Annotated in this window: 58 protein-coding genes, 1 tRNA gene and 1 pseudogene (2 of these 60 cut by a window edge); 36 read left to right on the top strand and 24 right to left on the bottom strand. The window is 62.3% G+C overall.

All coding sequences use genetic code 11. From position 1 onward, the window contains the following. From LB543_RS18615 to LB543_RS18585, 7 genes are all read right to left on the bottom strand, one after another. Positions 1-793: the 5' portion of an ABC transporter permease gene (locus tag LB543_RS18615; protein WP_140758678.1), read on the bottom strand. It extends 128 nt beyond the left edge of the window; only the first 793 of its 921 coding nucleotides appear in the window; its start codon is at positions 791-793; its stop codon lies beyond the left edge, outside the window. Then, the gene (locus LB543_RS18610) at positions 793-1,923 is read right to left on the bottom strand and encodes an ABC transporter permease (protein ID WP_140758679.1); all 1,131 of its coding nucleotides are present in this window, start codon (positions 1,921-1,923) and stop codon (positions 793-795) included. Before LB543_RS18610 ends, LB543_RS18615 begins: the two co-directional genes overlap by 1 nt. After that, the gene (locus LB543_RS18605; RefSeq protein WP_224615101.1) at positions 1,920-3,497 is read right to left on the bottom strand and encodes an ABC transporter ATP-binding protein; all 1,578 of its coding nucleotides are present in this window, start codon (positions 3,495-3,497) and stop codon (positions 1,920-1,922) included. Before LB543_RS18605 ends, LB543_RS18610 begins: the two co-directional genes overlap by 4 nt. Positions 3,498-3,713: 216 nt before the next feature. Next, positions 3,714-4,691 (bottom strand): quinone oxidoreductase family protein, encoded by a 978-nt coding sequence (locus tag LB543_RS18600; RefSeq protein ID WP_224615100.1) that lies wholly within the window; start codon positions 4,689-4,691, stop codon positions 3,714-3,716. 27 nt (positions 4,692-4,718) lie between these two features. Next, complete coding sequence (pcsA, locus tag LB543_RS18595; protein ID WP_318012981.1) at positions 4,719-5,537, bottom strand: phosphatidylcholine synthase; 819 nt, start codon at positions 5,535-5,537, stop codon at positions 4,719-4,721. Then, positions 5,534-6,148: a DUF1326 domain-containing protein gene (locus tag LB543_RS18590; protein ID WP_224598099.1), complete on the bottom strand. Its 615-nt coding sequence runs from the start codon at positions 6,146-6,148 to the stop codon at positions 5,534-5,536. Before LB543_RS18590 ends, pcsA begins: the two co-directional genes overlap by 4 nt. Before the next feature lie 14 nt (positions 6,149-6,162). After that, entirely contained in the window at positions 6,163-7,092 is a 930-nt protein-coding gene (locus LB543_RS18585; RefSeq protein ID WP_224615099.1) for a DUF2182 domain-containing protein, read from the bottom strand. Between the two features lie 71 nt (positions 7,093-7,163). Here LB543_RS18585 and LB543_RS18580 point away from each other — a divergent pair, with 71 nt between their 5' ends. Next, a complete protein-coding gene (locus tag LB543_RS18580; RefSeq protein ID WP_224615098.1) occupies positions 7,164-8,378 on the top strand; it encodes a UbiH/UbiF family hydroxylase in 1,215 nt (404 codons plus the stop codon). A gap of 147 nt (positions 8,379-8,525) precedes the next feature. Further along, entirely contained in the window at positions 8,526-8,849 is a 324-nt protein-coding gene (gene hspQ / locus LB543_RS18575; protein ID WP_027142695.1) for a heat shock protein HspQ, read from the top strand. A gap of 84 nt (positions 8,850-8,933) precedes the next feature. Here hspQ and LB543_RS18570 read toward each other — a convergent pair whose 3' ends face one another. Beyond that, on the bottom strand, positions 8,934-9,563 hold the full coding sequence (locus tag LB543_RS18570) for an invasion associated locus B family protein (RefSeq protein WP_140758686.1): 630 nt from the start codon (positions 9,561-9,563) through the stop codon (positions 8,934-8,936). Positions 9,564-9,795: 232 nt separating this feature from the next. On the opposite strand from LB543_RS18570, the gene LB543_RS18565 reads away from it, so the two are divergent. After that, positions 9,796-11,616, top strand: a complete 1,821-nt coding sequence (locus tag LB543_RS18565) for an extracellular solute-binding protein (RefSeq protein ID WP_140758687.1) — start codon at positions 9,796-9,798, stop codon at positions 11,614-11,616. 16 nt (positions 11,617-11,632) lie between these two features. Then, positions 11,633-12,313 (top strand): DsbA family oxidoreductase, encoded by a 681-nt coding sequence (locus LB543_RS18560; RefSeq protein WP_224615097.1) that lies wholly within the window; start codon positions 11,633-11,635, stop codon positions 12,311-12,313. A 238-nt stretch (positions 12,314-12,551) separates the two neighbouring features. Here LB543_RS18560 and LB543_RS18555 read toward each other — a convergent pair whose 3' ends face one another. Beyond that, a complete protein-coding gene (locus tag LB543_RS18555) occupies positions 12,552-12,863 on the bottom strand; it encodes a hypothetical protein (protein WP_181178564.1) in 312 nt (103 codons plus the stop codon). A 66-nt stretch (positions 12,864-12,929) separates the two neighbouring features. Between LB543_RS18555 and LB543_RS18550 the strand changes: the two genes are divergently transcribed. After that, entirely contained in the window at positions 12,930-14,822 is a 1,893-nt protein-coding gene (locus tag LB543_RS18550; RefSeq protein WP_224615096.1) for an ABC transporter ATP-binding protein/permease, read from the top strand. 271 nt (positions 14,823-15,093) lie between these two features. After that, on the top strand, positions 15,094-16,458 hold the full coding sequence (gene mgtE / locus LB543_RS18545; RefSeq protein WP_224615095.1) for a magnesium transporter: 1,365 nt from the start codon (positions 15,094-15,096) through the stop codon (positions 16,456-16,458). A 41-nt stretch (positions 16,459-16,499) separates the two neighbouring features. On the opposite strand, the gene gor is transcribed toward mgtE, so the two are convergent. From gor to rpiA, 3 genes are all read right to left on the bottom strand, one after another. Then, a complete protein-coding gene (gor, locus tag LB543_RS18540; RefSeq protein ID WP_224615094.1) occupies positions 16,500-17,891 on the bottom strand; it encodes a glutathione-disulfide reductase in 1,392 nt (463 codons plus the stop codon). Positions 17,892-18,010: 119 nt separating this feature from the next. After that, positions 18,011-18,634, bottom strand: a complete 624-nt coding sequence (locus tag LB543_RS18535) for a DUF2059 domain-containing protein (protein ID WP_140812808.1) — start codon at positions 18,632-18,634, stop codon at positions 18,011-18,013. Further along, positions 18,621-19,352: a ribose-5-phosphate isomerase RpiA gene (rpiA, locus tag LB543_RS18530; protein WP_224615093.1), complete on the bottom strand. Its 732-nt coding sequence runs from the start codon at positions 19,350-19,352 to the stop codon at positions 18,621-18,623. The genes LB543_RS18535 and rpiA overlap by 14 nt, the downstream gene beginning before the upstream one ends. Positions 19,353-19,605: 253 nt before the next feature. Between rpiA and LB543_RS18525 the strand changes: the two genes are divergently transcribed. The 5 genes and pseudogenes from LB543_RS18525 to LB543_RS18505 all read left to right on the top strand — a co-directional run bounded on the left by LB543_RS18525 (position 19,606) and on the right by LB543_RS18505 (position 22,428). Beyond that, positions 19,606-20,289 carry a phosphoglycolate phosphatase gene (locus LB543_RS18525; protein WP_224615092.1) on the top strand — a complete coding sequence of 228 codons (684 nt, stop codon included), beginning with the start codon at positions 19,606-19,608 and terminating at the stop codon, positions 20,287-20,289. 139 nt (positions 20,290-20,428) lie between these two features. Beyond that, positions 20,429-20,503, top strand: a tRNA-Val gene (locus LB543_RS18520). A 184-nt stretch (positions 20,504-20,687) separates the two neighbouring features. Further along, positions 20,688-20,945 (top strand): PepSY domain-containing protein, encoded by a 258-nt coding sequence (locus tag LB543_RS18515; RefSeq protein ID WP_140812805.1) that lies wholly within the window; start codon positions 20,688-20,690, stop codon positions 20,943-20,945. 141 nt (positions 20,946-21,086) lie between these two features. Beyond that, positions 21,087-21,830 (top strand): lysozyme inhibitor LprI family protein, encoded by a 744-nt coding sequence (locus tag LB543_RS18510; RefSeq protein WP_224615091.1) that lies wholly within the window; start codon positions 21,087-21,089, stop codon positions 21,828-21,830. Between the two features lie 152 nt (positions 21,831-21,982). Continuing rightward, a pseudogene (locus tag LB543_RS18505) lies at positions 21,983-22,428 on the top strand (hypothetical protein). Here the strand turns inward: LB543_RS18505 and LB543_RS18500 are convergent. Together LB543_RS18500 and LB543_RS18495 are read right to left on the bottom strand one after the other, a co-directional pair. Continuing rightward, positions 22,414-24,291, bottom strand: coding sequence for a murein L,D-transpeptidase (locus LB543_RS18500; RefSeq protein ID WP_224615090.1), 1,878 nt, complete (start codon positions 24,289-24,291; stop codon positions 22,414-22,416). The pseudogene LB543_RS18505 and the gene LB543_RS18500 overlap by 15 nt on opposite strands. A 210-nt stretch (positions 24,292-24,501) precedes the next feature. Next, a complete protein-coding gene (locus tag LB543_RS18495) occupies positions 24,502-24,654 on the bottom strand; it encodes a hypothetical protein (protein ID WP_224615089.1) in 153 nt (50 codons plus the stop codon). Positions 24,655-24,742: 88 nt separating this feature from the next. Here LB543_RS18495 and LB543_RS18490 point away from each other — a divergent pair, with 88 nt between their 5' ends. After that, the gene (locus tag LB543_RS18490; RefSeq protein WP_224615112.1) at positions 24,743-25,138 is read left to right on the top strand and encodes a rhodanese-like domain-containing protein; all 396 of its coding nucleotides are present in this window, start codon (positions 24,743-24,745) and stop codon (positions 25,136-25,138) included. Positions 25,139-25,150: 12 nt separating this feature from the next. Here LB543_RS18490 and LB543_RS18485 read toward each other — a convergent pair whose 3' ends face one another. Continuing rightward, positions 25,151-26,062 carry an alpha/beta hydrolase gene (locus LB543_RS18485; protein ID WP_140812802.1) on the bottom strand — a complete coding sequence of 304 codons (912 nt, stop codon included), beginning with the start codon at positions 26,060-26,062 and terminating at the stop codon, positions 25,151-25,153. A gap of 47 nt (positions 26,063-26,109) precedes the next feature. On the opposite strand from LB543_RS18485, the gene LB543_RS18480 reads away from it, so the two are divergent. Further along, entirely contained in the window at positions 26,110-26,562 is a 453-nt protein-coding gene (locus LB543_RS18480; RefSeq protein ID WP_224615088.1) for a MarR family winged helix-turn-helix transcriptional regulator, read from the top strand. Between the two features lie 16 nt (positions 26,563-26,578). On the opposite strand, the gene LB543_RS18475 is transcribed toward LB543_RS18480, so the two are convergent. Together LB543_RS18475 and LB543_RS18470 are read right to left on the bottom strand one after the other, a co-directional pair. After that, positions 26,579-27,190, bottom strand: a complete 612-nt coding sequence (locus LB543_RS18475; RefSeq protein WP_224615087.1) for a pyridoxamine 5'-phosphate oxidase family protein — start codon at positions 27,188-27,190, stop codon at positions 26,579-26,581. Positions 27,191-27,253: 63 nt separating this feature from the next. Continuing rightward, a complete protein-coding gene (locus LB543_RS18470) occupies positions 27,254-27,607 on the bottom strand; it encodes a gamma-butyrobetaine hydroxylase-like domain-containing protein (RefSeq protein WP_140758703.1) in 354 nt (117 codons plus the stop codon). A 191-nt stretch (positions 27,608-27,798) separates the two neighbouring features. Between LB543_RS18470 and moaA the strand changes: the two genes are divergently transcribed. From moaA to LB543_RS18410, 12 genes are all read left to right on the top strand, one after another. Next, entirely contained in the window at positions 27,799-28,794 is a 996-nt protein-coding gene (moaA, locus tag LB543_RS18465) for a GTP 3',8-cyclase MoaA (protein WP_140758704.1), read from the top strand. Positions 28,795-28,870: 76 nt separating this feature from the next. Next, complete coding sequence (locus LB543_RS18460; protein WP_224615086.1) at positions 28,871-29,323, top strand: hypothetical protein; 453 nt, start codon at positions 28,871-28,873, stop codon at positions 29,321-29,323. Positions 29,324-29,450: 127 nt separating this feature from the next. Then, the gene (locus tag LB543_RS18455; protein ID WP_140758706.1) at positions 29,451-29,810 is read left to right on the top strand and encodes a hypothetical protein; all 360 of its coding nucleotides are present in this window, start codon (positions 29,451-29,453) and stop codon (positions 29,808-29,810) included. Between the two features lie 179 nt (positions 29,811-29,989). Beyond that, a complete protein-coding gene (locus tag LB543_RS18450; protein WP_224615085.1) occupies positions 29,990-30,910 on the top strand; it encodes a DMT family transporter in 921 nt (306 codons plus the stop codon). 53 nt (positions 30,911-30,963) lie between these two features. After that, positions 30,964-31,596, top strand: coding sequence for a molybdenum cofactor guanylyltransferase MobA (gene mobA / locus LB543_RS18445; RefSeq protein ID WP_224615084.1), 633 nt, complete (start codon positions 30,964-30,966; stop codon positions 31,594-31,596). Continuing rightward, positions 31,593-32,102 (top strand): molybdopterin-guanine dinucleotide biosynthesis protein B, encoded by a 510-nt coding sequence (gene mobB / locus LB543_RS18440; protein ID WP_140758709.1) that lies wholly within the window; start codon positions 31,593-31,595, stop codon positions 32,100-32,102. The genes mobA and mobB overlap by 4 nt, the downstream gene beginning before the upstream one ends. Positions 32,103-32,259: 157 nt before the next feature. After that, positions 32,260-33,045, top strand: a complete 786-nt coding sequence (locus tag LB543_RS18435; RefSeq protein WP_140758710.1) for an ABC transporter substrate-binding protein — start codon at positions 32,260-32,262, stop codon at positions 33,043-33,045. Positions 33,046-33,123: 78 nt separating this feature from the next. Next, complete coding sequence (locus LB543_RS18430) at positions 33,124-33,840, top strand: ABC transporter permease (protein ID WP_127872456.1); 717 nt, start codon at positions 33,124-33,126, stop codon at positions 33,838-33,840. Continuing rightward, entirely contained in the window at positions 33,837-34,661 is an 825-nt protein-coding gene (locus LB543_RS18425; protein ID WP_140758711.1) for an ABC transporter permease, read from the top strand. The genes LB543_RS18430 and LB543_RS18425 overlap by 4 nt, the downstream gene beginning before the upstream one ends. 125 nt (positions 34,662-34,786) lie before the next feature. Further along, entirely contained in the window at positions 34,787-35,656 is an 870-nt protein-coding gene (locus LB543_RS18420; protein ID WP_224615083.1) for an NAD(P)-dependent oxidoreductase, read from the top strand. Between the two features lie 6 nt (positions 35,657-35,662). Continuing rightward, positions 35,663-36,367, top strand: coding sequence for a DNA alkylation repair protein (locus LB543_RS18415; RefSeq protein WP_224615082.1), 705 nt, complete (start codon positions 35,663-35,665; stop codon positions 36,365-36,367). A gap of 103 nt (positions 36,368-36,470) precedes the next feature. Further along, positions 36,471-37,034 carry a DUF3299 domain-containing protein gene (locus tag LB543_RS18410; RefSeq protein WP_140812795.1) on the top strand — a complete coding sequence of 188 codons (564 nt, stop codon included), beginning with the start codon at positions 36,471-36,473 and terminating at the stop codon, positions 37,032-37,034. A 9-nt stretch (positions 37,035-37,043) separates the two neighbouring features. On the opposite strand, the gene LB543_RS18405 is transcribed toward LB543_RS18410, so the two are convergent. From LB543_RS18405 to LB543_RS18390, 4 genes are all read right to left on the bottom strand, one after another. Continuing rightward, positions 37,044-37,535, bottom strand: a complete 492-nt coding sequence (locus tag LB543_RS18405) for an Lrp/AsnC family transcriptional regulator (RefSeq protein WP_015317849.1) — start codon at positions 37,533-37,535, stop codon at positions 37,044-37,046. 108 nt (positions 37,536-37,643) lie between these two features. Next, entirely contained in the window at positions 37,644-38,318 is a 675-nt protein-coding gene (locus LB543_RS18400; protein WP_140812794.1) for a uracil-DNA glycosylase family protein, read from the bottom strand. Beyond that, positions 38,258-38,869, bottom strand: coding sequence for a glutathione S-transferase (locus LB543_RS18395; RefSeq protein ID WP_140812793.1), 612 nt, complete (start codon positions 38,867-38,869; stop codon positions 38,258-38,260). Before LB543_RS18395 ends, LB543_RS18400 begins: the two co-directional genes overlap by 61 nt. Positions 38,870-38,902: 33 nt before the next feature. Then, on the bottom strand, positions 38,903-39,526 hold the full coding sequence (locus tag LB543_RS18390) for a thermonuclease family protein (RefSeq protein WP_224615081.1): 624 nt from the start codon (positions 39,524-39,526) through the stop codon (positions 38,903-38,905). Between the two features lie 76 nt (positions 39,527-39,602). Here LB543_RS18390 and LB543_RS18385 point away from each other — a divergent pair, with 76 nt between their 5' ends. Together LB543_RS18385 and LB543_RS18380 are read left to right on the top strand one after the other, a co-directional pair. After that, a complete protein-coding gene (locus LB543_RS18385; RefSeq protein ID WP_224590332.1) occupies positions 39,603-41,123 on the top strand; it encodes a sensor histidine kinase in 1,521 nt (506 codons plus the stop codon). Between the two features lie 52 nt (positions 41,124-41,175). Continuing rightward, positions 41,176-41,754 carry a GNAT family N-acetyltransferase gene (locus LB543_RS18380; RefSeq protein WP_224615080.1) on the top strand — a complete coding sequence of 193 codons (579 nt, stop codon included), beginning with the start codon at positions 41,176-41,178 and terminating at the stop codon, positions 41,752-41,754. On the opposite strand, the gene LB543_RS18375 is transcribed toward LB543_RS18380, so the two are convergent. Further along, positions 41,725-42,723 (bottom strand): nicotinate-nucleotide--dimethylbenzimidazole phosphoribosyltransferase, encoded by a 999-nt coding sequence (locus LB543_RS18375; protein WP_224615079.1) that lies wholly within the window; start codon positions 42,721-42,723, stop codon positions 41,725-41,727. The two genes, LB543_RS18380 and LB543_RS18375, sit on opposite strands and share 30 nt — an antisense overlap. A gap of 198 nt (positions 42,724-42,921) precedes the next feature. On the opposite strand from LB543_RS18375, the gene LB543_RS18370 reads away from it, so the two are divergent. Continuing rightward, positions 42,922-43,152 carry a DUF1289 domain-containing protein gene (locus tag LB543_RS18370; RefSeq protein ID WP_224590329.1) on the top strand — a complete coding sequence of 77 codons (231 nt, stop codon included), beginning with the start codon at positions 42,922-42,924 and terminating at the stop codon, positions 43,150-43,152. Between the two features lie 9 nt (positions 43,153-43,161). Continuing rightward, a complete protein-coding gene (locus tag LB543_RS18365) occupies positions 43,162-43,866 on the top strand; it encodes a TIGR02281 family clan AA aspartic protease (protein ID WP_140812787.1) in 705 nt (234 codons plus the stop codon). 104 nt (positions 43,867-43,970) lie between these two features. Here LB543_RS18365 and dusA read toward each other — a convergent pair whose 3' ends face one another. Continuing rightward, a complete protein-coding gene (gene dusA / locus LB543_RS18360) occupies positions 43,971-44,969 on the bottom strand; it encodes a tRNA dihydrouridine(20/20a) synthase DusA (RefSeq protein WP_224615078.1) in 999 nt (332 codons plus the stop codon). 115 nt (positions 44,970-45,084) lie between these two features. Between dusA and LB543_RS18355 the strand changes: the two genes are divergently transcribed. After that, complete coding sequence (locus tag LB543_RS18355; RefSeq protein ID WP_224615077.1) at positions 45,085-46,146, top strand: site-specific integrase; 1,062 nt, start codon at positions 45,085-45,087, stop codon at positions 46,144-46,146. Positions 46,147-46,647: 501 nt separating this feature from the next. Here LB543_RS18355 and tssH read toward each other — a convergent pair. Further along, positions 46,648-49,485, bottom strand: coding sequence for a type VI secretion system ATPase TssH (gene tssH / locus LB543_RS18350; protein ID WP_224615076.1), 2,838 nt, complete (start codon positions 49,483-49,485; stop codon positions 46,648-46,650). Between the two features lie 332 nt (positions 49,486-49,817). Here tssH and tssA point away from each other — a divergent pair, with 332 nt between their 5' ends. The 6 genes from tssA to tssF form a co-directional block, all read left to right on the top strand. Next, positions 49,818-50,993 carry a type VI secretion system protein TssA gene (gene tssA / locus LB543_RS18345; RefSeq protein ID WP_224615111.1) on the top strand — a complete coding sequence of 392 codons (1,176 nt, stop codon included), beginning with the start codon at positions 49,818-49,820 and terminating at the stop codon, positions 50,991-50,993. 5 nt (positions 50,994-50,998) lie between these two features. Then, entirely contained in the window at positions 50,999-51,535 is a 537-nt protein-coding gene (tssB, locus tag LB543_RS18340) for a type VI secretion system contractile sheath small subunit (RefSeq protein WP_140763773.1), read from the top strand. Between the two features lie 3 nt (positions 51,536-51,538). After that, the gene (gene tssC, locus LB543_RS18335; RefSeq protein ID WP_010910844.1) at positions 51,539-53,044 is read left to right on the top strand and encodes a type VI secretion system contractile sheath large subunit; all 1,506 of its coding nucleotides are present in this window, start codon (positions 51,539-51,541) and stop codon (positions 53,042-53,044) included. A gap of 82 nt (positions 53,045-53,126) precedes the next feature. Continuing rightward, positions 53,127-53,576, top strand: a complete 450-nt coding sequence (locus LB543_RS18330) for an Hcp family type VI secretion system effector (RefSeq protein WP_027047140.1) — start codon at positions 53,127-53,129, stop codon at positions 53,574-53,576. Beyond that, the gene (tssE, locus tag LB543_RS18325) at positions 53,563-54,315 is read left to right on the top strand and encodes a type VI secretion system baseplate subunit TssE (protein ID WP_224615075.1); all 753 of its coding nucleotides are present in this window, start codon (positions 53,563-53,565) and stop codon (positions 54,313-54,315) included. Before LB543_RS18330 ends, tssE begins: the two co-directional genes overlap by 14 nt. A gap of 1 nt (position 54,316) precedes the next feature. Then, positions 54,317-55,823, top strand: the 5' portion of a protein-coding gene (tssF, locus tag LB543_RS18320; protein ID WP_224615074.1) for a type VI secretion system baseplate subunit TssF. 368 nt of this gene lie beyond the right edge of the window; the window shows 1,507 of its 1,875 coding nt (coding positions 1-1,507); it begins with the start codon at positions 54,317-54,319; the stop codon falls past the right edge of the window.

Below are 55,823 nucleotides of genomic sequence, written 5' to 3'. Positions count from 1 at the left end.
AGGGCACCGGAATGCCAAAAGCCTGTGCATGAAGCTGGCCGATCCACACCGCGCCGAAGATGTAGGCGCCGGCCAGCACCCGCCACGGCCGCCAGGATGCGAACACCACCAGTGCCAGCGCGATCCAGCCGCGGCCAGCGGACATGTTCTCGACCCATTGCGGCGTATAGACGAGCGACAGATGCCCGCCGGCAAGACCGGCGCAGGCGCCGCCGAAGATGACCGCGAGGTAGCGGTAGCGGATGACCTTGATGCCGAGCGCATGCGCCGATGTGTGGCTGTCGCCGATCGAACGCAGCGTCAGCCCGGTACGCGTCTTGAACAGGAACCACATTACCGCGGCCGTCAGCGCGATCGAAATGTAGAATACAGGGTCCTGGCCAAAAAGCAGCCTACCCACGACCGGAATAGAGCTGAGGCCGGGAATGTCGAGATTGGGCAACCTGACGCCGGGCTGGCCGACGAAACGCGTTCCCATCATGCCGGAGAGGCCGAGGCCGAGCAGCGTCAGTGACAGGCCGGTCGCCACCTGGTTGGTGGCCAGCGACAGCGTCATGACGGCAAACAGCAGGGAGAAAAGCGCTCCCACGACGATTGCCGCCAGGAGGCCGATCCAGGGCGATCCGGTCAGGTAACCGGCTCCGAAGCCGCCGACGGCGCCCATGACCATCATGCCTTCGACACCAAGATTGAGCACGCCGGAGCGTTCGACCACCAGTTCGCCGATCGCCGCGATCAAGAGCGGCGTCGCCGCAGTTGCGATGGTCAGGAGGATGTTGACCGTGATGTCCATCAGCGGGCTTCCTTCAACTTTGGTGCGGCCTCGAGCTTGGCGGGGGCTTCCTGTTTCGTCAGCGCCAGGCCGATCAAGCGGATGCGGTAATGAATGAGCGTGTCGCAGCCGAGCACGAAGAACAGCAGCATCCCCTGGAACACTCTCGCCACCTTGTCGGAAATGCCGAGCGCGCTTTGCACCGCCTCGCCGCCGAGATAGGTCAGCGCCAGCACCAGGCCCGCGGCGACGATGCCGAGCGGATTGAGGCGGCCGAGGAAGGCCACGATGATGGCGGTGAAGCCATAGCCGGGCGAAATCACGGGCTGCAGTTGCCCGATCGCGCCGGAAACCTCCGAGATACCGGCAAGGCCGGCGAGTGCTCCAGACAGCAGGAAGGCGAAGAACACCATACGGTTGAGGCCGAAGCCGGCGAACCGCCCTGCCCTCGGGCTGGAGCCCAGCACGCGGACCTCGAAACCCTTGAGCATGCGGCCCATCAGGATCCAGATCAGCACCGCCGCAACCAGGGCGAAGACGAAGCCCCAATTGGCGCGCCCGGCATCCGGCATCAGCTCCGGCAGCACGGCCGAGTCGCCGAACTGGATCGTCTGCGGAAAGCCGTGTCCCTGCGGATCGCGCCAGGGACCGCGCACCAGCCAGTCGAGGAACAGCTGCGCGACGTAGACCAGCATCAGGCTGGTCAGGATTTCGTTGGTGGAGAACCGGGTCTTCAGCAAGGCGGGGATCGCCGCGTAGGCCGCACCGCCGACCATGCCGAGCAGAAGCATCAGCGGCAGCACCAGCGGGCCTTCGAATTGCGGAAACAGCACCGGAATGATGGAGCCGAAGATGGCACCGAAGATGAACTGGCCCTCGGCGCCGATGTTCCAGATGTTGGCCTTGTAGCAGACAGACAGGCCGACAGCGATCAGGATCAGCGGTGCGGCCTTGATTGCCAGCTCATGCAACTGCCAGACCTGGCTGATCGGCTCGATGAAATAGATCTTGAATGCGTTGAGTGGGTTGACGCCGAGCAGCGCGAACATAATGGCTCCGGCGATGATGGTCAGCGCGAAGGCGATGAACGGCGACAGCATCGAAAACAGCGCCGAGCGCTGCGGGCGTTTGACGAGTTCGAGGCGCATCATGCCGTCTCCAGCGTGTGTTCGGCGTGGCCGGGTTCGGCGCCGCCCATCAGCAAGCCGACCTTCTCGAAAGTCGCTTCGGCGATCGGCATCGGCTTCGAGAGTTCGCCATTGTGCATGACGGCGATCGCGTCCGATATCTCGAACAGCTCGTCCAGATCCTGGCTGATCACCAATACGGCCGATCCGCTGCGAGAGAGCTCGATCAAGGCCTGGCGGATGTGCGCGGCGGCTCCGGCGTCGACGCCCCATGTCGGTTGGTTCACCACCATCACGCTTGGCCGGCGGTCGAGTTCGCGGCCGACGATGAATTTCTGCAGATTGCCGCCCGAAAGTGCCGCCGCGTCAGGATCCGGCGCGCTTTTGCGAACATCCATTGCCTCGATGATGCGTTGTGAGGCGGCGTAGACGGCGCCGCTCTTGACCATGCCACCGGTGCCGACAAAAGCCGTGCCGTCCGTGGCATGGCGCGACAGCAAGAGGTTTTCCGAGAGTTTCATGCGCGGCGCGGCACCATGGCCGAGACGCTCTTCCGGCACGAAGGCAGCCCCCAGCAGGCGCCGCCCGGTAATGGTGAGGCCGCCGGCGTCCTTGCCGCGGATGCGCACCGAGGCGGCATCGTGCTGCAAAACCTCGCCGGAGACGGACTCGAAGAACTCACCCTGGCCATTGCCGGCGACACCGGCAATGCCGATCACCTCGCCGGCGCGGACATTGAGGCTGACGTTCTTGAGCGGAATGGAAAACGGCGTTGCCGGCTTGCGGTTGAGGCCGCGGATTTCGAGCAGCGGCTGCGCGGTTTCGATCCCCTCGACCGGCGCCCGCACCACAGCCTGCACCTCGCTGCCGACCATCATGCGCGCGAGCGATGAGGCTGTCTGCTCGCGCGGGTTGCAGTGACCGACCACCTTGCCGTGCCGCAGCACCGTGGCGCGGTCGCAGATGCGTTTGACCTCTTCGAGCCGGTGCGAAATGTAGAGGATCGATTTGCCTTCCGAACGCAACCGCTCCAGCGTCTCGAACAGCTTGTCGGCTTCCTGCGGCGTCAGCACCGATGTCGGCTCGTCCAGGATGATGAGTTGTGGCGTCTGCAGCAGACAGCGGATGATCTCGATGCGCTGGCGTTCGCCGACCGAAAGGTCGCCGACCAGCGATTCCGGGTCGAGCGGCAGGCCGTAACTGTAGGAAAGCGCCCTGGCCTTGGCCGCGATGCTGCTGATCGGCGAGCCGTCATCGAGCGACAGCGCGATGTTCTCGGCTGCCGTCAGCGCCTCGAACAGCGAAAAATGTTGGAACACCATGCCGATGCCGAGCTTCTTGGCAACGCCCGGGCTGGTGATCCGCACCGCTTGACCGTTCCAGAAAATCTCGCCCGAATTGGGCTCCAGCGAGCCGAACAGCATCTTGACCAGCGTCGATTTGCCGGCGCCGTTCTCGCCGAGCAAAGCGTGGATTTCACCTTTGGCGATGTTGAGGTCGATATGGTCGCACGCTGTCAGCGTGCCGAATATCTTGGTCAGGCCACGAACCTCGAGCAGGTTCGCCCCATCATGATTTGCACTCACAGTGCCTCCCATCCGGATTACCGGACATGTTCTGTGTTCCCGCAAGCATCGTATGCGCGGCCGGCTCTCGTGCGAAAGCAGCACCCAACTTGAAAGAGCTTCAAGAATTTCAGCGGAAACTCAAGGGTAAAGATTAGCCTTCGTCACATAAGGATACGGCTGGCCGGCTTTTCGTGCAAACCATGCCCGCCGCTGCGGCAGGACGCTAAAAACCAAGGCAAACTGTCCTCAGGGAACCAGGATGGTCGTGCCTGTCGTTCTGCGTCCCTCGAGATCCTGATGTGCCTTGCCCGCGTCTTTCAGCGCGTAGCGCTGATTGATCTTGATCTCGACCGCACCGCTGAGCACAACCTCGAATAGCGCGGCGGCGGAGGCGTCGAGGTCCTCACGTTTTGCATTGTAGACGAACAGCGTCGGCCTGGTTGCGAACAGCGAGCCCTTCTGCGCCAGCAGCGACATCGAAAACGGCGGGATGGGTCCCGAGGACTGGCCGAAGCTGACGAACATGCCGAGCGGCTTGAGGCAGTCGAGCGAGGCCGGAAATGTGTCGTTACCGACCGAGTCATAGACGACGTCGCATTTCCCGCCGCCTGTGATTGCGGCCACGCCGGCGACGAAATCCTGTTCCTTGTAGTTGATGACATGAGCGAAGCCGTGTGCCTTGGCCAGTTCGATCTTGTCGGCAGAGCTGGCGGTGCCGATGACCGTCGCCCCGAGATGCTTCGCCCATTGGCCCAGAATGAGCCCGACGCCGCCGGCCGCGGCATGAAACAGGATCGTGTCGCCTGCCTTCACCTTGAAGGTCCGGCGCAAGAGATATTCCGCGGTCATGCCCTTCAGCATCATGGCGGCGGCCTGTTCGTCGCTGATGCCGTCCGGCACCTTGACGACCTTGCTGGCATCGATGACGCGCTCTTGCGCATAAGCCCCCGTCGTCACGGCATAGGCAATCCGGTCGCCCGGCTTCAGCCAGTCGATGCCTTGGCCGACTTCCAGCACCACGCCGGCGGCTTCGCTGCCGGGAGTGAGCGGAAACCCGCCGGGCGGCGGATAGAGGCCCGAGCGATGATAGACATCGATGAAGTTGAGACCGATCGCGGTATGCCTGACCAGGATCTGTCCCGAACCCGGCTGGCCGGGATCGGCGTCCTCATAGGTCAGGACTTCGGGGCCGCCATTGGCGTGGATGCGGATCGCTTTGGACATGGACGGGATTCCTTGAAGAGCGGCTGGTCAGGCCTTTTTGGCGCCGAGGTTTGGAAACAACTGCATGAGGCCACCAATGGTTGCAAGGTAGAGCCCGGAAACGGAAATGCCGATCTTGGTGAACGTGCTGACCTGCTCGCCCAGCACGCCGATCTGGTCGTAGAAAGCGGCGAGCGCCGCCTGCGCGAGCGCAAGCGCGCCGAAGGCGCACCACAACAGCGTCATGCCGAGATTGATCGGCCGCAGCCGCTCCACCCGCACCGGATGGATGAAGTTTATCGGGACAAAAGTCAGAATGCCGGCCACCACCACCACCGCGAAGGAAACCCATTGTCCCGGTTCGATGACGAACAGCGTGAACACCACCATGTTCCAGACCACGGGGAAGCCCTTGAAGAAATTCTCCTTCGTCTTCATGCCGGTGTCGGCATAGTAGATCGCGCTCGACACCACGATGATCGCCGCCGAAAGGAACGACAGGCCTTCGCCCATGAAGCCGCGCTGATAGAGCGCGAAGGCCGGGATCAGCACGTAGGTCACATAGTCGATAATGTTGTCGAGCAGTTCGCCGGACCAGGTCGGCAGGATTTCCTTGACCTCCAGCTTCCGGGCGATCGGCCCGTCGATACCATCGACGAACAGCGCCAGTCCGAGCCACCAGAACATGGCCGTCCAGCGCTCCTCGCTCGCCGCGACCAGCGACAGGAAAGCCAGGAACGAACCGGAGGCGGTCAGCAGATGCACCGAAAACGCGCGCGCCTGCGGCCAGGTGACCTTCTTCTTCGGCCGCGGAATCCGGTCGGTGATCTTCCCGGCGATCTTGCGGGCCTTTGTGTTCTTTCTCACGGACCCTGCCAATCCAGCTTGCAGATTTCGGCCGAGCGGCCTCCGAAATTCCAGTTGCGGCCAAAGGCCCGCATCTTGCTCTTGTCGGACCTCGCCACGATGATCTCCGGCGCGATCCAGTATTCGGAATTCGTGATCACCGTATCCTTCTCGCGGTCCTTGCCCGCGATTGGCGTGACTGCCCCGTCGATGATCTTCGGTATCTGGAAAATACGCGTCTTGTCCCGCGTTTCGTAGGTTATCGGCACCTGTTCGACGCCCAGGAATTTGCCGACCAGGATCGAGAGCAGCGACGTCGTCCCGCCGGCCTTGCCGGTAAAGATCTTGGTCAATGCCTTGACCGCGTAGACCGAGGCCCTGATGTCGATGAACAGGCCCGCGGTCCAGTTGCCGCGGCTCATGTAACCGGGGATTTCCATGATCAGCCCGAGATTGAGGCCGGAGAGGTCGACCTCGCCGAAATGGCCGGCGTCGATACGAAAACCCGCCCAGGTCTGGCAATAGCCCTCGGTCGGAGGATGACTGCCGAGCGACAAGACGCAAGGGCAAAAAACCGTGCAATTGCAGGAGAGTACGAGCTCTCCTTTCATTGCCCAGCTCTGATCTGCCATCGAATTTCCCCCCGTCATAGCGAGACTACTAGCAGCGCGGCTGCCCAGACAAGCAGTATCGCACCAGCCAGCCGGGTTGGAAGACTGCCCGTCGTCTGTTTTTCAATCAGGGTGAACACGCCGATCAGCGCCATCCAGAAGACATTCATCACGCCGACTGCGAACATCACCAGCATCAATGCCCAGCAGCATCCCAGGCACCAGATGCCTTGCGCGACGCCGAGCCGGAAGACGCGGATGGCTCTCGCGCTCCAGCTCGAAAACAGGATCGAGAACGGGTTCCGGCATTTCGTCAGACAGGCCTCCTTGAGGCCGCTGAACTGGTATAGGCCGGCAACCAGCAAGGCGAGCCCACCGGCAACGCCAAGCACCGGATCGAATATTCCCCCGGAGGCGGCGAATGCGTGGACGGCAAGTGTCAGTGCCGCAAACAGCATCGAGGCGGCAAGCCAGACATAGAGGTAGCCGGCAACCAGCACCAGTGGGTGGACGACTGGCTCCCCCTTGATCCGCGCCGTATCGGCGATCTCGCAATAAATTCGGATCATTGGCGCCGCGGATGGCAGCATCGCGGCGATCGCCATGAGAAACCACATGAGGATGAGCGCCATGGTACGCGGGCCGATGCTTGCGTCCAGCGGCGCCGGGGAAAGGCAGAGTGCGAAGAACCGTTCGAGGGCGGCCGGTAGCGGCAGTTGCGGCAAGTTACGCAACAAAGTGCCGCCAGGGGCGCTGATCTGGGCTTCGGCGCTACGAATAGCCATCGCGGCAAGCAGCAGCCAGGCCAGTGCGATGCTTGCACCGACGACGACGTTGACCGTCAAGCGTGGGTTGCGTGCGACGTTTGCCGTGGCGCGGCCGGCGCGATCGAGGTGGCTGAAATCGTCCTGTTGGCCGGTCATGACACTCGAATGGGCCGAATCGCCGCGTTGATCAAGCCGCATGATCTGCCCTATATGCGTCTCTCGACTGGCAGGTCTGATGGCCGCCTCGCACAGCAAGCCGGAAGCCGACCTTGGAGCATCAGGAAACAGCGCGGATACTGATCGCAGGCACGGGGCCGGCGGGGTTGATCGCTGCACTTGCCTTCGCCGATGCCGGCTTTCCGGTGACGATTGCCGGGCCTGAGGTTTCGGCTCCCGATGGCCGCACCACGGCGCTCATGACACCTGCCCTGAAGGTGCTCGAACGGCTGGGCGTGCTCCAGGACATCGGACCCAAGGCCGCACCGTTGAAGGTGATGCGCATTGTCGATGCGACCGGCCGGCTGATCCGCAGCCCCGTCGTCACTTTCCGCGCCGGCGAAATCGACGAGGAACAGTTCGGCCTGAACCTGCCCAACAGCGTCTTCGGGCCAGCGCTCGCCGGCAAGGTGGCCGCGCATTCCGGGATCGAATGGCGCAGATCGATGGTGAAGACCTGGAATCTCGGCGCCGCCAAAGCTCATGCCACGCTGGCCGACGGCAGCGAGATCGATGCATCGCTTGCGGTCGCTGCCGACGGCCGCCTGTCGCCGGCGCGCGAGGCGGCGGGCATCTCGACGGCGGCGCGCGCCTACCCTCAGGCGGCGCTCGTCCTCAATTTTGGCCATAGCCGCGAGCATGGCTTCACCTCTACGGAGTTCCATACCGAGACCGGCCCGTTCACGCAGGTTCCGCTGCCGGGCAATTGCTCCAGCCTTGTCTGGGTGGTCAAACCCGAGACCGCCAAGGAGCTTGCCGCGTTGGACGACGCAACGCTGTCTTTGCGGATCGAAAAACAGATGCAATCGATGCTGGGCCGGGTAACCGTGGAGCCGGGCCGCCAGATTTATCCATTATCGACGGTGACCCCTCTGCGTTTCGCGGCGCGACGGGTGGCGCTTGTCGGCGAAGCGGCGCACGTATTCCCGCCGATTGGCGCGCAAGGCCTCAACCTAGGCATCAGAGATATCGACGACCTGGTTGGAATCGCAGCGGAAAATCGCGGAGACCCCGGCGCTTCCAAGGCCCTCGCGGCCTACGATTTCAAACGCCGGCCTGACATCCTCGCGCGGAGTAGCGCGGTCAATCTGCTCAATGTGTCGCTTCTTTCCGATATGTTGCCGGCGCAGATGGCGCGTGGCGTCGGTCTCGGCGTGCTTGGTGGTTTTGCACCGCTTCGCGCCTTTTTCATGCGCGAAGGGCTGCGTCCGGGCAGCGGCTTCGCGGCGCTTGTGGGCGGCCTGCGGAAGCCGACGCGGCAGCCGTAGCGATTTTGCGGGCTGTGCCGCGGTATCGCGACGTTCATCAAAACCTTTGTTGCGCATTCCGCCTATTTTGAAGGCGCTCGGACGCTCGGGATTGAATTGATGCGGAGTCTGCGCCAAATAAAGTCAAGGAATTCAGTGGTGAGTACGATGAAAACGGCCAAATTCGCGATCGGACAGGTGGTTCGCCACCGGCTGTTCCCGTTCCGAGGCATCATTTTCGACGTCGATCCGCAATTCGCCAACACCGACGAATGGTACGAAGCCATCCCCGCCGACGTACGGCCACGCAAGGACCAGCCGTTCTACCACCTGCTCGCCGAGAATTCGGAAACCGAATACATCGCCTATGTCTCAGAGCAGAATCTGCTCGAAGATCAGTCGGGAGAACCCGTCCGCCATCCGCAAATCAAGGAAATGTTCGACAAGAAGCCGGATGGGCGTTACGCGCCGAAACGGCAGTCCAGGCACTGACTTCCGACCTACCGGGAACGACCAGACATGAAAAAAGCGGGGCATGACCCCGCTTTTTTTACTCTATAATGACCCGATGGCGGATCAGTTGGCGGTCTTCGCCTTGTCCTGCTCGTCCTTGAGCTTCTTGGCGAAGTCCTGGTTGTTCTTGGCGACGAAGTCCTGAAGCTTCTTCTGCCGGTCCTCGATGTCCGACTGCTGCAGCGGGGGGCCGTCATAGGCACCGCTGAAGCCCTGCAGCGCGATCTTGATCGGATTGGCCTGGTTCTGGAAATTGATCGAGGTCAGCGTGATCCCCTGCCCCTTCTTGAACGAAGCGACGAGCTGGTCGGTCAGCGGCACTTCGGCCACGCAACGATCCGGGAAGCAGATGACATAGTCGAGCTTCTGCGCTTTGCCGGCGTCGATCTGCAGGCCGATGCCGGGAGGCACGAGGCGGCCGGTCGGGACCGTCACCTGGAACACCTTGCGGTTCACCTTGCCCTTGAGCTCGATCAGGCTGACGCCGGTGACGAGCTGGCCGTTGCCAGCCGTGACGATGTTCTGGACGTTGCAGATATCGACGTCTTCCTGCTTGGTGCAGGCCTTGAACCAGCCCTGCGGAATCTGCGGCTGCTGCTGCGCGGAAGCAGACGGAAGTCCTGCGCAGAGAAAGCCAACCACGCCTGCGGCCATGACCGACAGGCGGTACGCGTTGCTGTTCAGGCTCGTCATGTCGTGCACTTCCTCTCAATGATCCCGGGACCGGCTTCTTCGTGCCCTGTGGTCCGCCTACCTGTTGCCAAAATGAGGCAACAGAATGACTTCGGACGGCGTGTTACACTGCAAGCGGTGTCGAATCCAGCCCGCCCACTTGTATTTCTTGATGACGCCATTGGCCGCCACGCAGTTGCCGCATGCTAGGGTGCGGACCGAATCATCAAGCCGACCTGTTAAGGAGACGGTCATGGGCCGCGTTCTTGTTTGGCTGGTCACCGCAATATCGTTTTTCACCCTGTCGTCGTCACCGGCGCTGTCGGAACCGAAATACGCGATCGCGATGCAGGGCGAACCGGCCCTGCCGCCCGACTATGCCCATTTCGACTACGTCAATCCCGACGCGCCGAAGGGCGGAAGCATCACCTATTGCGTCGTCGGCAGCTTCGACAATCTGAACCCTTTCATCCTCAAAAGCCTGCGCACGACGGCGCGCGGCATGATGGACACGATCTTCGGCAATCTAGTCTTCGAGCCGCTGATGCAGCGCAGTGCCGACGAGGCTTTTACCCTCTACGGACTTCTGGCAGACACCGCCGACATGGACCCCGAGCGCAAGAGCATCGAATTCCATCTCAACCCGAATGCCAAATGGTCGGATGGTCAGCCGGTGACGCCGGAAGACGTGCTGTTCACTTACGATGCCTATACGCAGAAAGGCCGGCCACCCTACAGCGATCGCATGGCCAGGATCGCCAAGCTCGAAAAGACCGGCGACCATAGCGTGCGCTTCACCTTCAACGACAAGGCCGATCGTGAGTTTCCGCTGATCATCGCGCTGACGCCGATCATCCCCAAGCACGCTTTCGACATAGATACTTTCGACAAGACGACGCTGAAGCCGTTGATCGGCAGCGGTCCCTACAGGATCGCGCAGGTGGCGCCTGGCCAGCGCATCGTCTTCAAGCGCAACCCCGACTACTGGGGCAAGGACGTTCCCGCCAAGCGCGGTTTCGACAATTACGACCAGATCACCATCGAGTATTTTCTCAACGCCAACGCCAAGCTCGAAGCCTTCAAGAAGGGCCTTTGCGCCATCGACGACGACGGCGATCCGGTGAAACGCGAGCGCGATCTCGACTTTCCCGCCTTCCATAGGGGCGACGTGGTTTCTGAAACCTTCGACACCGGCATTCCGCCCGTCGTGACCGGTTTTCTGTTCAACACGAGGCTGCCGAAGTTTTCCAACCCGGTGGTTCGGCGCGCACTCGGCATGCTTTACGATTTCGAATGGGCCAACAAGAATCTGTTCGGCGGCAAGTACACCCGCACGATGAGCTATTGGCAGAATTCCGAGCTTTCCGCGCTCGGCCATCCGGCTGACGACAGGGAAAAGGCACTTTTGGCGCCCTACCCCGGCCGCGTGCCGGCCGACGTCATGGACGGCACCTGGAAACCGCCGGTGACGGACGGTTCGGGCCAGGACCGCAAGGTGCTGAAGACCGCCTTCGATCTTCTGAAAAGCATCGGCTACCACGTGAACGATGGCACGATGCTCGATCCCGACGGTAAACCTTTCGGCTTTGAGATCCTGACCGCCTCGCAGGACGAAGAGCGTTTGGCCGGCATCTATCAGCGCACGTTGGAGAAGATCGGCATCAATGTCAGCATTCGCAGCCTGGACGGCGACCAGATCCAGTCGCGCAAGCAGCGTTTCGATTTCGAGGTGCTGATCGGCTCCAGCGGCTTCAACAATTCGTTGTCCCCTGGCATCGAGCAGATCGGGCGCTGGTCGTCCGCCGCGGCCAGGACCGAGGGATCGTTCAATCTCGCCGGCGTCGCCGATCCGGCGATAGATGCGGCCATCGACGCAATGCTGCGAGCCCGTTCGAAGGAGGATTACGTCGCGGCGGTTCGCGTTCTCGACCGGCTGCTGATCTCCGGCCATTACATGGTGCCGATGCAGTACAACACGCAGCAGTGGCTTGCTTACTGGAATTATCTGGAACATCCGCGAAAGACGCCCATATTCGGTTACCAGCTGCCGACCTGGTGGCGCAAACCGAACTGAAAATCCGGAGATAGAGATGAGCGAAGCGAACGCCATAACCGTCGATGTGGTGTCGGACGTCGTCTGCCCGTGGTGCTTCATCGGTCAGAAACGGCTGGACAAGGCGGTCGCCGCGGCCGGAGATGTCGAAGTGCATATACGCTGGCGGCCGTTCCAGCTCGATCCGACCATTCCGCCGCAAGGCAAGGACCGCCGCGAATACATGCTGGCCAAGTTCGGCAGCGACGAGCGCATTCGCGAAATTCATACCCGCATCGAACCACTTGGCGAGGCCGAGGGCATTTCCTTTGCCTTCGACGCCATCAAGGTGGCGCCGAATACGCTCGACGCGCATCGGTTGATACGCTGGGCCGGTGCCGCCGGCGAGGACGTTCAGAACCGGCTGGTGCGCCGCCTGTTCCAGCTGAATTTCGAGGAAGGCGTCAACATCGGCGACCACACCGTGCTGGTCGAAGCTGCCCGCGAGGCCGGCATGGACGCCTCGGTCGTTGAAACGCTCTTGCCGAGCGATGCCGATGTCGAGGCGGTTCGAACGGAAATCGCCACCGCTTCGCGCATGGGGATCACAGGCGTGCCGTGCTTCCTGCTCGAGGGGAAATATGCCGTGATGGGCGCGCAGGACGCGGACACGTTGGCTGATGCGATCCGTCAGGTCGCGGCCGCCAAGGCGCGTGGGGAGTTGGAGAAGGCCGGCTGAGGCCAGCTCCCTCCGCCGACAACATGAGCGGACGCTGTCTCACTATCATTTCAGCCTTGCTGACGAAAATCCGTGGCCGTTGGGCGCCGGTGCAGGTCGACTCCTTGGTCGACGGAGAGTGATCTTGCACGCCAAACTGTTTCCGTAGCGCCACCTGGCGACGTCGCTCCGGCAAGGACGACGACATCAAGGAATCAGACGTCAAGGACGGCGTGCTTTCCGGAGTTTTGGTCTGTGCTCAATAAGAAAATCCGCCAGCCCAAACGTTTTTTGATTCACAAAGCCGTGTACGAAGCTTCCCTTGGGGAAGGTGGACCGCAGCAAGGTTCGTGGGTTCCAACAGACTGAAATCAATAGAAATTTCCGGATCTTTGTCAGTCGTTTCGATGGCAATCCAACCATCGATCTGTTGCCTCGGGGCAACGGCCGCGGCGGCAATCCGGTCGGCCGGGTTTAAAATTAAGAGAAAATGATCAATTGGTGTTACCATCCGTAACAAAACAAAAAAGGTTTGGGCGGGATCGTGATTCGGATCGGCAGACGATCGCAAGAGTCAGTACCGGATGGACTACACCGCGACGCCGCAGGGCAGTCGTATTTGACGCCGGTATCATCGATGCGCAATTTCTGGGGGCTCATGCGAGCCTACTGGGTCTCGGACCGCTGGAAGGAAGCCTGGACGCTGACGCTGGTGATCGCGTTGCTCACCGCGCTGTCCAGCAAGGCCAGCGTGTGGTTCGCCGTGGCTTCGGGCGAATTGGTGAATTCGATCGCCTTCCTGCACGACGCAGCCAACACCCGCCCGCTGGAGACAATCCTGACCAACGCCGGTGTACTGGTACTGCTGGTCCTGCTCAAGGATGCCGGCTTTACCGGTATACGCAATCTCGTCTCGGCAACCTTGCACCGCAAATGGCGTGGCTGGCTGAACGACCAATTCAACCAGGCCCTGCTCGACGGCAACCATACCCATTTCCATGCTCAACATGGTTCCGCGGACGGCGGCATCGTTGCGCCCGACAATGTCGACCAGCGCATCCAGGAATCGATCAAGGACATGACCGGCGGTGCGATCGGCCTCGCCATGGGCGTGCTGGGCTTGGCGACTTCGCTCTACTTTATCGGCCAGAACCTGCTGCAGTCGTCCGTGGAGGTCAAAGGTCTGGAGTTCCTTGGCAGCTATGGCAGCGCTATTCTCGCCCTTCTCGCAGTCGCCACTTACGTGCCCCTCAATACCTGGATCGCAGTCAAGCTCGGCAGCCTGCTGGAACGTCTCAATATTCGCATGCAGAAGGCAGAGGGAAGCTATCGTAGCGAACTGACGACATTTCTGCGCCGCAGTTTCCATGTCGCCGCCTCACATGGCGAGGGCGTGCAGAAAATGATGCACGACCGGCTCTATGTCGACATCGATCGCACCTGGGGACGGCTGAATGTCGTTAACACCAGCTATATGTCGTTCGAGCTGATCTACAACTTCGTCGGCGCCCGTATCGTAGCCTATGCTCCAGGCCTGGTGCCGTTCATCCACAGCCGCTTGGACTATAAAGGCTACATCACCGGCTCCGAAATGGTGGCCCAGCTCATCAGCCAGTGTTCGTGGTTTATCCATGTCATGCCCGCCATCGCCACGCTTCGCGCCAACAGCCAGCGTGTGACGGAGCTCGCCAACGCGATCGAGAATGTCCAGCACCCACAGGAATTCTACAGCCAGAGCGGCCGTTCCGACTTCCACTACGCCAGCCAGAATCCGGTTTTCGGCCTGACCATCCAGAAGCTGGAGCTGGCGCATCAGGGCGAGGACGCGACGCCCTTCCTCAGCTCCGCCAACCTGCGCTTCCGGCGCGGCGAATGGACCTTCCTGAAAGGTGAATCCGGTTGCGGCAAGACCTCGCTGATCAAGGCGATCAACGGCCTGTGGCCCTATGGTCGCGGCACCATCGTCTTCCCCGAGGGCGTGAAGAGTTTTTATGCCGCCCAGGAGGTCAAGCTGCCGCAGGTGTCGCTGAAGCAGCTGGTTTGCCTGCCGGGCTCCGAACGCGACCATGGCGATGCCCAGGTCGCGTCGGCGCTGCACAAGGCTGGCCTTGGCGATTTCATCGAACACATGGCCAATGAAAGCCGCGAGGGCAAAAGCTGGGATCAGGTCCTGTCGGGCGGCCAGAAACAGAAGCTGGTGGTGGCTCGTATCATACTGCAACAACCGGGACTGTTGTTCCTCGACGAGGCGACCGGTGCTCTCGACCCTGACGGCAAGATTGCCTTCCACCAGGCCATCAAGGACAACTGCCCCGATGTGACGGTGATCAGTGTCATGCACGAAGCCGTGGCACCGAGATCGGCTGCCGGCACCGAGTTCTACCACTCGATGGTCCTGATCGCCGACGGCGTCGCCACGAAGAAGCCGCTCGCCCCGAGTCTGCCCCTCGAACTCACCACGATCCTGGCCCAGCCAAGGCCGGTCGAGGACAAATGGACGCGTTTCTCGCGCCGGCTGAAGCAGAAATAACGATGACATCACCGGGACTTGCCGCGTCAAACGGCGGACGGTGATCACAGTCTTGCGATCAGCGCCGTTCGGCACTGTTTTCCTCCCTCACCGCGATTGACTCGGCAAGGCGCGCTCCTATGTTGCGCCGGCTTGCAGACAGTCAAAAGCGAACCCGCAAGCGGAAAGGTCACCGCGCCATGCCTGGCGACAGTCACAGTCGAACGCAACCGCCGTCCGCCTAGACGTGACCTGAATGGTTCATGTCCTGCCGGACGGCAAGGAGTGAGCCATGAACGCTTTTTTCCCGGTAGCGGACGACGAGGCCGTCGCCATCGCCCGCATCCTTGCCAATGACCACGTCGCCGACGTTGTCGAGGCGCTCAATCATGAATCGCGCGAAACCGCGACGGAGCTGCTTTGCGCCGTACCCTTCGAACGGCTGGTCGAGATCTTCGATCAGCCTGAGCTCGAGAGCGCGCCCGAACTGGCGGAGGCCCTGCCCCGTCCCAAGGCGAGTAGGCTGCTCACCGCCATGTCCGTCGACCGTGCGGCCGACATCCTGCGCGAGCTCGACGAGCCGGCACGCTCCGAGCTGCTCGGCGCACTGGCCCCGCCGCTGCGCGCGACCCTGCTTTCCATTCTGGGCTATCCCGAAGGCAGCGCCGCCTCGATCATGACGACGGAGTTCGTCAGCGTTCCCTCCGACTGGACCGTCGGGCGCACGCTCGATTACATCCGCAAGGTCGAGCGGACGCGCGAGACCATCTATGCAATCTACATCGTCGATCCGCAGACACACCTCCTGGTGCGGTCGACGGGTTTACGCCGGCTCATCACCGGTGAGCCTGATGACTCGATCCTGTCGGTGGCGCCCGACCGCATGCCGGTGACGGTCAGCCCGCTGACCGACCGCGAAAACCTGGCGCAGACGATCTCCAAATACGATTTGCTCGCCGTTCCGGTGGTCGACCACGGCAAGATTCTCGGCATCGTCACCATCGACGACATCATCGACACGATGATCGAGGAGACCACGCAGGACGTGCATCGCTTCGGCGGCATGGAGGCTCTGGACGAGCCGTATATGAAGATGAGCTTCCTCGCCATGATCAAGAAGCGTGGCGGCTGGCTCTGCGCGCTGTTCATCAGCGAGATGCTGACGGCCAATGCGATGCAAAGCTATGAGGGCGAGCTGGAGAAAGCGATCGTTCTCACGCTGTTCATCCCGCTGATCATGAGCTCCGGCGGCAATTCCGGCTCGCAGGCGACATCGCTGGTCATCCGCGCGCTGGCGCTGCGCGAGATCGGCCTTCGCGACTGGTGGCGGGTGGCGTTGCGCGAATTGCCCACCGGCCTCGTGCTTGGCGCCATGCTCGGCGTGGTCGGCGTCTGCCGCATCGTGCTCTGGCAATATATGGGCTTCTACGACTATGGCCCGCATTGGCCGCTGATTGCCGCGACGGTTGGTGCTGCACTGGTCGGCATCGTCACCTTCGGCTCGCTGTCGGGATCGATGCTGCCGTTCGCCCTGAAACGGATCGGTTTCGACCCGGCCAGCGCATCCGCGCCGTTTGTCGCCACGCTGGTCGATGTCACCGGACTGGTGATCTATTTCTCGGTGGCGCTGGTCATCCTGCGCGGCACGTTGCTGTAGCGGTTGGACTGCAGCCGCCGGCCAAGGCTGGCGGCGGCGCGTCAGACGCGCTCGCCGTCCTTCACCCGGTAGGTCGGCTTGTACATGGTGACGAGCTCTTCGGCTGCGGTCGGGTGCACGGCCATCGTGCGGTCGAAATCATCCTTGGTCAGCCTCGCCTTCAGTGGGATGCCGAGCAGCTGTGCCATTTCGCCGGCATCCGGCCCCAGTATGTGAGCGCCGAGAACCCTGCGCGAAGCGCCGTCTACGACCAGCTTGATCAGCATCTTTTCGTCACGGCCCGACAGCGTATGCCGCATCGGCCGGAAGCTGGCGCGGTATATTTCGATATCGGCGAAGCGCTTGACGGCTTCGTCCTCCGACAAGCCGACCGTGCCGATTTCTGGTTGCGAGAAGACGGCGGTCGCGATCGTGTCGTGGTCGGGCGCCGTCGGATTGCCCTTGAACGCCGTCTCGACGAAGCACATCGCTTCGTGAATCGCCACCGGCGTCAGTTGCACGCGGTTGGTGACATCCCCGATTGCCCAGATGTTGTCGATGTTGGTGCGGGAATAGTCATCGACCTTGATCGCACCCGTCGCGGCGGTCATCTCGATGCCTACGCCTTCCAGCCCCATATTCTCGGTGTTGGGGATACGGCCGATGGCCAGCATCACCTGGTCGACCGTCAGCACCTGCCCGCTGATGAGCTGCGCGTCGAGCCGCCCGTCCGGTCGCTTGCTGACCGATTCGGAGACGGAATGGCAAAGGATTTTTATCCCCTTCTTTTCCATCGTCTCATGCAGCGTGCGCCGCAGGTCCATGTCGAAGCGGCCAAGAATTTCCTTGCCGCGATAGACCAGCGTGGTGTCTACGCCGAGGCCGTGGAAGATATTGGCGAACTCGACCGCGATATAGCCGCCGCCCTCGATCATGATCGCCTTCGGCAGTTCCTTAAGGTCGAAAGCCTCATTGGAGAAGATGCAGTGTTCGTGGCCGGGCAGTGCCGGATGCGCCGCCGGACGGCCGCCGGTGGCGATCAGGATCTGATCGGCGGTGACGGTGCGGTCCTCGCTCAGGAGATGGATCACGTGCGGGTCGACGATCATCGCCCGCGAATGAAAGGTCTCGCCGCCCGAGCCCTCGACGTTCTTCTTGTAGATCGCTTCCAGGCGGCTGATCTCGCGGTCCTTGTTGGCGACCAGCGTCCGCCAGTCGAAACTGGCGTCCGGCACCGTCCAGCCATAGCCGGCGGCGTCCGCGAAATGCTCGGGAAATTGCGAGGCATAGACATAGAGTTTCTTGGGCACGCAGCCCCTGATGACGCATGTGCCGCCGAAACGGTACTCTTCGGCGATGCCGACGCGCTTGCCGAGCGCCGCCGCGACCCGCGCCGCCCTCACCCCGCCGGAGCCGCCGCCGATGACGAAGAGGTCGTAATCATAACCGGCCATGAAGCGGCTCCTTGAACGCAAAAAATGTGAGTGACAGGTAGGCCGCAAACCACCAAAAGAAAAGCCCGGACAGGCCGGGCTTCATAGATGGCCGCAAAGGCCGCGTTTGAAATGCAGGATCAGTTCTGCGTGTCGTCGGCAGGAGCCGACCCGTCCGCGGGCGCGGCGCCATCCGCCGGGGCAGCATTGTCGGCCGGAGCGGCGCCATCGGCGGCGGGCGCAGGCGCAGCCGGCGCCTTCGCTTTTGCTGCCGCCGCCAGCGTTTCGCCGACCTGCTGGGCAAGATCGCGAGCTACGCCGTTCTGCCAGATGTCGGCGGCCTTGACGAGGTCGCGCGTCACGGTCGGGCCGCTATCGAGCAGCTTCTTGCCGGACTCGGAGCTGTAGAAGGCCGCGATGTCGGTGAGTTCCTTTTCGGAAAATACCTTCGCATAGGCAAGAGCCGCTTCCTTCTCGAGATCCGCGCGGCGCGAGGCCATCGCCAGCGCCTTCTCGTTGATCGTCTTGCCGATCAGCTCCTGCATGTCAGGGTTCTTCTGGATGAGCTGCGATTCGAGCGCCGCGGCGGCCTGCGGCAGGATGTTGTCGAACGGGTCGGTCGCGTGGATCGCGGCAACAGCGGCGCGTGCGGCCTTCAGATGCGATTCCGTGACGTCCTGCGCGAAGACAGGCGAGGAGAACGCGAAGACGGCCGAAGCCGCCACGAGGACGGAAAGACGGCGAACCCGGTTATGCAACATCATGATCGATAGAACTCCCTGGTTTTCGGGCGGCATGGACAGTTTCGATACCGTCGCCGCCGGCGATGATGGCCGCTGACGCCAGCCCGATGAAAAGACCATGCTCGACCACGCCAGGAATGGCGTGGAGAGCATTCGAAAGCGCTCTTGTATCCGGAATGCGGCCAAAAGATGCATCGAGGATAAAATGGCCGCCGTCTGTAACAAAAGGCTGGCCTCCCGTCATCCTCAATTTCACCGGACCGGAAAGGCCGAGATTTCCAGCCGCCACGGCCACGGCGATCTCGGTCGCGCGCAGGCCGAACCGGTTGACTTCGATGGGAAGAGGAAACCGGCCGAGCGTCTCGACCATCTTCGAACGGTCGGCGATGACGATCATGCGCTGCGAGGCCGCGGCCACGATCTTCTCGCGCAGCAATGCGCCGCCGCCGCCCTTGATCAATGTCAGCTCCGGGTCGACCTCGTCGGCGCCGTCAACGGTGAGATCGAGCTCGGGTGTTTCCTCCAGCGTCGACAGCGGCACGCCGAGTTCGCGGCACAGCGCAGCGGTGCGTTCCGAGGTTGGCACGCCTGTTACGGTCATGCCGGAGGCAACTTTGTCGGCCAGCAGCCGCACGAACTCCTCGGCGGTGGTGCCGGTGCCGATGCCGAGCCGCATGCCGTCGCTGACATGGGCAAGGGCCGCCCGCGCGGCCTCGACCTTCAATTGTCTGGCATCCATACTGCTTGCTGCCCCGAAACCTGATGCATGTCGCCCAAAAGTGACCTCGGTTCTGGGAAAACGACATGCATGAAACAAAGACCCAAAGCGCGTCGCATGAGTCCGTTTCGACGCGACGCGCTTTGGCGTTTCGGGCTCCTAGCATTTTTGCAGGCCGGGTCAAAGCCCTCGCCGGCGGCGCCACCAGTCTGCTTGCCTTAGCGCGTCGCAGCCGCTATCGCCTGCCGATGCACAAACCTGCTCAGGATGGATCATGAGTCGCCCGATCATCGTGTTCGACCTCGATGGAACGCTGATTGACACGGCGCCGGACCTGCTCGACAGCCTCAACCACAGCCTGGCGGCCAGCGAACTGGCGGCCGTCGACGAGGCCGGCTTCAAGCGCTTCGTGGGCCATGGCGGCCGGGTGATGATCGAACGGGCGCATGCCGCGCAGCAACGATCCCTCAAGGTCGAGGAGCACGACCGGCTGCTGAAATTGTTCCTTGATCACTACACCGACAACATTCCGGGCAAATCCCGCCCCTACCCCGGCGTGATCGAGGCGATCGCCCGTTTTGAGAAGGCCGGCTATCTGCTGGCCATTTGCACAAACAAATACGAAGCCAATTCGCTGGCGCTGATCGAGGCGCTCGGCCTGACCAGGCATTTCGCGGCAATTGCCGGACAGGATACGTTCGCGTTCCGCAAGCCCGATCCGCGCCACCTGATCGAAACCATCAAACTGGCCGGCGGCGATCCGCACCGCGCCTTGATGGTCGGCGATTCGCAAACCGATATCGACACCGCCAAGGCCGCCGGCATTCCTGTCGTCGCCGTCGACTTCGGCTACACCGACCGTCATGTGCGCGAGTTCGAGCCCTCGGCCGTGATATCGCATTTCGATGCATTGACGCTCGATCTGGCGCGAGGGCTGATCGGCGCCGCCGCACACTGAGCGCCGGCGATGAAAATCTCTCCTGAACGGGCCATGGCGGGACCGCAAATCCGATCTGTGCGGGAACACCAGACACTGCCTTGACTTAACGGGCCGGCCTCCCTTATATCGCGGCTCGCTTGGCCTTCGGGCAACGAGCGGGCGATTAGCTCAGCGGGAGAGCACACCCTTCACACGGGTGGGGTCGCAGGTTCAATCCCTGCATCGCCCACCATCCAACTTGAAGAAATCGTTGGATGTTCGGCCGCGACCAAATTCTCTTGAAAGCTTGCTGGCACGGAAGGCAAAAGGTTACTGGGACGAAAGACAAATGTCGGCCCGGGTCGAACGGTTCCTTGCCCTCCGGAACCAACCGATACACCAGCGAGTTTCCCTCGGTCGAAACCTGAGGGAAAACCATGTCCAGATTTCTGCTTGCGACCTCCGTCGCCGTTCTTCTCTTCGCCGGGCCCGCTTTTGCCGCGGATGAAAATCCGCTGCCGCCACCCAATGCCAAGAAGCTGTCGGAGATCATCGCCAAGGTCGAGCAGCGTAACGGATTTCGCTACGTGAAAGAGGTCGACTGGGACAAGGACGGGTACACCGTCACCTACTACACCTCGGACAAGGCAAAGGTCGAAATCGTCTTCGATCCTGTGACCGCCGAACCAAAATAGGGTTCGTAGGACATCTCCGTCACGAATGCGCTACCTCTGCGCATTCTCAACGACGAAACGGGCGCCCAAATTGTCCATCCTGGAGTATGTTATGCGCCGGCGCGGGGCCGCGCCTTGGGCAGTCCTGTTGGCTTGGGGGCCATGATGCGATGTTTCGTTAGAACCTGTTTTCTGTCTGTGCTCGCCATCGTCCTAGTCGGCGCCGTTCTTGGAACCGTTCCGGCACAGGCCGACGGGCCGTCCTTCGACTGCGCCAAGGCTGCTTTGCCTGCGGAAAAAACGATCTGCGCCGACCCGCAGCTGTCGGCGATCGATTTGCTGGTTTCAAAGGCGTACAGGGGATTCGAGCCGGCGTTCGGCGGCGACAAGCGCAAGATTGCGCGCTGGCTGATCGCTGACCGCAATGCCTGCAAGAGCGATACGGCCTGTATCGTCAGCGCGCTCAACAACGCCTTGCAGACCTATGGAAATACGCCGTCCTGGGTCCAGGACTACAACATCGCGCTGATTGGCAAGAAGGCGCTCGAAGCCGCCCGGCGAAACCCCGGGCATATCGATCAGCCCCTGCCTTCGGCGATCGGCCAATGCGCGTCGACGCACATCGAGACGCTGACCACGCGGCTTGGCGACGACCCGCTGGAAACGGCCACTCCCGAAGCGGGCAGCGCGGCCACGTTCACCAATGGTGGCGGCGCAGTCTCCTATGATCGCGAGGCTGGCTTGGCCGCCTCGAAGGTCGGCGAACCCGTCATCATGTGCTTGATCTCGATTCCCAGGGACTGCCCCAAGGACGACGACCGTGGCCGGGTCTTTTATTCCGTCGACCCCGTCGCGAAAGGCTCCTGGGCTCTGCCGGATTCGCAGCATATGTGCGGCGGCGCCTGAGCAGTGGGTTTCATCCGTCAGCATCGGGGCCATCACGCTGGCAGTCTTTGTTTCCCCTTGCGTCAATTCGCCATTGATGGCTGATTGTAGGATGAACGGGCTTCACGGGGGTGGGCTTGTCGACTGCGAAGCACGTGATGAAGCGCGTCCTGATGATGCTCGCCGGCTACCTCGTCGCCATACTGGTTGGCCTGATCGCCGTGGTGGCGATCTATGCCGCACTGAGTTCCCTGCCCGGCGCGCCCGCTTATTTCGACCTCATGGGCGTCTCGCCGATCGCGGCCTTGGTTGTGCCGCCGCTCGGCATGTTCATCTATTTCCTGACGGTTGTGCTGACCGCGCCGCAGACGCTGATTTTCGCGCTGATCGCAGAGTTCTTCTCCTTGCGCACCGCCCTGCTGCACATGCTCTTCGGCGCCGCCGCGGCGGCCGAATCTGGCCGGGCGCGGCGGAGGACGTGGATCCGGAGCGCTGGGCCGACATCGGCATCATCGCCGCCGCCGGTCTGGTGGCCGGGCTGGTCTATTGGCTGATCGCCGGGCGCGACGCCGGTTTCCGGCGCCCGCTGTCGGAGCGCGATCGACTAGCTCGAGGGTGAGCGCACCGCCTCGGTTGCGTCCATGGCCTGCTTCAGCCGCGAGTCGCGGTCGTAGACGTCGCTGAAATACTCGACCTTGCCGGACATGTCGGGCCAGGCGGTGAAATAGGCGACATAGACCGGGATCTTGCGGGTCACATCCTCGGTCGAATGTCCGTGCTTCAGCTTCTCCGCGATATAGTCGACCGAGGTGCCGAGCACCGCCGCCGCCATGCCACGCGGATCCTGCAGGCGCACGCAACCATGGCTGAGCGCGCGCATGTCCTGCTTGAAGAATGATTTCTGCGGCGTGTCGTGCATGTAGATCGCATGCTTATTGGGGAACAGGATCTTCAATTCGCCCAGCGCATTGGCTTCGCTCGGCTGCTGGCGCACATTGTAGGGAATGTTGGCGCCATATGCGCCCCAGTTCACCGCCGACGAAGGGATGCGCTTGCCGCGTGAATCCGTCACCTCGTAACCGGCCCGGTCGAGATAGCCTGGATCGCTGCGCAACCTCGGCAGCATTTCGTTGACGATGATCGACTGCGGCACGCCCCAATAGGGGTGGAAATCGACCTGCTTGATCTGGTCGTAGAAGAAGGCCGTCTGGTTGGTGACCCGGCCGACCACGGCGCGCGTCTTCAGCTTTTCCTGGCCATCGTCGATGTAGCTTGCGGTGAAGGCTGGCTGGTTGATGAAAACACGCGGGCTGCCGAGGTCGGATGGCAGCCAGCGCAACTCTTCCAGCGCCACCTGAACCTTGAGCAGCCTGTCGGCCTTCGACGTCCCGGCCAGTGAGGCGACGGTGCGCGGTCCGATGACGCCGTCACCCTTCATGCCTTCCTTCTGCTGCACCGCCTTGATGAGCGGGACCAGTTCGGGAACATAGACTTCGCTGGTTGCCAGCCGCGACAGCACCTCGCCATAGGTGCCGCCCATCTCGTCGTCGAGATTGCGCGCGATCAGCGACAGGAGCTTCGGCAGTTCGGGGCTGGTTTCGCCTGGCTTCAGCAGCAGCTTGGGATCGACGACGATCTCATTCTCGGCGCTCGCCTGCAGCGATTCCAGTTCGACGCGCAGCGCCTGATACTCCGCATTCTGCGGATGGCGCGATTCCAGATAGGTGCGAACTTCCTGTGTATGCGCCAGTGTCTTCAGCACGCCGACCATGTCGAGCGGCTTGGCCGGGAAATCGTAGTAGCCGGTCATGCGATTTGGCTCGACACGGCCATTCTGGGCGTCATGGGCGTAACGCAGGACACGTGCCGACAGCGCCATCTCGAAACGGACGAGTTCCTTCAACTTGGTTGCGTCGTCTGTCGAGGTCGAACTGACGGCTGGCACGTCGACCGTGTAGTCGGCAGGCGTGAGGCCGTAGCTGGCAGCCTCGCCAAGCACCCGCACGGCATCTTGCGCACGGTTGTTGGGGCTGGTTCCGCTCACCCAGATGAAATCCGGATTGGCCGAGTAATAGGCGATCAGCGCCTTGGCGATGTCGGGCTCGGCATAGAGTTCGTAGTCGCTGAGGCCGGCAATGGCTTCGTGGAAGGCAGCACCGGTGGCCGAAGGAACGAACGCGGCGTCCTGCGGCGTCGCCGGTTGGGGCGCTGCGGACAGCGTCGAGAAGTCGACGCGCACGAGCTTGTCGGCCTTGTAGGTATAGTAGGACGGACCGCTGATCCTCACGCCGCCGCCGGCCGGCGCCTTCGGTTTGTACTTTGGCGGAGGAGGTGGAAACTCACCCTTCGGCTCATGCCTGATGCCGCCGCCGAACAGCATGTCGAAAAGCCCTTGCGCCCCTGCCTGAGGCATGCCGAAAGCCAGCGTCGCCGTAATCGCCACAAGCGGCATCACGGTTGCTTTTTTACCGAGGAATTTCATGGATCACCCGCTCCGGTCGCAACCGGTTCCCGTTCCGCACGCTAAACCGTCCCGCTAACCGCATGGCGGATGTAAGGCGCGACTATACCGATTCATACCGATTTCGTTAAGCTTTCATAAATTTCGGCGGGCCTGTTGCAGAACGGTTTCACAACATCGTGACGGCTGGAGCGGGGGCGTTTCCGCTCCAGCCCGGAGGACCCGTGGAAATCAGGCGTTTGCGCCGCCGTCGATGGTCAGCGCGGCTCCGGTGACGAAACGGCCCCTCCGGTCCGGAGAGCCAGGCAACCATGCGGCGATATCCTCCGTATTGCCGAATCGCGGGTCGACGGTGGCCGGGGCAATGACCGCCTGGAAGACCATGGCCGGCAGCGTCGACGCGTGACAAACACCGTTCGTTGTGCTCGAAATCCGCCTTGCCAGCAAAAAACCTGCGGCCGGGAGGGACGACGTGAAAAAGGGATATCGCGAGCTGCTGGATGAGGCCAATGCCGAGATCGAAGTGGTTTCGCCCGAGGAAGCGGCAGGACTGCTTGAAGATGAAGATACCATTTTCGTCGATCTGCGAGATCCTCGAGAGATCGAACGCGATGGCAGAATTCCCGGCGCCAAGCATGTCACTCGTGGCATGTTGGAGTTCTGGATCGATCCCGAAAGCCCCTACCACAAGTCCTTCTTCGCTTCCGGAAAAAGCTTCGTCTTCTTCTGTGCCGGCGGCTGGCGGTCGGCCTTGGCCACCAAGACGGCGCAAGACATGGGGCTTTCGCCGGTCAAGCACATTCTCGGCGGCTACACGGCCTGGAAGGCAGCGGGATTGCCCGTAGAGCCCGGGGAAAAGAAGAAATAGCCTGAATGCCGCTCAGTGGAGCAGCGACGGCCCGCGCTGCGTGGTCACGAAGCCGACGGCGCGCTCAACCACGCCCTTGTCGGCCAGAATGCGGCGATGGCCGAGCCCATCGGCCCAGTGCAGCCGCACATGGTCGCCGGCGCCGGCATAGCGCCTTGCATGTTCAGCCGGCACTTCCCGGTCGTCAGGGGCGTGGATGACCAGCGTTGGCACGGGCGCCTGGGCGAGCTGGCGGTCGCCGGTGAATTCATGCAGCGGCCGGCCGGAGAGATATTCGACGCGGTCGGCCATGGCGACCTGCGAGCGGGGGCCGACATTGAGCATGCGGCTGAAGTCGGCGAAGATTGCCGGCAGCGAGCTTGGCGCCGCGATCAGCACAAGACGTGCGGCCGCCAGCGGCGGGATGCCCTTGACGGAGCCGGCGATGGCATTGGCGGCAACGGCGCCGCCGAAGGAATGGCCCACGGCGGCCACGAACGGCCCGAACCATTGGCCCGCCACTCTTGCGGCTTCGACAGCGTTGACCATGTTCAGGTGCCTGCCCTGCGAATGACCATGACCGGGAAGATCGAGCGAGACGACCCTATGGCCGGCAGCGCGAAAACCTTCGATTAGCACGCGCATATATTCGGTACGTGAACGCCAGCCATGAATGACGAGAACGGCGCCGGCCGGCTCGCGGCCCGGTTCGGGGCGGAATTCATGCACCATGACGCAGCCGGTCGCGGTCTTCAGCCGGTGATGCCGCGCCTCGGCCATGAACTCCGCGGCGCGGTCGATGGCGCGGCGCTCGCCGTCGGTCAGCGTCCTGGTGCTTGGCGTACGGCAGAACAATTCGAAAGCCGCGCGCCCGGTGATGCGCGGCGCGACATGTTCGGCCGCACCGAACACACCTCGGATGACCTTCAGCCCGAATGATGCCATAGTCAGAATCCATCCATACGTTCAAGCATGAACATAATAGTTCAAAGATGAACAATAAACAAGAGCTACCCTGGGACAACCCGCGCTTTCGCAACTGGGTCGCGGTGGCGCGCGCCTGCCATGTGCTGGAGCGCACGCTGGCGGTGAAACTCGCGCCGCTCGACCTGAAGCCGGCGCAGCTCGACGTGCTGATGAACCTCTACCGCCATCCCGGCATGTCGCAGCACGACCTTGCCCGCAAGCTGCTCGTCGGCCGCTCCAACATCACCATGCTGTTGCCGCAGCTCGAGACGCGTGGCCTGCTGCGGCGCGAAGGCGATGACAAGGACAAGCGCATCTTGCGGCTTACGCTGACCGAAGCCGGCGAGGCGCTGCTGATGCAGGCGCTGAAAGTGCATATGGCGCTGATCGAGAAGGCGATGAGCCAGTCGACGCCGGAGCAATGCGACATGATCGGCGAGCAGATGCGCAAGATCTATGAGGTGCTGAACGAGGCGTGATCGCCCTTTCAGTCGATCACCACATCGACTTCTTCGCCCGCTCCGGCCATTCCCTGTCGTAGGTTTCGCCGTCGATATTCTTGCGGCTGGTGATTTCCAGGATCTTTCCGGGTGTCGGCAGCGACTTCGGGTCGACATGTCTGGCCGGGTTCCACAGTTCCGACCGCACGATCGCCCGGGCGCACTGGAAATAGACCGAATCGACATCGATCATCGTGACCGAACGCGCCGGCTTGCCGTCGACCATGAAGGACGCGCACAGCGCCGCCTCCGTGGTGATATGCGCCCGGCCGTTGATGCGCAGCGTCGTGCCGGAGCCCGGCACCAGGAACAGCAGGCCGACGCGCGGGTCGCGGATGATGTTCTTCAACGAATCGGCACGGTTGTTGCCGCGCCGGTCCGGCATCATCAGCGTTTTCGCATCGACGATACGCACGAAGCCCGCGAGATCGCCGCGCGGCGAACAGTCCAGCCCCTCCGGACCGCTGGTCGCTAGTGCGACGAAGGGCGAGGCTTCGATAAAGGCGGCGTATTCGGGGATGACATGGTCGAGTTCCTTGACCACGGAGGCTTCGCCGGGCAACCCGTAAAGGGCTTCGAGTTGTTCGACTGTGGTGATGACCGACATTTTCCGTCTCCCGATCCGCCGCGCCTACTCCCGATCGATGACGTTTTGACGACGCAACGGCGGCTAACGATCGCGGCTCAAGCCTTTCTCGGCGAGTTCCGCGAGATAGACGCTCCAGCGTGCGTCCTTCTCGTGGCCAAGCGTGTGCAGGTAATTCCAGGTGAAGATGCCGGTGTCATGGAAATCGTCGAATGTGATGCGCACGGCGTAATTGCCGACCGGCTCGATCTTCAGGATGGCCACATCGCGTTTGCCGGGGACCGTCACCCTCTGTTCCGGCGAATGGCCCTGTACTTCCGCGGAAGGCGACGCCACGCGCAGCAATTCCGCCGGCAGCTCGAACGGCTGATGGCCCGGAAACGTCACAGTGAGCAGCTTGCGGTCCCTGGAGACCCTCAGTTCTTTTGGCGCTGTCATGGTCGATCCTGTCTGAATGCCCTTCCCTACGCTGCTTCGCCCCGTACGCAAAGGCGTCGACGGTGTCCGACGCGCAATGTCGGTCGGGGAATGTTACCAAAGATCGAGGCTAGCTATCTTGAATGGCGGGCTGGATCGTATCACATAGCCGTATATAACGACGCAGCTAATGGCCACGGAAACGCTCGAACATGAACATGATCGACCCCTTCGGTCGCACGATCAGCTATCTCAGAGTGTCGGTTACCGACCGCTGCGATTTCCGCTGCACCTATTGCATGGCCGAGGATATGGCCTTCCTGCCCAAGAAGGACCTGCTTTCGCTGGAAGAACTCGACCGGCTCTGCACCGTCTTCATCGAAAAGGGTGTGAAACGGTTGCGCCTCACTGGCGGTGAGCCGCTGGTGCGCAAGAACATCATGCACTTGGTGCGCCAGCTTTCGCGTCACCTCGAAAGCGGCGCGCTGGAAGAACTGACGCTGACCACCAACGGCTCGCAGCTTTCGCGCTTCGCCGCCGAGCTCGCCGATTGCGGCGTCAAACGCATCAATGTTTCGCTCGATACGCTCGATGCCGACAAGTTCCACGCCGTCACCCGGTGGGGTCATCTCGACAAGGTCATGGCCGGCATCGACGCGGCGCAGGCGGCGGGACTGAAAGTCAAGCTCAATGCGGTGGCGTTGAAGGATTTCAACGACGCCGAACTGCCCGAGATGATGCGTTGGGCGCACGGCCGGGGCATGGACCTGACCGTCATCGAGACCATGCCGATGGGCGAGATCGACGCCGACCGCACCGACCAGTATCTGCCGCTGTCGTTGCTGCGCGCTTCGCTCGAGCGCCAGTTCACGCTGACCGACATCCCGTTCAAGACCGGCGGCCCGGCCCGCTATGTCCATGTCGCCGAGACCGATGGAAAACTCGGCTTCATCACGCCGATGACGCATAATTTCTGCGAAAGCTGCAACCGGGTCAGGCTGACCTGCACGGGCACGCTCTATATGTGCCTTGGCCAGGAGGATGCGGCCGATCTGCGCGCGCCGCTGCGCGCGTCCGAAGGCAACGAACTTGTCGCCGACGCAATAGACGAAGCCATCGGCCGCAAGCCGAAAGGCCATGACTTCATCATCGACCGCCGCACCAGTCGTCCGTCGGTGTCACGGCATATGAGTGTCACGGGCGGCTGACCTTCTCGTCTGTCTGTGCGAGAATTGTCCCGCAATCATCGGCTTCGGGGCTGACATGCGGTGGCTTTTTTCAATCGTGACATTTCTCGCCGTGGTCTCGGTGAGCGCCGCGTTTGCGGCGCAGTCCACCTACGTGAACGATCGCTTCGGCACCGTCTGCACCTTTCCCGACGATATTTTCACCGATCGCCAGCCCGAACCTGAAAATGGCGACGGCCAGGTGTGGCTGAGCGCGGACGGCGCCAGCCTGACATGCTCGGGCATGTTCAATGTCGATGACGACACGCCGAAGGGATTCATTGCCGGCGAAAAGGCGAGCAATGAGCCGGGCTACGAAATCACCTACAGCAAGGCCGGCAAGGACTGGGCGGTGTTGTCGGGTGTGAAGGATGGAAAGATCTTTTATGAGCGGCGCCTGTTTGGCAGGGATGGCGTCATCCGCACGGTCTGGGTCGATTATCCGCAGGCGCTGAAATCGAAATATGACCCGCTTGTCGGCGCCATCGCGGGCAGCCTCAAGGGGCCATGAGCCGCGAGCATTTTAGCCACACCGCAAACAAATCTTTGTCCGCGAATGTCCGTCAGATTTACTGATGATGGTTTCCCGCCTAGCCTCCCTTGCGTAGCGGTTCATCGCTTTCTCGGGGGATTACATCATGCGCAACCTTCTTCTTTCCTTCGCTTTGCTCGGCCTGGCTGCCCTGCCCGCGGCTGCCCAGTCGATCGGCGGCACCTACACCGTCGCCGGCACCAATTTCGACGGTTCGTCCTATGACGGCGAAGCCACCATCACGCTGACCAGCGGGACCACCTGCGCGATCCACTGGGAGACGGGCGGCTCATCGTCGGATGGCATCTGCATGCGTAACGACAACGCATTCTCCGCCGGCTACGCAATGGGCAAGGATATCGGCCTCGTCGTCTACAAGGTCGAGGATGACGGGTCGTTGCATGGTCTGTGGACCATCGCCGGCAAGGAAGGGAATGGCACCGAGGTGCTGACCCCCAAGAAGTAGTCGACGCCTCGTCTGCACCAATGTCGGGAGGCGACGCCGCCTTCCGACAGAATTCGTGCCTGATCCGGGATGATTTCGCGTCGGCGAAGATGGATATCCGGTCCTGGCCCAGCCCTTTGCCGTTGCTGTTTCATGGCGGGCTGTTACAGGCTTGCCTGCCAAAGCAACCGGTAGGTGTCTTGCCCCTTTCCCCAAATCTTCGCGGTGCGTTGTTCATGGTGGTAGCCATGGTTGGCTTCACGCTCAACGACGCCATTACCAAATACTCTTCCCAGTCGATGAACATGGCGCAGGTCATGCTGATCAGGGGGGCGTTCGCTTCGCTTTTTGTCGGGCTGCTGGCCTGGCAACGCGGCGCGCTTGTCCAGCCTCGCCTGATGCTGCAGCCGCTGGTGGCGATCCGTGTGCTGGGTGAAGCGGGCGCTACAGTGTCCTTCTTGGTCGCGCTCGCGCATTTGCCGATCGGCAGCGTTTCGGCTGTCTTGCAAGCGCTGCCGCTGGCGGTGACGATGGGCGCGGCGCTGTTTTTCGGCGAAGCGGTCGGCTGGCGGCGCTGGTTGGCGATCGCTATCGGCTTTGTCGGGGTTATGATCATCGTGCGGCCGGGTTTCGAGGGCTTCAGCGTCTATTCGCTGGTGGCGCTGGCATCCGTCGCGTGCTGCACGGTGCGGGACCTCGCCACCAAGCGCATTCCCAAGACCATCCCGACGATGCTGGTCTCGACCGCCACCGCGCTTGCCATGACCGTCGTCGGCGCCATTCTGTTGACGCCGATGGGTGGCTGGACGCCGATGACCGGCAAAAGCACGGCGCTGCTGGCGCTGGCTGCGGTGCTGGTGCTGATCGGCTACCAATTCATCATCATGGCGATGCGTTCGGGCGAGATCTCTTTCATCGCGCCGTTCCGCTACACGGCGCTCCTCTGGTCGATTCTGCTTGGCTTGATCGTCTTCGGCGACATCCCGGACATGCCGATGATCGCCGGCGCGACTATCGTCGTCGGCTCGGGCCTTTATGCGCTCTATCGCGAGCGGGTGGTCGGCCGACGAAGGATCGTCGCCGAAAGCACCGGGCCGTCCATGGCACCGGACGGACTCTAGCCGCCCTTGAAGTTGCTTGCGATTTCCCGCGGCTGGCGTACAGGCTGGATGGCATGAAGCGGGATATCGCGGGGATCATTCTGGCCGGTGGCCAGTCGAGACGGATGGGCGGTGGCGACAAAAGCCTGTTGCCGCTCGGCAGCGGCTGCGTGCTCGACCAGGTCCTGTCGCGGTTTGGCCGCCAGTTCGAGACCCTGGCGCTTAGCGCCAACGGCGACCCGGCACGGTTTGCCCGTTTCGGGCTGCCGGTGCTGGCCGATACCGTCGAAGGCTTTGCCGGACCACTTGCCGGAATCCTCACCGGCCTGGAATGGGCCGCTGCCGCCACCCCTTGCAAGGCGATCGTCACCGCTGCCGGCGACACGCCTTTCCTACCGCTTGATCTCGTCGATCGTCTGGCGGCGGCAGCCGGCGAACGCCCCGGTTCGATCGCCGTCGCTTTCTCGGCAGGCAGGTGGCACCAGACCTTCGCACTCTGGCCGACCGGATGCCGCGAAGCCTTGCGGCATTTCCTCGTCGATGAGGACAACAAGCGGGTTTCGGCCTTCATCGAGCGGCACGGTTACGTCGAGGTCGAATTCCCGCTCCTGCAGTCCGCCGGACAACCAATCGATCCTTTCTTCAACATCAATGTGCCGGACGATCTTGCCCATGCCGAACACCTGTTGCAGAGCATGACGCCATGAACAGACGCATCTTCGGCATCACCGGCTGGAAAAACTCCGGCAAGACCACACTGACGGAAAAGCTGGTCGCGGAGCTTGTGCGGCGCGGCTGGAAGGTCTCGACGGTCAAACATGCCCATCATGATTTCGACATCGACAAGCCGGGCGCCGACAGCTTCCGCCATCGGCAGGCCGGCGCAACCGAGGTTGCGATCGTATCGGGCAATCGCTGGGCGTTGATGCACGAGTTGCGCGGCGAGCAAGAGCCGCCGCTGGACGCCATCCTCTCGCGGCTCGCCCCGTGCGACATCGTGCTGGTCGAAGGCTACAAGCGCGAACCCCACCGCAAGATCGAAACGAGGCGGCTGGAAGCGAAGGACCGGACGCCGCTTTCAGCGGCTGATCCCAATATTGTCGCTGTCGCCGCGGATTTCGCCGTCACCGACGAGAGCCTGCCGGTGTTCGACCTCGACGACGCAGAATCCATAGCCGACTTCATCGAGCGCACGACCGGACTCGTTGCTTGAGCTGTAACGTAACGGCAGTATCCCATTGCCGATTTTGACGGTTTGCAGTTGCTTTTTTCTTGGAAAGAGTGGGAGTATCGGCCCAGCGGGCGGTCAAAAGCACCGCCCCACAGAGCCGTTTCGGAACGACGGCCGGGACCATAAAGAGAGGACTATCATGCGTATTGCACTGCGTATCGCGCTCGCCGCATCGGCTGCGCTGCTGACGCTCGGCGTAGCCCAAGCCCAGGAAAAGACCCTGAGGATCGGTACCGAAGGCGCCTACCCCCCATTCAACAACCTCACCGCCGATGGCCAGCTTGTCGGCTTCGACATCGACATCGCCAAGGCGCTTTGCGATGAAATGAAGGTCAAGTGCACCTTCGTCGCCCAGGACTGGGACGGCATCATTCCCGCACTTCAGGCCGGCAAGTTCGACGCGATCGTCGCCTCGATGTCGATCACGCCGGAGAGGAAGGAGAAGGTCGACTTCTCGCACAAATACTACAACACGCCGTCTGCAATCGCCGTGCCGAAGGATTCGCCGCTCAAGGGCGTGACCAAGGAAGACCTTGCCGGCAAGAGTATCGGTGTCGCCACCACGACCACCCATTTCAACTATGCCTCGAAGACCTATACCGACAGCACCGTCAAGGGCTATCCGAGCAGCCCCGAGGAACAGGCTGATCTCGCCAACGGCCGCCTCGATGCCATCGAGGACGATATCGTCGTGCTGCAGCAGTGGCTCGATTCGCCTGACGGCGCCTGCTGCAAGATCCTCGGTCAGCCCTCGCCGCAACCGGTCGAAATTTTTGGGCCTGGGGCCGGCATCGCCGTTCGAAAGGGCGAGACCGACCTGGTCAACAAGCTGAATTCCGCCATCGACGCGATCCGCGCCAACGGAAAATACAAGGAAATCAACGACAAGTACTTCAAGTTCGACGTCTACGGCGCCGAGTCCTGATAGTCTATTGCCAAGGCGGCAGGGGGATCCCCTGTCGCCTTATTCATCTCGGGAGAGCCGTGGGGATAAGACCAGTCAATGCCAGCCCAAAGCATATGGACACTGCTCAGTTGGGGACCGGAGGGCTGGAGTGACGATATTGCATATGGCGCGTTGGTCACCATCGCGCTTGCGCTTGCAACGCTGCCGATCGGCTTGACGATCGGCTTTTTCGTCGCCTGGGCCAAGCAGTCCGAAGAACCGTCGCTGCGGGTGGCCGCCAACATCTACACCACCGTGTTTCGCGGCCTGCCGGAACTGGTGACGCTGTTCCTGTTCTTCTTCGGCATGCCCATCCTGCTGCAATACGTCATCCGCCTCTTCAAGCCCGAGGCGACGATCGACGTCGACAGCTTCATCGCCGGCATGATCGTGCTGTCGCTGATCTTTTCTTCCTATGCCAGCGAGGTGTTTCTTTCCGCCTTTCGCGCCATTCCGAAGGGCCAGTATGAAGGCGGCTACGCGATCGGCCTGTCGACGTGGCTGACCATGCGCAAGGTAATCCTGCCTCAGCTGCTGCGCATCGCCTTTCCCGGCCTCGAGAATTGCTGGCTCAGCCTGCTCAAGGACACCGCCTTGGTCTCGGTCGTCAACCTCGCCGAAACCTTGCGCAACGCCGGCGTGGCCGCGCGTGTCACGAAACACGCCTTCCTGTTCTACAGCGTGGCCGCGCTGGTTTTCCTCGCTCTGGCGATCCTGTCATCGATCGCGACCGGGTTCATCTTGCGCTCGCTGGGGCGGAGAGAGGCACGATGAGCGTCAGCCAAGCTATTTCAGTTGACCGACCGCCACCGCAGGCTCGCGGCTGGCCGCGCACCCGTATCGTCGGTTACGCGCTCGTCGGCCTCTGGATTCTCTTCGGCCTCGGTATCCTCGCCTATCTCGTCTATGCCTGGAACGGCGAGTTCTTTGCCAGATATGCGCCTGCCTATCTGCAGGGACTCTGGACCACGCTGTCTCTCGTCGCGATTTCGATGGTTGCCGGTGCGATCTTTTCGCTGCCCGTCACCTATGGCCGCATGTCGAAGAACCGGTTCCTGTCCGGCCTTGCCTACTGCTACGTCTATTTCTTCCGCGGCACGCCACTGCTGGTCCAAGTCTACCTCGTCTACTATGGCCTGGGCTCTTTCCGGCTGCAGCTTGAATCCGTCGGGCTGTGGTGGTTCTTCCGCGAGGCCTTCAACTGCGGCGTCTTCGCCTTTGCGCTCAACACCGCCGCCTATCAGGCCGAGATCCTGCGCGGCGCCATCGAAAGCGTGCCCAGGGGCCAATGGGAAGGAGCCGCCTCGCTCGGCCTGCACAAGCTGCAGACGCTGCGCAAGGTTGTCCTGCCGCAGGCGTTCATCGTGGCTTTGCGCCCCTACGGCAACGAACTGGTTCTGATGATCAAGGCTTCGGCCATCGTCGCCATCATTACCGTCTACGACCTCATGGGCAACGCGAAGCTCGCCTACGCCAAATCCTTCGATTTCCAGGCCTATGTCTGGGTCGCCATCGTCTATCTGGTGATGGTCGAGATCCTGCGCCACGGCGTCGAATGGATCGAACGCCGGATCACCATCCATCTGCATCGCTGAGGCATCGCCGAACCGTTCCTGATCGGCCTGTGCCAGTCGATGCGGCGGTGCGCGCCTTGACGAATTCGTCGCATGGCCTAGAGCTTCCGCAGCTGAAATCTCTATTTCCGTCGGAAGGACAAGGCATGGCATCGGTGGCATTTCTCGGTCTTGGCGTCATGGGCTATCCCATGGCCGGACACCTGAAGAACAAGGGCGGCCACGACGTCACCGTCTACAACCGCACAAGCGCCAAAGCCGAACAATGGGTCGCTCAACATGGCGGCAACTTTGCCCCGACGCCGGCCCAGGCCGCCGAGGGCAAGGATTTCGTCTTTTCCTGTGTCGGCAACGACGACGATTTGCGCTCGGTGACGACAGGCCCGGACGGCGCCTTCAAATCGATGAAGAAGGGTTCGGTCTTCATCGACAACACCACGGCTTCGGCCGAAGTCGCGCGCGAACTGGCGCAAGCCGCGCAATCGGGCGGGTTCTCATTTCTCGACGCACCGGTCTCCGGTGGCCAGGCCGGCGCCGAGAACGGCGTGCTGACCGTCATGGTCGGTGGCGACGAGGCTGCGTTCGACAGGGCCAGGCCGGTCATCGACGCCTATGCCCGTATGGTCGGGCTGATGGGGTCGGCTGGTGCCGGCCAGCTCACCAAGATGATCAACCAGATCTGCATCGCCGGACTGGTGCAGGGACTGTCGGAAGGCATCCATTTCGGCAAGAAGGCCGGGCTCGACATCGAAAAGGTGATCGAGGTGATTTCCAAGGGTGCCGCCGGCTCCTGGCAGATGGAAAACCGGCACAAGACCATGAACGCCGGAAAATATGATTTCGGTTTCGCCGTCGACTGGATGCGCAAGGATCTCGGCATCTGCCTGGCGGAAGCCGACCGCAATGGCGCCAGATTGCCCGTGACCGCGCTTGTCGACCAGTTCTACAAGGACGTGCAGGCGATGGGCGGTAAACGCTGGGACACGTCCTCGTTGCTGGCCCGGCTGGAGAAGTAGGCGCCGATGTCCCTGCCCGCTCCGAATTGGACCGCGCAGGATATCGTCGCCCATCTGCGTTCGATCGGAACCATGGAAAACCGCACCGGCATGGCGCGGTTCGGCATCAACACCGCGACCGCGCTCGGCATCGGCAATGCGGATTTACGACCCTTGGCACGCAAGGTGAAGCGCAACCATGAGCGAGCCCTGGCGCTTTGGGACAGCGGCATTCGCGAGGCGCGGCTGATGGCGGCCTTCACCGGCGAGCCGAAAAAGATCGGCATCGAAGAGTGCCGCCGCTGGGCTGGCGATTTCGATTCCTGGGAGATCGTCGACACGGTCTCCGACCTGTTCGTGGACACGCCGTTCTGGCGCCAGCTGGTCGAAGAGTTTGCCGCCGACGAGCGCGAATTCGTCCGCCGCACTGCCTTCGCCATGCTGGCATGGGCAGCCGTGCATTTAAAAAAGGAACCGGACACGACTTTCCAGGGCTATCTGCCCTTGATCGAATCTCATTCCCGCGATGAACGCAATTTCGTCAGGAAAGCGGTCAACTGGGCGCTGCGGCAGATCGGCAAACGGTCGATGAGTTTGCATGGCCCTGCCCTTGCGCTGGCGAACAGACTTGCCAACTCCACCGACAAGACGGCACGCTGGATCGGCAAGGATGCGGTGAAAGAACTTTCGCATGCCAAAACGCACGAACGCCTCGTCGCCAGAAAAATCTGACAGGGCGAGGGGTGCTGCGGCCGGTTCTCGCCGACATGTGATGTGGCTCGAGCATTGACGCCACTGACAGCGGCGTCTCTACTTGTCCGCAAAGGACGCGGCCGTGAACCATTTCACTTCGATCCTGGCGCTCGCGGCCGCGCTTGCTCTCTCCACCGCAGGTGCTTCGGCCGAGACCACGCACATTTTCTGGAAGGACCTGCGTCCGGCAACCCAGGCAGTTGCCGAAGACGCCGGTCTGCCGATGATCGCGGCGAAACTGCCGGATCATGGCGAGACGCTGTCGGTTGCCCTGCAGGACAAAACGATACAATTAGCCGGCTACGCGTTGCCGGTCGATCGCGACGGCGATCTCGTCTATCAGTTCCTGCTGGTGCCGTGGACCGGTGCCTGCAGCCACATGCCGACGCCGCCTCCCAACCAGATCGTGCTGGTCACGCCTGCCCATCCCTACAAGATGTCGGAAGCCTACCAGCCGGTCGCCATTACCGGTGCCCTGAAGCCGGACATGGAGAAAAGCCAGCTGTTCATTCTCGACGGCGCCAGCGTCATCCAGTCCGGTTATACCGTGCGCAAGGCCGATGTCGTGGGCGTCGACACGGTTCCGGACTCCGTCATATTGCCGGTGAACTCGCCCTGGAGTTTCCTCAACAAGAAGAAGAATTGACCGGCGAGCTCAGGCCGCATTGGCGCCCGACTCTTTGTCCAGCAGCATGTAGTCGAGTGGGATTTCGGTCGTGTACTTGATCTGCTCCATGGCGAAGGACGACGACACGTCACGGATCTCGATCTTGGCGATCAGCCGTTTGTAGAAGGCGTCGTAGGCGGCGATGTCGGGCACCACGACGCGCAAGAGGTAATCGACGTCGCCGCTCATGCGGTAGAATTCGACCACCTCGGGAAATTCCTGGATGACCTCGGAGAACCGGCGCAGCCATTCATGGCTGTGCGAATTGGTGCGGATCGACACGAAGACGGTCACACGCACATTGACCTTTTCGTGGTCGAGAATGGCGACGCGCCGCTTGATGACGCCCTCCTCCTCCAGCTTCTGGATGCGCCGCCAGCACGGTGTGGTCGACAGGCCGACTTTCTTGGCAACGTCGGCGACCGCGAGCGTCGCGTCCTCCTGCAGAAGGCGGAGAATTTTTCGGTCAAGGCGGTCCATCGGAGGCTCCTGGTGGAATAGTTTCGCTATATTCCCTTTTATTTGGGCCGTTCACAAGAAAGAAATTCTGCGATCCGCGTCGAAAGCGAGTGATTTCTTGCTGAATGCCTAACCGAGGCGAGAGCGGATTTCCGACCGCAGGAAAGGCAGCAAATCCGTTTCAAACCATGGATTCTGCTTCAACCAGCCAGTGTTGCGCCAGGATGGATGTGGCAGTGGCAGCACTTTGGGGCCGACAGAATTCTCCCAGATGGCGCACCAGTTCATCACCGTTTCCGTGAGCGAGGCGCGGCGCGCCGCGCCCATGTGCCAGGTCTGCGCATAGATGCCGATCGTCAGCACCAGGTCGATCTGCGGCATCGACGCCATCAAGGGCGCGCGCCAGGCCGGGGCGCACTCACGCCTCGGCGGCAGGTCGCTGCCTTTGGCGTCTTGTCCGGGAAAGCAGAAGCCCATCGGCACGATGGCGAATTTCTCGATGTCGTAGAATTCGTCGCTGGTCACACCGAGCCAGTTGCGCAGGCGGTCGCCGGACGCATCCGTGAAGGGCATGCCCGACAGGTGCACCTTGGTTCCCGGGGCCTGGCTGGCGATCAGGATGCGGGCGCTGGAGGATGGTCGCAGCACCGGACGCGGCTCGTGGGGCAGCGGCTTGCCGATGGGATTGTCGACGCAGATGCGGCAAGCGCGGACCGTCTCGGCGAACCTGTCCAGTTCGACGCTCAAGCGGCGGCACTCGGCCGGCTGGAGACGGCGTGATGCCAACGCAGCACATTGGTGCATTCCTCCGGCACCTTGATGCGTGCCGGCTTCATGAAGTCGATCGCGATCATGCCGGTGATGTCGGCAATCGAATAGCTGTCGCCGGCGGCGAATTCGCGGCTGCCCAATTCGGCGTCCAGCAGCTTGAGAAAATCCAGCGCCTTCGGCTTGTTGGCCTCGCCCCATTCGGGAATCTGCGGGATTTCCCATTCTTTCATGGCCGGATGGATGTGACGGAAAGCCTGCGCGACGCTGTTGAGCAGGTTAAACTCCATCCGCCTCTGCCACATCTCGACCTGCGCCTTGCCAAGCGCGCCGCGCCCGAACAATGCCGGCTCGGGATAAAGCTCCTCGAAATAGCGGCAGATGGCGACGGATTCGGTGAGGATGGTGCCATCATCGAGTTCGAGAACCGGCAGGCGCTGCAGCGGGTTGCGCGAACTGACCGACTGCTGCTTGTGTTCCAGCGCGCCCATGTCGACGGGCACCAACGGAACCGTGATCCCCTTCTCTGCGAGGAAAACGCGAACCCGCCGCGGATTGGGCGCACGACCGCCGTCGAACAGCTTCATTTCGATCCTCCTTTTCCTTCGGCCGGAAACGCTTCACCAGAAGCGAAATATCTCGCGCGCCGCGTCGCCGATCGACGCCAGCGTGCCATGTTTTCGCTCCACGACATCGCCGTGGTGGCTGTCGCGCCAGTCCTGCGGCTGGTCGAACGTACCCGCCCAGATGCCAACCCTTGCCGCGCGCGCGGTCACTTCCTCGCCTTCGAAGTCGCCATAGGCGACGGCCCAGCCGGCCTCGACCTGGGCGCGGTTGAGGTCGGTGCCGCCGGCCTTGCAGTCGCCAAGCAACCGGCCATAGCGATCGCGCTGCCAGCCGCTGCAGGTGACCGGCCTGCCGGCGATCAGGCGCACCAGTGACTGCCGCGCCAGCGTGCCACAGGCATAATCGGCGCCGTTCTTGCGGCAGGTCTGGGTGTATTCCGGAGCGTCGATGCCGCGCATGCGGATGCGCTCGGTGCCGAGCGTGATCGAATCGCCATCATTGATGAAGGCGCTACCTTGCGTCTTGCGTGTCTCCACCCGATCGAGACGCGCCGCAAGCAGGATCAGCAGCCCCAGGATGATGGCGGCCAGCCCGTAGTCCAGTAGCTTGCGCCACAGGCTTCTCGGGCGCGGTGCAGCGTACCGCGGGCGCGACCTCGGCGACCAGGAACGGCTCATATGGCAAACGGTTGGTTAATCATTCGAACGTAGCTTAACACCTTGAAATCGCTGCGCGCATAAATTGAAGCTTTTGATGCCCTTGCAACGCTCGAACACAGCGGACAAGTTCATTGTGGACCGCAGGAAACGGCATCGCAACACCGATGTCGCGCGCGCGGTGCGCAAGACGCGCGACCGTCTTTCGCAGCAGGCGGGCAATCCCGATTTCGACCGCGAGCTGCTGAAGCTCCACGCCCAGGCCATGACAAGCGGCGCCGTGATCATCCCGCTGCTCGTCCTGGCGATCGCCGTGGCCGGCCGTCTGGCCGGTGTCGGCAATGAGATCGGGCTCTGGGCGTTGTTTACGCTCACCTGCTATACAATAGTCGCTTTCATGGCGCGGCGCATCGAGCGTACTGAAGCTTCCGAGCTCAACCCCTTGCAAACGCGAAGGGAATTCCTGGTAGGCCATTTTCTGTGCGGTCTCGGTTGGGCCTGGTTCGTCTGGCTGGGCTGCGACACATGTCAGGTCGACCAGTTCCAGGTGGTCAAAGCCGTGGTCCTCCTGGTCGCCATGGCGGCGACCGCAGTCATGGCATCGTCGCTGAGCGGCGCCCTGCTGGCCACTTTTGCTATCCCCGTGGCGCTCTTTGCCTACACGGGGGTGAGCTTATGGATGCCGGTCGAGGCGGTCATGGCGGGGCTGCTGGTCGTCTCCCTGCCTTTCTTTGCCTATGTGGCGCGCAACCTCAACCGTTCGTCGGTGATGATGCTGTCGTTCCGCTCCGAACGGGACGCGCTGGTGGTGGAGCTTGAGACGGCGAAATCGATGTCGGACGAGGCGCGGCGGCGAGCCGAGGACGCCAACCTGGCAAAATCGCGTTTCCTCGCTTCGATGAGCCATGAATTGCGCACGCCGCTCAACGCCATTCTCGGCTTTTCCGAGGTGATGGCGAACGAGGTGCTGGGGCCGATGAGCAATCCCACCTATCGCGACTACGCCCATGACGTGCATGATTCCGGCCAGCACCTGCTCGACCTGATCAACGAAATCCTCGACCTGTCGCGCATCGAGGCAGGCCGATACCAGCTCAACGAGGAGCCGGTGATGTTGCTCAACATCGTCGAGGATTGCTGCCACATGATGGAGCTGAAAGCACGCAACAAGGATATCCGCGTCGTTCAGGATTTCGAACAGACATTGCCGCGGCTGTTCGCCGACGAGCGCGCCGTGCGCCAGATCGCGCTCAACCTTCTGTCCAACGCCATCAAGTTCACCGCCACCGGCGGCGAAATCCGCGTCCGGGTCGGCTGGACGGCGGGCGGCGGCCAGTACATTTCGATCAAGGACAACGGCCCCGGCATTCCCGAGGACGAGATTCCGGTCGTGCTTTCAGCCTTCGGCCAGGGTTCGATCGCCATCAAGAGCGCCGAGCAAGGCACCGGGCTTGGCCTGCCGATCGTGCAAGGGCTGCTCGCCATGCATGGCGGTGAGTTCGAGCTTCATTCCAAGCTGCGCGAGGGCACCGAGGCGATCGCCATCTTCCCGCTGAGCAGGGTGATGGAAGAACTGCCGGCGCTGCCGACCGCTGCGGTGGCCGCGCGGCGGCGGTAACGCCGCTGCAAACGTACGTCGACACGGACTGGAAGAAGGTACGCAGACCGCAATGACGGCGGAGTGGGATGCCAGCGGCCTCGAAATCAAATCGGAGCGGCTTCGCCTGAAGCTGTTTACGGCCGACGATGCAGCGGACGTCTTTGCCGCGATCACTCCCGCGATAACCCGTTTCATGCAGTGGGAACCACCTCGATCACCAACGGCTTTTGAAGAGATATGGCGATCCTGGCTTGCGCCGATCCTTGACGGATCGGATTTGCATTTCGTCGTGCGTTCGTTGACGGACGGTCGCTGTCTCGGGCTTGTCGGCCTCCACGCGGCCAGGACTGCCTGTCCCGAGAACGGAATTTGCCTAAGGGAGGACGTACATGGAAACGGCATCGGCCGTGAGGCCGTTGCCGCCATGGCGGCATGGGCGTCCGAGGAATTCAATCCGGATTTGCTTCGAGTATCCAGTCGCAGAAGAAAACGTGGCGAGCAGAAGGATCGCGGAAGGCCTTGGTGGATCAATAGTCGAGACACGCTCGAATTCGAAATATACCTCGGTCGTCTACCGCATTCCCAATATCCGGCGTTGACGCGCGAGGACCGGGAGATTCTAGCCCCGCACAGCCGCCGCCATGCCTGAACTGGTCAATGCCGCGGCCTTGACCAGTCCGGCTGCCAGGGCTGCTCCCGCACCTTCGCCGTGGCCGATGCCCAGGTCGAGCAGCGGACGCAACCCGAGATGCTCGGCGGCCCTTGCATGCGCGGGCTCGGGCGACAGGCTGGCGAGAAGACAATGGTCCAACACTGCGGAATTCGCCGCATGCAGCACCGCCGCGGCCGCCGTTGCCGCGAAGCCATCGAGCAGTACCGGTATCTGCTGCATCCGCGCGGCAAGGATTGCACCGGCTATCGCCGCGAACTCGCGGCCGCCGACCCGGCGCAGCACCTCTAGCGGGTCTTCGAGATGGTGGCCGTGAAGCGCCAGCGCCGCATCGACCATTTCCGCCTTGCGGACCTGCATCGCCGCATCGGCGCCGGATCCCGGGCCAACCCAGTCGGCACCCCTGCCCCCGAACAGCGCGGCGAACAGCGCGGCGGCCACGGTGGAGTTGCCGACGCCGAGATCGCCGAGGCAAAGCAGGTCGGTGCCGCCGGCTATCGCCTCCATGCCGAAGGCCATGGTGGCGGCGCAACCGCGCTCATCGAGCGCGGCTTCCTCGGTGATGTCGCCGGTCGGGATGTGCAGGGCAAGATCGAACACCTTCAGACCGAGGTCGTTGGCAATGCAGATCTGGTTGATCGCCGCACCGCCGGCGGCGCAAAGCTCGACCGCGTTGGCGGTCGCCGCCACGGGCCTCGGCGAAATGCCGTGCCTGACAACGCCATGGTTGCCGGCAAAGACAGCCATCAAGGGCCTGGTCACGGCAGGCGGAGCGCGACCGCTCCATGCCGCGAGCCACGCGGCGATGTCCTCGACGCGACCAAGCGAATTCTCCGGCTTGTCGGCCTTGGCGAACAGCGTGCGCACGCGTGCCTCGGCTTTGAGGTCGGCAGCCGGCAAATTGTCCAGCAGGTTGCGGAAATCGTCGAAAGGCAGTGCACTGGTCATGTCGCGAACAATCGTTCCTGGATCAGAGGAGCGGCATAGCTGCCTTGCGCGATCGGCACAACCTCCTCGATCGTCTGTCCTGATTTGCCGCAAAGGCGGCCATGGAAGGCGCTATCGCGAGGGCTTGCATTGGCTTTGCCGTTGCACCATGTGGAGGTGGAAGAGCGGATTCCGGACCGGGTCCCTCGAGAGAAAGTCATGACGGCCATCGAATCTCCCTGCATCCTGGTCTGTTCGATCGATATGAAAACCGGATTCTGCTTCGGTTGCGGCCGCACGCGCGAGGAGATCGGCGCCTGGATGGGGATGACGCCGGAGATACGCCGCAGCGTGATGGCCGAACTGCCGGCCCGGCTGGAAACCGTCGAGCGCCGGCCGCGCCGGGAAACGCGCCGCACCCGCATGGCGCGCGAACGCGACGCACCCTAGCGAGGACGGATGAGCAGCCGGCTATTCTGGACTGTGATGGCGGTGATCGGTGTGGGGGCAGCGCTTCTCATGCTCAACGATTCCGCCGGCAGCACGCTCGGTGTCGAGAATTACGATTTTGGCCGGTTGATCTGGCTTGGGGCTTTCGGTGCCCTTATCGGCGCCGGCTTGCTGCGGTCGGCTCCGCTAGGAGTGGTGGCCCGCAACCTCGGCACCTGGGCTGCCATCGTGCTCGCGCTGATCGCCGGTTATCAATATCGCTACGAACTGCAGGACGTCGCCAGCCGGGTGACCGCAGGGCTCGTTCCCGGCAGCCCGCTGGCGCTCGGCGTCGAAGACGGCCACGCCACCGTGACCCTCGACAAGGCCGACAACGGTCACTTCGAGGCGCGCATCCTGGTCAATGGCAATCCGGTGCGGGCCGTTGTCGACACCGGCGCGACCAGCACGGTCCTGACTTCGGAAGACGCGCAAGCTGCCGGCTTCAATCCGGCGGCGCTCAACTACACAATACCGGTTTCGACAGCCAACGGCATCGCGCGCGCCGCTGCGGTCAAGACCGACGAGGTGGCGATCGGCGGCATCGTGCGCAAGGATATGCCGGTGATGATCGCCGCTCCCGGCATGCTGAGCCAAAGCCTGCTCGGCATGAACTTCATCGGTTCGCTGTCGGGCTTCGACGTGCGCGGCGACCGTATGATCCTCAGGGACTAATGCATGTCGCCCGGAAGTGTCCTCGGTTCCGGGATAACGACATGCATAAAATCAGAAGCTTACAGCAGGCAGGCGAATCCTATTCGCCGCGACATGTTGTAAGGTCAGGCCGCTTCGGCGGCCGCTCCACCGAATTCGACAGCCGCGAAAGCCTTCTTCAGCACGTCAGGCCCGGCTCCGGGCCGGGTCGCGTCGGTGGATAGTATCTGGCGGTAGCGGCGCGCGCCGGACAGTCCGTGAAACAGCCCGACCATATGACGGGTGACATGGCCGAGCCGCCCGCCCTGTTCGATGTGGCGCCCCGCGTAGTCCGCCATCGCATCGATCAGCGCCCCGAAATCGAACGCTTCCGGCCGCGCTCCGTAGAAGGCGGCGTCAACACCAGCCAGAATGCCGGGTGTGTGATAGGCGGCACGGCCGAGCATGGCGCCGTCGATCTGATCGAGATGCGCCCGCGCCTCTTCAAGCGACTGAATACCGCCATTGATGCCGATGAATTTGTTCGGTTTTCCAGCCTTCAGCCGATAGACCCTGTTATAGTCGAGCGGCGGGATGTCGCGGTTTTCCTTGGGGCTCAGACCTTCCAGCCATGCCTTGCGTGCATGCACCCACAAGGCATCGGCGCCGGCATCGAAAACCCCATTCGCCAGCGCATCGAGCGCCGGCTCCGGATCCTGTTCGTCGACCCCGATCCGGCATTTGACCGTGACCGGCACCGTCACCGCCGCTTTCATCGCGGTGACGCAATCGGCGACAAGGTCGGGCACTTTCATCAGGCAGGCGCCGAATGTGCCGGACTGGACGCGGTCGGACGGGCAGCCGACATTGAGATTGATCTCGTCATAACCGAAAGCCTGGCCAATCCGCGCCGCTTCGGCAAGTTTTTCGGGATCCGAGCCGCCAAGTTGCAGGGCGACGGGATGTTCCACCTCATCGAAGCCAAGCAGCCGCTCGCGCGCGCCATGGATGACCGCGTCGGCAACAACCATTTCGGTGTAAAGCAGCGCATGTGCCGTCAGCCGGCGATGGAAGAACCGGCAATGCCGGTCCGTCCAGTCCATCATAGGGGCCAAAGCCAGTCTATGCTCTTGATATTTCAGCATTTTTTCTTTAACATCAAATTCTTAGCTCCTGGCGAGCCAACCCGAATTTACGCCAGAATACGACCCTTTTCGCCACGTTTCGATCTCTCAGTGCACACGGAGCGCACACGAAAAAATGGCCACCTACACAAAACTCTCATCCGGTTCCTGGCGCGTGCAGGTTCGTCGCAAAGGTCGCTACGTCAGCGAAACTTTCCTGCGCCGAGACGACGCCCGGCGATGGGCGACCGACACCGAGCGCCAAGTCGACCGCGGCGAGACGCCGACCAAGTCCCGTACAGCACGCCTGAAGACCTTCGGCGAACTCATCGACCTTCATATCGACGACATGTGCGATGTAGGCAAGTCCCCTCGCCGCTCCAAGGCCGCTGCCCTCGATATGCTCCAAAGACATCTGGGGAAGTGCAACATCGCGGCTCTCGATCGCGAACGGCTCATTCGTTTTGGTCGCGACCGGGCCGCCCAGGGTGCCGGACCGATGACTCTCGGCATCGACATCGGCTTTGTGAAACCTATCCTGTCTCATGCAGCCGCTGTTCACGGTTTACCTGTCAAGGTCGAGCCGGTTGATCTGGCGCGTATCGCCCTGAAGAGGCTTGGCCTCGTTGGGAAAGGCCAGCAGCGCGATAGACGACCGACACAGGAAGAACTTGACAAGCTAATTGATCATTTCGACGCAAACCCTCGCCAAATTGTACCGATTAGCCAGATCATTCGGTTCGCCGTCGCAACCGCGATGCGCCAGGAAGAAATTTGCAAGGTGCGTTGGTCCGATTTGCAATCTCGCACGCGGATGCTTCTCATCCGCGACAGGAAAGACCCTCGGAACAAGAACGGCAACAATCAGCGCATACCGCTGTTCGCAGCCACTGGCTATGATGCGTGGGCTATTGTTGAAGAGCGGCGGACACAGCGCAGCAATGACGATGATCGAATTTTCCCATTTAATCATAAGTCAGTAGGCACCGCCTTCCGTCGAGGGTGCGCAGAGCTGAACATCCACGACCTTCATTTTCATGACTTGCGTCACGAAGGCACGAGCCGTCTTTTCGAGGCCGGATTCACAATTGAACAGGTAGCTCTGGTAACGGGGCACAAGGACTGGAAAATGCTAAAACGGTACACGCACCTTAAGCCCGAGGCTCTGCACGCAGTGCTGGCGAATCGTGCTGCCTAGCGCGATGATCGCCACCGTGTTCGATTGATTTCAGTGGTGAGCCAAAACTTAGAACCAGACTACAAATCTGGGATAGGACTTCGAATCCCTTTAGTCGCGCCATCCCTTCCAACTGATCTCCCGCGCCCGGGCTTTTTTGCGCAAGGGCTATGCACACACAGGCGTTCTGGCGATCACAGTCCCATCCAGTTGATGCGCTCCTGGTCCTCCTTAGCCACGGCCACCGTTGTTCCTTTCGCGTGCCGCAGGTTCTCTCGCCCGTCAAGGTCATGCTCTGTCCAGGCCCTAGCGCGCTTGCATGGCACCGGCGAGCATCGCGGCTCGGAGTTCACAACCCAGGGAATGCGGCAAGTCCACTCTCCCAAGGCCGCGACACAAAGCAACGCTGGTTCCTCGATTGTGAACTCGGTCACGCCGCGGGGTACGGCGCAGGAAAGCAGCTCATTCCGCGTCCAGCCATCGTAACGCGCTTTGTGGGCGCGCGAATGCGTGATGGCTAAACTATTCGAAAGAGTAGGTAAATCCCTCCGACGAGGCACCGACGGTGACTTTTGTCATCTTCTTGCCCTCCAGCGAGCGATTGAGCACGCCGCGGCTGAGTTCCGGCAGCAGCGTGTTGGTGAGGATTGCGTCGATCATGCGTCCGCCGGATTCGATCTCGGTGCAGCGCGCCTTGACCATGTCCATGACCCCGTCGCCGATCACCAGTTCAGCATCGTTTGTTGCTTTGAGGCGCCGCGCTATCTTGTCGAATTGGTGTCTGGTGATCGCCTCGATCATCGCGTCCGAGAGCGGATAGTAAGGGATTGTCACCACGCGGCCGAGGAAAGCGGCCGGAAACACTTTCAGCAGCGGATCGCGCAAGGCGGTGTCTAGATCGTCCATGCCGGTGCGCAAGGTGCCGTTCTTCGTGCGGTCCATGATAACCTGGGAGCCGACATTCGAGGTGAGCAGGATCAGCGTATTCTTGAAGTCGATCCGGCGGCCTTCGCTGTCGTCCATCATGCCCTTATCGAAGACCTGGAAGAAGATCTCATGCACGTCCGGATGCGCCTTCTCGACCTCGTCGAGCAGGATTACCGAATAAGGCTTGCGCCGCACGGCCTCGGTCAGGATGCCGCCCTTGCCATAGCCGACATAACCGGGCGGCGCGCCCTTCAGCGTCGAGACCGTGTGAGCCTCTTGGAATTCGGACATGTTGATCGAAATCAGGTTCTGCTCGCCACCATAGAGCGTTTCGGCAAGCGCCAGGGCTGTCTCGGTCTTGCCGACGCCGGAGGGGCCGCAAAGCAGGAACACGCCGACCGGTTTCTCCGGTGCGCCGAGGCCGGCGCGGCTGGTCTGCACACGTCTCGCAATCATCTCCATCGCATGGTCCTGACCGACAACGCGCTCAGACAAAGTGGCCGCGAGCTTGAGCGCCTTCTCGGTCTGGCTGGACAGCATCCGTCCCGTCGGGATGCCGGTCCAGTCCTGGACGACGGCAGCCACGGCATTGCGATCGACCGACGGCAGGATCAGCGGGGTCTCGCCCTGAGCCTCGGCAAGTTCCGCCATCAATTCGCGTAGTCGTGCCAGATCAGCAGTGGAATCCGGCGCGGCAACAGGCTCGTGTGCGGCAGCGGCCTCCATCTTTGCCGCCTTTGTTTTCGTGGACTTGGTCTTCGAGCCCTTGGGTTCGGCCGTCTCGGGTTGCGGAGTTTTGGCCTCAGGTGCCTTGCCTTCATGCGCCGTGGCAGCGGGCGCATCGACGGCCTCACCCGGAGCGTCTTCCCCGCCCTCCACCGTGTCGAGTGGCACGCCCTTGCCTCGGAGTTTGGCGCGCAGGTCGAGTATCTCGGCGACAAGCGCCTTTTCCCGATCCCAGCGCGCTTGCGCTGCCGCAAGCGTGGTCTCGGTTTCCGCCAACCCGGCCTCCACGCGAGCCTGTCTGTCGGCCACTTCGATGCCGATCGCTGCCTCGCGGCCGATGATGCCTTCCTCGACCTCGAGCGCCTGGCGGCGGCGCAGAATGTCCTCGACCTCCGCCGGCGTAGCATGCTGCGAGACGGCAACGCGGGCGCAGGCGGTGTCGAGGAGGCTGACCGCCTTGTCCGGCAGCTGCCTGGCCGGAATGTAGCGGTGCGAAAGCGAAACCGAGGCCTCGATCGCCTCGTCAAGGATCTGCACCTTGTGGTGCTGCTCAAGAACACCGGCGACACCGCGTAACATCAGCACGGCCACCCTTTCGGAAGGCTCTTCGATCTTGACCACCTGGAACCGACGGGTCAGCGCCGGATCCTTCTCGATATGCTGCTTGTATTCGGCCCAGGTCGTGGCGGCGATGGTGCGAAGCTCGCCGCGCGCGAGCGCGGGCTTAAGGAGATTGGCCGCATCGCCGGTTCCCGCCGCGCCGCCGGCGCCGATCAGCGTGTGCGCCTCGTCGATGAAGAGGATGATCGGCGTCTCTGAGGACTGGACCTCGTCGATGACGGCCTTCAGCCGCTTTTCGAACTCGCCCTTGACGCTGGCGCCCGCCTGCATCAGCCCGACATCGAGCATGCGTACGCTGACATTCTGAAGCGTCGGCGGCACGTCGCCCTGGGCGATGCGCAAGGCAAAGCCCTCAACGACCGCCGTCTTGCCGACGCCCGCCTCGCCGGTCAGGATCGGGTTGTTCTGCCGGCGCCGCATCAGGATGTCGACAATCTGGCGGATTTCAGGATCGCGGCCGATGACCGGATCGATCTTGCCGTCGCGGGCACGCCGGGTCAGGTCGGTGGCGTATTTGGCGAGTGCTGAATCCCCGCCCGGGCCGCGTTTCACCGGTGTTTCGGCCGCAGCTACGGCAGGAGGTGAGCCGGCTTCGAGCGAGCCCTCAGTGACTTCGACGAAGCGGGCGATGACCCCATCCGCATCGATCTTGTCGAATTCGGCGCTGATTTTCGAAACCAGCCCTTCCAGCACCGGTATCTTCAGGCAGGCGAGAAGAATGTGCGCACTGCGCACCTCATCGACACCGAATTCCAGTGTGGCCAAGCTCCAGCCTTCCTGTATGGCATGGAAGATGTGATCGGAAAATTCCTCCACCGAGGTCGCGCCGTAGGGCAGCTTATCGATTGCGCGGGTCATATCCGCCGTCAACCGGCTGACATCCAGCCCGGCATCGGCAACGATCATCTGCACATCCGAGCGCTCTGACAGCACCAGTTGCTGGACGAAATGGACGAGCTCGACATAGGGGTTGCCGCGCAGCTTGGCCGTGTCCGCGGCGGCCTTGAAGGCGCGCACCCCCGTGGGATTGAGCTTCGCAACGAGTTCCTTGCGCTTGAAACTCTGCGACGATCGGCGCTGTTCCATTTGAACCTGCCCCCGAGATCTGCTGACCGTACCCTGCCATAGAAGCGGCTGCTTGACAAAGCCGTGTGACGAACGAGGGCCTTCCGACTCGGTTCAGGCGGCACCTCGTGGTTACACAAGCCCTGCAAACTCCTGCAACAAACCCGGATTGTGGTCTGAACCACGCGAGCCATTTCACATACCCGGCCTGCCAACCGCGCAACGGGTTGGCCGAAAGATTACTGGAGCATTCAGCTTCTGTTAGTTTTTGAGGAAGTGCTCAATTGTCGTGGCATGGGACCGATGATAACGTTGCGTCACATGGGTCACAGGGCCCTTTGCTGGGGGTAGGTGTGATTGATCTCGCACTCTGGCTGAATCCTCTGAACGGTGCGAACCCGTCGGGAGAGGATTTGCGCAACGACCCGGCCTTTCAAGAGCTGGAGCGGCTCACGGAAGCCCAGCTCAAGGTCGTCCACGACGGTGGCAACAAGGCTTCGCAATCAACCAGCTTAGTCGACTGGGCGGCCGTCCTCGAAAAATCGGAAGAACTGCGGTCGCGCGGCCGGGATTTGCGCCTTCTGGTCATCGTCACGCGAGCGCTGGCCAATGAAGAGAAACTCGCCGGCCTCGCCCAGGGGCTAACCCTAATCGCAAGAACTTTCGACCAGTATTGGGATACGATGCATCCGGCTTTGCGGACGAGTGCCACGCCCCGCGACGCAGCGCTACGACGCATAAATGCGCTGCTCGACCTCCAGAACGGCCAGGAAGGCTTGCTGGCGAACATCAGGCAGACCGTCTTCTTCTCACCGCGCGCCATCGGGCCGATCAGCGGGCGAGACCTAGAACAGGCAGCGCTCGACGAGCGCGTCATGCTCCAGGAAGCTGCCTCCGGCCTGGGGCCCGCCGAAAAGGCGGCGCTGACGGCCGCCCACAACCAGTTGCTGAACCGGGTGCGCACTGGATGCGCGGCACAGATCGATCAGGCCGCGGACGCTGTCACGACACTTTTGGCTGATGCGCACGCAGCGATTTCGGCGCTGGAGGCAGTGGACACCGCGCTTAATGCCCGCATCGACGGCAACGGCGCGGCCGTTCCGGATCTGAAGAAGTTCCTGCAGCGCTTGCTGACGACGCTGGAGCGGAATTCCAGCATCGGCGCCATGGCCAACGGTGCGGCAAACCCTGCACCGCAGCCCGCTCAACCGGCATCGACGCCCACCCAAAACGGTCATGGAGCCGAGACGATGGCAAGTGTGGCAAGCCCTGTGGAAACCAGCGCTGGCCTGCCTGACCGGATCAACTCGCGCGACGAGGTCGTCAAATGCCTCGATCTCGTGGTTGCCTTCTACGACCGCACCGAACCGTCCAGCCCTATCCCGCATCTCGCCCGGCGCGTGCGCAGGATGGTGCACATGGATTTCGTGGAACTGATGGAAGATCTCGCCCCGTCGGGGCTGAAGGAGTTCCGGCTGCTTGCCGGTGTCCCCGACCCCAAGAAGCCGGCCCAGAAGGATGAAAGGTAACAAGCATGCCAGCAGAGAGCAAAGCCAAGGTCATCGAAAGAAACCGCGCCCCGCGCGTGCAGATCGCCTACGACGTCGAAACCTACGGCAGCCCCACGACGATCGAGTTGCCGTTCGTCATGGCTGTCATGGCCGACCTTTCCGGCGCCTCGCAGACCAAGGAAGCGTCGAAGTCGGTTCTGGACCGCAATTTCGTCGAAACCGACGCCAATCGCTTCCCCAAATTCATGGAAGCGATGGGACCACGCGTGAAGGCGCGCGTGAAGAACACGTTGCCCCAAGCCGAAGGCCAGGAGCGAGACGAAGAATTGGCGATCGATCTCACCTTCGCGAAGATGGGTGACTTCGCGCCGGACAAGGTCGCCGAGCAGGTGCCGCAACTGGCCGAGATCCTCAAGATGCGGCGCCAACTCGAGGAACTGCTGGGCTTCATGGATGGACGGGTCGACGCCGAAAAGCGCATCGCGCAGCTTCTGAACAACGAGCCGCTGCTTAGCAAGATCGCCAGCCAGGCGATTTCCGACGGCAAGGGCGAGGAGTAAGTCATGGCCGAACAGCAAAAGACCGCAGCCGCTACCGCCGAGGCCGAAGCCATCGATCTTGGCGAATTCAGCGGCCTTCTTGAAAAGGATTTCAAGGTCAAGAAGGACGACAGTGAGAAACTGCAGCAGTTGGTGCGCAACCTGGCGCTGGCCGCTCAGTCCCGTTCCGAAACGACGACCATCTCGTCCAACGCGATCAAGTCGATCAAGTCGCTGATCGCGGGCATCGACAAGATGCTGACGACGCAGGTCAACGAGATCCTGCATGCCCCGGAAGTGCGGGAGATGGAAGGCACCTGGCGAGGCCTTTGGTACCTCATCAATAACACAGAGACGGACACCAAGCTGAAGATCCGGGTGATGAATATCTCCAAGGAGCAGTTGGCCGACACGCTGGAAGACTACGAAGGCCAGATGTGGGACCAGAGCCCGATCTTCAAGAAAGTCTACACGGACGAGTATTCGATGCTGGGCGGCGAGCCGATCGGCTGCATCATCGGCGCCTACGAGTTCTCCAACCATCCGCGCGACGTCGGCCTGCTGCGCAACATCTCGGGTGTCTGTGCCTCGGCGCACACGCCATTCATCGCGGCCGCCTCGCCGCGGCTGTTCCGCATGGACAGCTGGCAGGAACTGCCGAACCCGCAAGACCTGCAGATGATCGTGAACAACCCGGCCTATGCCTCCTGGCAGTCGCTGCGGGAGAGCGAGGATGCCCGCTATATCGGGCTCACCATGCCACGCGTGCTGGCACGCCTGCCCTACGGCTCGGAAACCGTTCCGGTGAAGGGCTTCACCTTCGAGGAAGAGGTGGGCGGCGACCACAACAAATATGTCTGGATGAACGCCGCCTTCCCGATGGGCGTCAACATCAACCGCAGCCATAAGCTCTATGGCTGGGGAACGCAGATCCGCGGCGTCGAGAATGGCGGCACGGTGCTCAACCTGCCGGTGCACGCTTTCCCGACGGACGACGGTTCGATCGCAATGAAATGCCCGACCGAGGTCGCCATCGACGACCGGCGCGAGGCGGAACTGGCGAAGCTCGGCCTGATGCCGATCTTGCACCGCAAGAACACCGATCTCGCAGCCTTCATCGGCGCGCACTCGCTCCAGGATGACGAGACGCGCGCCGGGCGCCTCGTCGACCCCGACGCCCAGTCAAACGAACGGCTGAGCGCCAACCTGCCCTACCTCTTCCCGGTGTCGCGTTTCGCGCATTACCTTAAGGCGATCGCTCGCGACAAGATCGGATCGTTCAAGGAACGCACCGATATGGAGATCTGGTTGACCGAATGGATCAACCGGTACGTGCTGGCCAATCCAGCCTTCGCGGACGACAAGGCGCGGGCAAAGCGTCCGCTTGCCGCGGCCGAGGTTCAGGTCGACAGCGTCGAAGGCCGGCCCGGTTACTACAATGCCCGTTTCTATCTGCGTCCGCACTACCAGTTGGAAGGCATCAACGCCTCCCTCCGGCTGGTATCGGAACTGCCGTCAGTGAAGGGCTGAAGTCGCAGCGAAGTCATCCTGTTTCGTTTGAAAGCGGTGGAGAAAGACAATGCCTACCACAGAGAGAAGCGAGGCTCCTTCAATGAAGATCGATGGATTTTTGAAAGTTCCGGACATCAAGGGCCCGAGCAAGCGCGACGGCCATGAAGACGAGATCGAAGTGCATGGCGTCGATTACAAGATGATAGCGCCCTACGACCCGAATTCGCTTTCGCGACGCGGCCGTGTGTCGATGGGAATGATCAAATTCATCAAGCACTACGACAAGTCGTCGCCATATCTGAAAAAGGCGCTGTTCGAGAACAAGGCGCTCGACGAGGTGGTGTTCTCGGCACGCCGCACCATTGACGGGGAGACCAGCGACTATCTGGTTGTGACGCTCACCGACGCCTCGGTCATGGAGTACGATATGCGGCAGGCCGCCGACGAGGCCGATCTTATCGAGGAAGAAGTCAGCTTCGCCTACAAGAAGATCAAGTTCGTCTACGACAAGGACGACGAGATCGAAATGGACGTCTATGTCGGCAAGTGAGGCCAAGCGGCATGGCCCGAAGCCGCAGCTTGCCGGCAGTTCGCGGGCAAAGCGCGAGGCGGTCCAGCCCTCGCTCTGGGACCGCCTCGTCAACGACTTGCCGGGGCTGGCATCGGAGATCGACGGGCTGCGCCGTCTGCTGGATGAAGAACTCGGCGCCGAGCGCGTCGAGGCTCTTCTTGCCGGCAGCGCGCGCGCCATCGATGCCGACGCCGAACTCACGCCCGAGCAGAAACAGCGCCTGCACCGGCTGGTCTTCCAGACCGAGCATCGCGCCGAGATCGAAAGCCGCGGCGTGGTGGTTTCGGCACGCGTGTTGAGAGAAGCCGTGCGGCGCGACATCGAGGCCCTGTTCAACACCGAGCGCTTCGAATCCGAACCGATGCTTTCCGATACCGAACACGAACAGCCCCTGGACGAACTGCCGTCGCTCGCCGACTTTCCGGAGGTGCGCCGCAGCGTGGTCAATTATGGTGTGCCGTCCTTTTCCGGGCGTTCTTCGCGGGATTTCGACCGCGATGCGCTGGCGCGCGAAATCCGCGCAGTGCTTGCCACCTTCGAGCCACGCCTGAAAGAGAGTGCCACGACCGTCAACGTGACGCTCGGCGACAAGAGCGTCGGCCTCAAGATCGAGATCGACGCGGTGCTGACCATGGCCCCTACACCAGAGCGTATGCGGCTGCGCACCACGATCAATCTCGACAACGGCCTGGCACGAACCGAATTCCGGGAGACCTGAGATGGATCGGGTCTTCGTGGAGTATTACGAAGAAGAACTGACCCATATCCGGGCGTTGGCCGCGGAATTCGCCGACATGCATCCTGCGGTTGCCCGTAATCTTTCCCTCGACACGGTCCCATGTCCCGACCCTTATGTGGAACGGCTGCTCGACGGCGTGGCCTTCCTGGCCGCGCGCACCCGTCTCAAGGTCGACGCGGAGCGCTCGCGCTTCTCGCGCGCCGTGCTCGATGTGCTTTACCCGGATCTGGTGACGCCGGCGCCGGCGACGGCGATGGCTGTGCTGAAACCCGGCCAGCAGGTGCAGTCGATGATTGCCGGCCACGCCGTCGCGCGCGGCACACGACTCGTCTCCGGCCTCAATCCAGGGCTTTCGACGCGTTCGACCTTCACCACCGCGCAGGAGGTCACGCTGTGGCCGATTGCGATCGCCTCGGTCAGCTATTTCCAGGATCGTAGCGCGCTCGCCGCCGCCGGAATCGCGCCGATCGGCGACGCGCGCGGCGAGGCGGCGTTTCGCGTCACCCTTGCCCGGACGGGAAAAGGCAAGCTCAGCGAACTGTCGCTCGACCGTCTCGATCTTTATTTCGCCGGGCGTGCCAGGGCACCCTTGCTTTTCGATGCGATCTTCGGCGCCTGCTCGGCTCTCGGCGCGCGGGCGGAAGGCAAGACCAATCCGCTAACGGCGCTGCCCGAGCCCGAAATGATCGGCATCCGCGACGACGAAGCGCTGATGCCGCGCACCCGTCCGACCTTCGAGGGATACCGGCTGCTGCGCGAATATTTCATGATCCCGGAGCGCTTCCATTATGTACGGGTCGCCGGCCTCCAGCCCGTGGTCCGCAAGTGCGATGCGGGGATCGAGATCATCTTCCTGTTCCGGCGTCCGGTACCCGAGCTCGCCGATGTGACGGTTGCCGATTTCGAGCTGTTCGTGACGCCGGTCATCAATCTGTTCGAACGCGAATGCAACGTCATCGAGATCGATCCGCGCAAAACGCGTCAGGTGCTGCACGCCGACCGCACCCGGGCGCGGGATTTCGAGATCTTCCGGGTCACCCGGGTCGAGGACGCCGATGCGGAGAGCGGCGAGGCGACAATTCCCGAATTGTTCAGCCTGGGGCAGAACCGCGGCAGCGGCTGGGTCTATTCGACCGAGCGACGCCCGCGCCGAGCCACCGAAGATGAGCGGCGCGAAGGTCTGACCCGCACCTCCTACACTGGCGACGACGTCTTTATCGCCGTCTCACGGCCGGCAGGAAGCGTGCCAAACCGGCCGCTGAAGCGTCTCGACATCTCGGCTCTGTGCACCAACCGCGACCTGCCTATCCTGGACGACACGCCGACGCTGACTCTGGAGACGGCCGATCCGGTCGAGGCGGTGCGCTTGCTTGGAGCGTTGCGGGCGCCGCAGGCGGCCATCCCGGCGTCCCTCCCGGCCAGCGCGGCAGGCGAATCCCGCGCCGACAATCTCGCCTGGCGACTGGTGGCGCAGCTCTCTCTCAACT

This window comes from Mesorhizobium sp. ESP7-2 (assembly GCF_020164715.1).
GTDB lineage: Bacteria > Pseudomonadota > Alphaproteobacteria > Rhizobiales > Rhizobiaceae > Mesorhizobium.
Note: the sequence above shows the minus strand (reverse complement) of the source record. Positions and strands in the feature narration are given on the sequence as shown.

Bases quoted from the DNA above. Each gene is read 5' to 3' on its own strand.
- LB543_RS18475 (WP_224615087.1), bottom strand. From the start codon at position 27,190: ATGTCGGTCATCACCACAGTCGAACAACTCGAAGCCCTTTACGGGTTG.
- LB543_RS18355 (WP_224615077.1), top strand. From the start codon at position 45,085: ATGGCCACCTACACAAAACTCTCATCCGGTTCCTGGCGCGTGCAGGTT.
- LB543_RS18510 (WP_224615091.1), top strand. From the start codon at position 21,087: ATGATGCGATGTTTCGTTAGAACCTGTTTTCTGTCTGTGCTCGCCATC.
- LB543_RS18425 (WP_140758711.1), top strand. From the start codon at position 33,837: ATGAGCGTCAGCCAAGCTATTTCAGTTGACCGACCGCCACCGCAGGCT.
- LB543_RS18590 (WP_224598099.1), bottom strand. From the start codon at position 6,148: ATGGCAGATCAGAGCTGGGCAATGAAAGGAGAGCTCGTACTCTCCTGC.
- LB543_RS18525 (WP_224615092.1), top strand. From the start codon at position 19,606: ATGAGTCGCCCGATCATCGTGTTCGACCTCGATGGAACGCTGATTGAC.
- LB543_RS18605 (WP_224615101.1), bottom strand. From the start codon at position 3,497: ATGGGAGGCACTGTGAGTGCAAATCATGATGGGGCGAACCTGCTCGAG.
- LB543_RS18365 (WP_140812787.1), top strand. From the start codon at position 43,162: ATGAGCAGCCGGCTATTCTGGACTGTGATGGCGGTGATCGGTGTGGGG.
- LB543_RS18415 (WP_224615082.1), top strand. From the start codon at position 35,663: ATGTCCCTGCCCGCTCCGAATTGGACCGCGCAGGATATCGTCGCCCAT.
- hspQ (WP_027142695.1), top strand. From the start codon at position 8,526: ATGAAAACGGCCAAATTCGCGATCGGACAGGTGGTTCGCCACCGGCTG.
- LB543_RS18430 (WP_127872456.1), top strand. From the start codon at position 33,124: ATGCCAGCCCAAAGCATATGGACACTGCTCAGTTGGGGACCGGAGGGC.
- LB543_RS18420 (WP_224615083.1), top strand. From the start codon at position 34,787: ATGGCATCGGTGGCATTTCTCGGTCTTGGCGTCATGGGCTATCCCATG.
- tssB (WP_140763773.1), top strand. From the start codon at position 50,999: ATGCCAGCAGAGAGCAAAGCCAAGGTCATCGAAAGAAACCGCGCCCCG.
- LB543_RS18385 (WP_224590332.1), top strand. From the start codon at position 39,603: ATGCCCTTGCAACGCTCGAACACAGCGGACAAGTTCATTGTGGACCGC.
- LB543_RS18485 (WP_140812802.1), bottom strand. From the start codon at position 26,062: ATGGCATCATTCGGGCTGAAGGTCATCCGAGGTGTGTTCGGTGCGGCC.
- moaA (WP_140758704.1), top strand. From the start codon at position 27,799: ATGAACATGATCGACCCCTTCGGTCGCACGATCAGCTATCTCAGAGTG.
- LB543_RS18435 (WP_140758710.1), top strand. From the start codon at position 32,260: ATGCGTATTGCACTGCGTATCGCGCTCGCCGCATCGGCTGCGCTGCTG.
- tssE (WP_224615075.1), top strand. From the start codon at position 53,563: ATGTCGGCAAGTGAGGCCAAGCGGCATGGCCCGAAGCCGCAGCTTGCC.
- LB543_RS18480 (WP_224615088.1), top strand. From the start codon at position 26,110: ATGAACAATAAACAAGAGCTACCCTGGGACAACCCGCGCTTTCGCAAC.
- mobA (WP_224615084.1), top strand. From the start codon at position 30,964: ATGAAGCGGGATATCGCGGGGATCATTCTGGCCGGTGGCCAGTCGAGA.
- LB543_RS18405 (WP_015317849.1), bottom strand. From the start codon at position 37,535: ATGGACCGCCTTGACCGAAAAATTCTCCGCCTTCTGCAGGAGGACGCG.
- LB543_RS18330 (WP_027047140.1), top strand. From the start codon at position 53,127: ATGAAGATCGATGGATTTTTGAAAGTTCCGGACATCAAGGGCCCGAGC.
- LB543_RS18515 (WP_140812805.1), top strand. From the start codon at position 20,688: ATGTCCAGATTTCTGCTTGCGACCTCCGTCGCCGTTCTTCTCTTCGCC.
- dusA (WP_224615078.1), bottom strand. From the start codon at position 44,969: ATGCTGAAATATCAAGAGCATAGACTGGCTTTGGCCCCTATGATGGAC.
- LB543_RS18370 (WP_224590329.1), top strand. From the start codon at position 42,922: ATGACGGCCATCGAATCTCCCTGCATCCTGGTCTGTTCGATCGATATG.
- LB543_RS18400 (WP_140812794.1), bottom strand. From the start codon at position 38,318: ATGCACCAATGTGCTGCGTTGGCATCACGCCGTCTCCAGCCGGCCGAG.
- LB543_RS18535 (WP_140812808.1), bottom strand. From the start codon at position 18,634: ATGATGTTGCATAACCGGGTTCGCCGTCTTTCCGTCCTCGTGGCGGCT.
- LB543_RS18390 (WP_224615081.1), bottom strand. From the start codon at position 39,526: ATGAGCCGTTCCTGGTCGCCGAGGTCGCGCCCGCGGTACGCTGCACCG.
- mobB (WP_140758709.1), top strand. From the start codon at position 31,593: ATGAACAGACGCATCTTCGGCATCACCGGCTGGAAAAACTCCGGCAAG.
- LB543_RS18550 (WP_224615096.1), top strand. From the start codon at position 12,930: ATGCGCAATTTCTGGGGGCTCATGCGAGCCTACTGGGTCTCGGACCGC.
- LB543_RS18560 (WP_224615097.1), top strand. From the start codon at position 11,633: ATGAGCGAAGCGAACGCCATAACCGTCGATGTGGTGTCGGACGTCGTC.
- LB543_RS18375 (WP_224615079.1), bottom strand. From the start codon at position 42,723: ATGACCAGTGCACTGCCTTTCGACGATTTCCGCAACCTGCTGGACAAT.
- tssH (WP_224615076.1), bottom strand. From the start codon at position 49,485: ATGGAACAGCGCCGATCGTCGCAGAGTTTCAAGCGCAAGGAACTCGTT.
- LB543_RS18585 (WP_224615099.1), bottom strand. From the start codon at position 7,092: ATGCGGCTTGATCAACGCGGCGATTCGGCCCATTCGAGTGTCATGACC.
- LB543_RS18380 (WP_224615080.1), top strand. From the start codon at position 41,176: ATGACGGCGGAGTGGGATGCCAGCGGCCTCGAAATCAAATCGGAGCGG.
- mgtE (WP_224615095.1), top strand. From the start codon at position 15,094: ATGAACGCTTTTTTCCCGGTAGCGGACGACGAGGCCGTCGCCATCGCC.
- gor (WP_224615094.1), bottom strand. From the start codon at position 17,891: ATGGCCGGTTATGATTACGACCTCTTCGTCATCGGCGGCGGCTCCGGC.
- LB543_RS18495 (WP_224615089.1), bottom strand. From the start codon at position 24,654: ATGGTCTTCCAGGCGGTCATTGCCCCGGCCACCGTCGACCCGCGATTC.
- tssC (WP_010910844.1), top strand. From the start codon at position 51,539: ATGGCCGAACAGCAAAAGACCGCAGCCGCTACCGCCGAGGCCGAAGCC.
- LB543_RS18600 (WP_224615100.1), bottom strand. From the start codon at position 4,691: ATGTCCAAAGCGATCCGCATCCACGCCAATGGCGGCCCCGAAGTCCTG.
- LB543_RS18565 (WP_140758687.1), top strand. From the start codon at position 9,796: ATGGGCCGCGTTCTTGTTTGGCTGGTCACCGCAATATCGTTTTTCACC.
- LB543_RS18470 (WP_140758703.1), bottom strand. From the start codon at position 27,607: ATGACAGCGCCAAAAGAACTGAGGGTCTCCAGGGACCGCAAGCTGCTC.
- LB543_RS18610 (WP_140758679.1), bottom strand. From the start codon at position 1,923: ATGATGCGCCTCGAACTCGTCAAACGCCCGCAGCGCTCGGCGCTGTTT.
- LB543_RS18455 (WP_140758706.1), top strand. From the start codon at position 29,451: ATGCGCAACCTTCTTCTTTCCTTCGCTTTGCTCGGCCTGGCTGCCCTG.
- LB543_RS18570 (WP_140758686.1), bottom strand. From the start codon at position 9,563: ATGACGAGCCTGAACAGCAACGCGTACCGCCTGTCGGTCATGGCCGCA.
- rpiA (WP_224615093.1), bottom strand. From the start codon at position 19,352: ATGGATGCCAGACAATTGAAGGTCGAGGCCGCGCGGGCGGCCCTTGCC.
- LB543_RS18500 (WP_224615090.1), bottom strand. From the start codon at position 24,291: ATGAAATTCCTCGGTAAAAAAGCAACCGTGATGCCGCTTGTGGCGATT.
- LB543_RS18395 (WP_140812793.1), bottom strand. From the start codon at position 38,869: ATGAAGCTGTTCGACGGCGGTCGTGCGCCCAATCCGCGGCGGGTTCGC.